Source organism: Isoptericola sp. NPDC056573 (assembly GCF_042793335.1).
Classification (GTDB): Bacteria; Actinomycetota; Actinomycetes; order Actinomycetales; family Cellulomonadaceae; genus Isoptericola.
On record NZ_JBHTUY010000009.1, the window covers coordinates 1 to 57671 of the forward strand.

At 74.6% G+C, this 57671-nt stretch carries 49 protein-coding genes (1 of these 49 running past the window's edge); 28 read left to right on the plus strand and 21 right to left on the minus strand.

Annotation, left to right across the window (positions count from 1 at the left end):
* Positions 1-523 precede the first annotated feature (523 nt).
* On the plus strand, positions 524-1969 hold the full coding sequence (locus tag ACFQ8E_RS15765) for a DUF222 domain-containing protein (RefSeq protein WP_430551513.1): 1446 nt from the start codon (positions 524-526) through the stop codon (positions 1967-1969).
* A gap of 37 nt (positions 1970-2006) precedes the next feature.
* On the opposite strand, the gene ACFQ8E_RS15770 is transcribed toward ACFQ8E_RS15765, so the two are convergent.
* Positions 2007-2696 carry a response regulator gene (locus ACFQ8E_RS15770; protein WP_430551514.1) on the minus strand — a complete coding sequence of 230 codons (690 nt, stop codon included), beginning with the start codon at positions 2694-2696 and terminating at the stop codon, positions 2007-2009.
* Between the two features lie 4 nt (positions 2697-2700).
* Complete coding sequence (locus ACFQ8E_RS15775) at positions 2701-3981, minus strand: sensor histidine kinase (protein WP_430551515.1); 1281 nt, start codon at positions 3979-3981, stop codon at positions 2701-2703.
* Between the two features lie 168 nt (positions 3982-4149).
* Between ACFQ8E_RS15775 and ACFQ8E_RS15780 the strand changes: the two genes are divergently transcribed.
* The gene (locus tag ACFQ8E_RS15780; protein WP_430551516.1) at positions 4150-4998 is read left to right on the plus strand and encodes a type II CAAX prenyl endopeptidase Rce1 family protein; all 849 of its coding nucleotides are present in this window, start codon (positions 4150-4152) and stop codon (positions 4996-4998) included.
* Positions 4999-5062: 64 nt separating this feature from the next.
* Here the strand turns inward: ACFQ8E_RS15780 and ACFQ8E_RS15785 are convergent, their stop codons facing one another.
* Both ACFQ8E_RS15785 and ACFQ8E_RS15790 read right to left on the minus strand, forming a co-directional pair.
* The gene (locus tag ACFQ8E_RS15785) at positions 5063-5596 is read right to left on the minus strand and encodes a PH domain-containing protein (protein ID WP_430551517.1); all 534 of its coding nucleotides are present in this window, start codon (positions 5594-5596) and stop codon (positions 5063-5065) included.
* 64 nt (positions 5597-5660) lie between these two features.
* The gene (locus ACFQ8E_RS15790) at positions 5661-6299 is read right to left on the minus strand and encodes a histidine phosphatase family protein (protein WP_430551518.1); all 639 of its coding nucleotides are present in this window, start codon (positions 6297-6299) and stop codon (positions 5661-5663) included.
* A gap of 146 nt (positions 6300-6445) precedes the next feature.
* Here ACFQ8E_RS15790 and ACFQ8E_RS15795 point away from each other — a divergent pair, with 146 nt between their 5' ends.
* The 4 genes from ACFQ8E_RS15795 to ACFQ8E_RS15810 all read left to right on the plus strand — a co-directional run bounded on the left by ACFQ8E_RS15795 (position 6446) and on the right by ACFQ8E_RS15810 (position 9534).
* Positions 6446-6919: an NfeD family protein gene (locus ACFQ8E_RS15795; protein WP_430551519.1), complete on the plus strand. Its 474-nt coding sequence runs from the start codon at positions 6446-6448 to the stop codon at positions 6917-6919.
* A gap of 56 nt (positions 6920-6975) precedes the next feature.
* A complete protein-coding gene (locus ACFQ8E_RS15800; RefSeq protein ID WP_430551520.1) occupies positions 6976-8445 on the plus strand; it encodes a flotillin family protein in 1470 nt (489 codons plus the stop codon).
* Positions 8446-8528: 83 nt separating this feature from the next.
* Positions 8529-9200 (plus strand): DsbA family protein, encoded by a 672-nt coding sequence (locus ACFQ8E_RS15805; protein ID WP_430551521.1) that lies wholly within the window; start codon positions 8529-8531, stop codon positions 9198-9200.
* 154 nt (positions 9201-9354) lie between these two features.
* Positions 9355-9534 (plus strand): hypothetical protein, encoded by a 180-nt coding sequence (locus ACFQ8E_RS15810; protein ID WP_380244887.1) that lies wholly within the window; start codon positions 9355-9357, stop codon positions 9532-9534.
* A gap of 4 nt (positions 9535-9538) precedes the next feature.
* Here the strand turns inward: ACFQ8E_RS15810 and ACFQ8E_RS15815 are convergent, their stop codons facing one another.
* Entirely contained in the window at positions 9539-10510 is a 972-nt protein-coding gene (locus ACFQ8E_RS15815) for a DNA-3-methyladenine glycosylase family protein (RefSeq protein ID WP_430551522.1), read from the minus strand.
* On the minus strand, positions 10503-11117 hold the full coding sequence (locus ACFQ8E_RS15820; RefSeq protein WP_430551523.1) for a ribonuclease H: 615 nt from the start codon (positions 11115-11117) through the stop codon (positions 10503-10505). The genes ACFQ8E_RS15815 and ACFQ8E_RS15820 overlap by 8 nt, the downstream gene beginning before the upstream one ends.
* A 205-nt stretch (positions 11118-11322) precedes the next feature.
* Between ACFQ8E_RS15820 and ACFQ8E_RS15825 the strand changes: the two genes are divergently transcribed.
* The 5 genes from ACFQ8E_RS15825 (at position 11323) to ACFQ8E_RS15845 (ending at position 20950) form a co-directional block, all read left to right on the plus strand.
* Positions 11323-12462, plus strand: a complete 1140-nt coding sequence (locus tag ACFQ8E_RS15825; RefSeq protein ID WP_430551524.1) for a VIT1/CCC1 transporter family protein — start codon at positions 11323-11325, stop codon at positions 12460-12462.
* 150 nt (positions 12463-12612) lie between these two features.
* On the plus strand, positions 12613-14448 hold the full coding sequence (locus ACFQ8E_RS15830; protein ID WP_430551525.1) for a hypothetical protein: 1836 nt from the start codon (positions 12613-12615) through the stop codon (positions 14446-14448).
* A 152-nt stretch (positions 14449-14600) separates the two neighbouring features.
* On the plus strand, positions 14601-18311 hold the full coding sequence (locus tag ACFQ8E_RS15835) for a beta strand repeat-containing protein (RefSeq protein ID WP_430551526.1): 3711 nt from the start codon (positions 14601-14603) through the stop codon (positions 18309-18311).
* A 256-nt stretch (positions 18312-18567) separates the two neighbouring features.
* Entirely contained in the window at positions 18568-19890 is a 1323-nt protein-coding gene (locus tag ACFQ8E_RS15840; protein WP_430551527.1) for an MFS transporter, read from the plus strand.
* A 91-nt stretch (positions 19891-19981) separates the two neighbouring features.
* Positions 19982-20950 carry an NAD(P)-dependent alcohol dehydrogenase gene (locus ACFQ8E_RS15845; RefSeq protein WP_430551528.1) on the plus strand — a complete coding sequence of 323 codons (969 nt, stop codon included), beginning with the start codon at positions 19982-19984 and terminating at the stop codon, positions 20948-20950.
* 21 nt (positions 20951-20971) lie between these two features.
* Here the strand turns inward: ACFQ8E_RS15845 and ACFQ8E_RS15850 are convergent, their stop codons facing one another.
* A complete protein-coding gene (locus ACFQ8E_RS15850; RefSeq protein ID WP_430551529.1) occupies positions 20972-22276 on the minus strand; it encodes an MFS transporter in 1305 nt (434 codons plus the stop codon).
* 91 nt (positions 22277-22367) lie between these two features.
* Here ACFQ8E_RS15850 and ACFQ8E_RS15855 point away from each other — a divergent pair, with 91 nt between their 5' ends.
* The 4 genes from ACFQ8E_RS15855 (at position 22368) to ACFQ8E_RS15870 (ending at position 25757) form a co-directional block, all read left to right on the plus strand.
* Positions 22368-23039, plus strand: coding sequence for a YitT family protein (locus ACFQ8E_RS15855; protein WP_430551530.1), 672 nt, complete (start codon positions 22368-22370; stop codon positions 23037-23039).
* A 62-nt stretch (positions 23040-23101) separates the two neighbouring features.
* Complete coding sequence (locus ACFQ8E_RS15860; protein ID WP_430551531.1) at positions 23102-23422, plus strand: GNAT family N-acetyltransferase; 321 nt, start codon at positions 23102-23104, stop codon at positions 23420-23422.
* Positions 23419-24420 (plus strand): DUF1524 domain-containing protein, encoded by a 1002-nt coding sequence (locus ACFQ8E_RS15865; protein WP_430551532.1) that lies wholly within the window; start codon positions 23419-23421, stop codon positions 24418-24420. Before ACFQ8E_RS15860 ends, ACFQ8E_RS15865 begins: the two co-directional genes overlap by 4 nt.
* A gap of 65 nt (positions 24421-24485) precedes the next feature.
* Positions 24486-25757 (plus strand): glycosyltransferase, encoded by a 1272-nt coding sequence (locus tag ACFQ8E_RS15870; RefSeq protein WP_430551533.1) that lies wholly within the window; start codon positions 24486-24488, stop codon positions 25755-25757.
* Positions 25758-25766: 9 nt separating this feature from the next.
* Here the strand turns inward: ACFQ8E_RS15870 and ACFQ8E_RS15875 are convergent, their stop codons facing one another.
* The 6 genes from ACFQ8E_RS15875 to ACFQ8E_RS15900 form a co-directional block, all read right to left on the minus strand.
* Positions 25767-26582, minus strand: coding sequence for a YceI family protein (locus ACFQ8E_RS15875; protein ID WP_430551534.1), 816 nt, complete (start codon positions 26580-26582; stop codon positions 25767-25769).
* Between the two features lie 5 nt (positions 26583-26587).
* Positions 26588-29083 (minus strand): MFS transporter, encoded by a 2496-nt coding sequence (locus ACFQ8E_RS15880; RefSeq protein ID WP_430551535.1) that lies wholly within the window; start codon positions 29081-29083, stop codon positions 26588-26590.
* A 46-nt stretch (positions 29084-29129) separates the two neighbouring features.
* Positions 29130-29594 (minus strand): MarR family winged helix-turn-helix transcriptional regulator, encoded by a 465-nt coding sequence (locus ACFQ8E_RS15885; protein ID WP_430551536.1) that lies wholly within the window; start codon positions 29592-29594, stop codon positions 29130-29132.
* Positions 29595-29663: 69 nt separating this feature from the next.
* Complete coding sequence (locus tag ACFQ8E_RS15890) at positions 29664-30515, minus strand: SDR family oxidoreductase (protein ID WP_430551537.1); 852 nt, start codon at positions 30513-30515, stop codon at positions 29664-29666.
* A 13-nt stretch (positions 30516-30528) separates the two neighbouring features.
* Entirely contained in the window at positions 30529-32220 is a 1692-nt protein-coding gene (gene pgm, locus ACFQ8E_RS15895; protein WP_430551538.1) for a phosphoglucomutase (alpha-D-glucose-1,6-bisphosphate-dependent), read from the minus strand.
* Between the two features lie 53 nt (positions 32221-32273).
* A complete protein-coding gene (locus ACFQ8E_RS15900; protein ID WP_430551539.1) occupies positions 32274-33632 on the minus strand; it encodes an acetamidase/formamidase family protein in 1359 nt (452 codons plus the stop codon).
* A 279-nt stretch (positions 33633-33911) separates the two neighbouring features.
* Here ACFQ8E_RS15900 and ACFQ8E_RS15905 point away from each other — a divergent pair, with 279 nt between their 5' ends.
* Positions 33912-35852, plus strand: coding sequence for a calcineurin-like phosphoesterase C-terminal domain-containing protein (locus tag ACFQ8E_RS15905; protein ID WP_430551540.1), 1941 nt, complete (start codon positions 33912-33914; stop codon positions 35850-35852).
* Between the two features lie 19 nt (positions 35853-35871).
* On the opposite strand, the gene ACFQ8E_RS15910 is transcribed toward ACFQ8E_RS15905, so the two are convergent.
* Positions 35872-37248, minus strand: a complete 1377-nt coding sequence (locus ACFQ8E_RS15910) for a M20 family metallopeptidase (protein WP_430551541.1) — start codon at positions 37246-37248, stop codon at positions 35872-35874.
* Between the two features lie 145 nt (positions 37249-37393).
* On the opposite strand from ACFQ8E_RS15910, the gene ACFQ8E_RS15915 reads away from it, so the two are divergent.
* A complete protein-coding gene (locus ACFQ8E_RS15915; protein ID WP_430551542.1) occupies positions 37394-38956 on the plus strand; it encodes an AbgT family transporter in 1563 nt (520 codons plus the stop codon).
* 18 nt (positions 38957-38974) lie between these two features.
* Here the strand turns inward: ACFQ8E_RS15915 and ACFQ8E_RS15920 are convergent, their stop codons facing one another.
* Positions 38975-40474, minus strand: a complete 1500-nt coding sequence (locus tag ACFQ8E_RS15920; RefSeq protein WP_430551543.1) for a family 10 glycosylhydrolase — start codon at positions 40472-40474, stop codon at positions 38975-38977.
* Between the two features lie 303 nt (positions 40475-40777).
* On the opposite strand from ACFQ8E_RS15920, the gene ACFQ8E_RS15925 reads away from it, so the two are divergent.
* Entirely contained in the window at positions 40778-41740 is a 963-nt protein-coding gene (locus ACFQ8E_RS15925; RefSeq protein WP_430551544.1) for a peptidoglycan DD-metalloendopeptidase family protein, read from the plus strand.
* 9 nt (positions 41741-41749) lie between these two features.
* Here the strand turns inward: ACFQ8E_RS15925 and ACFQ8E_RS15930 are convergent, their stop codons facing one another.
* A complete protein-coding gene (locus tag ACFQ8E_RS15930) occupies positions 41750-42523 on the minus strand; it encodes an SDR family oxidoreductase (protein ID WP_430551545.1) in 774 nt (257 codons plus the stop codon).
* Between the two features lie 113 nt (positions 42524-42636).
* Between ACFQ8E_RS15930 and ACFQ8E_RS15935 the strand changes: the two genes are divergently transcribed.
* The 3 genes from ACFQ8E_RS15935 (at position 42637) to ACFQ8E_RS15945 (ending at position 45082) form a co-directional block, all read left to right on the plus strand.
* Complete coding sequence (locus ACFQ8E_RS15935; RefSeq protein WP_430551546.1) at positions 42637-43506, plus strand: helix-turn-helix transcriptional regulator; 870 nt, start codon at positions 42637-42639, stop codon at positions 43504-43506.
* Positions 43507-43628: 122 nt separating this feature from the next.
* The gene (locus ACFQ8E_RS15940) at positions 43629-44015 is read left to right on the plus strand and encodes a PadR family transcriptional regulator (RefSeq protein WP_430551547.1); all 387 of its coding nucleotides are present in this window, start codon (positions 43629-43631) and stop codon (positions 44013-44015) included.
* The gene (locus ACFQ8E_RS15945; protein ID WP_430551548.1) at positions 44012-45082 is read left to right on the plus strand and encodes a hypothetical protein; all 1071 of its coding nucleotides are present in this window, start codon (positions 44012-44014) and stop codon (positions 45080-45082) included. The genes ACFQ8E_RS15940 and ACFQ8E_RS15945 overlap by 4 nt, the downstream gene beginning before the upstream one ends.
* A 37-nt stretch (positions 45083-45119) precedes the next feature.
* Here the strand turns inward: ACFQ8E_RS15945 and ACFQ8E_RS15950 are convergent, their stop codons facing one another.
* The 3 genes from ACFQ8E_RS15950 to ACFQ8E_RS15960 form a co-directional block, all read right to left on the minus strand.
* Positions 45120-46472 carry a glycoside hydrolase family 6 protein gene (locus ACFQ8E_RS15950; protein WP_430551549.1) on the minus strand — a complete coding sequence of 451 codons (1353 nt, stop codon included), beginning with the start codon at positions 46470-46472 and terminating at the stop codon, positions 45120-45122.
* Between the two features lie 101 nt (positions 46473-46573).
* Complete coding sequence (gene purB / locus ACFQ8E_RS15955) at positions 46574-48067, minus strand: adenylosuccinate lyase (RefSeq protein ID WP_430551550.1); 1494 nt, start codon at positions 48065-48067, stop codon at positions 46574-46576.
* Positions 48068-48162: 95 nt separating this feature from the next.
* Complete coding sequence (locus ACFQ8E_RS15960) at positions 48163-49527, minus strand: FAD-binding oxidoreductase (RefSeq protein ID WP_430551551.1); 1365 nt, start codon at positions 49525-49527, stop codon at positions 48163-48165.
* A gap of 105 nt (positions 49528-49632) precedes the next feature.
* Between ACFQ8E_RS15960 and ACFQ8E_RS15965 the strand changes: the two genes are divergently transcribed.
* The 3 genes from ACFQ8E_RS15965 (at position 49633) to ACFQ8E_RS15975 (ending at position 52704) form a co-directional block, all read left to right on the plus strand.
* Positions 49633-50562, plus strand: a complete 930-nt coding sequence (locus ACFQ8E_RS15965) for a sigma-70 family RNA polymerase sigma factor (RefSeq protein ID WP_430551552.1) — start codon at positions 49633-49635, stop codon at positions 50560-50562.
* Between the two features lie 175 nt (positions 50563-50737).
* Positions 50738-50977, plus strand: a complete 240-nt coding sequence (locus ACFQ8E_RS15970; protein WP_430551553.1) for a hypothetical protein — start codon at positions 50738-50740, stop codon at positions 50975-50977.
* The gene (locus ACFQ8E_RS15975; RefSeq protein WP_430551554.1) at positions 50974-52704 is read left to right on the plus strand and encodes a hypothetical protein; all 1731 of its coding nucleotides are present in this window, start codon (positions 50974-50976) and stop codon (positions 52702-52704) included. The genes ACFQ8E_RS15970 and ACFQ8E_RS15975 overlap by 4 nt, the downstream gene beginning before the upstream one ends.
* Positions 52705-52730: 26 nt before the next feature.
* Here ACFQ8E_RS15975 and ACFQ8E_RS15980 read toward each other — a convergent pair whose 3' ends face one another.
* The gene (locus ACFQ8E_RS15980; protein WP_429765549.1) at positions 52731-53129 is read right to left on the minus strand and encodes a phage holin family protein; all 399 of its coding nucleotides are present in this window, start codon (positions 53127-53129) and stop codon (positions 52731-52733) included.
* 107 nt (positions 53130-53236) lie between these two features.
* Here ACFQ8E_RS15980 and ACFQ8E_RS15985 point away from each other — a divergent pair, with 107 nt between their 5' ends.
* From ACFQ8E_RS15985 to ACFQ8E_RS15995, 3 genes are all read left to right on the plus strand, one after another.
* Positions 53237-54193: a RimK family alpha-L-glutamate ligase gene (locus ACFQ8E_RS15985; protein ID WP_430551555.1), complete on the plus strand. Its 957-nt coding sequence runs from the start codon at positions 53237-53239 to the stop codon at positions 54191-54193.
* Positions 54194-54214: 21 nt separating this feature from the next.
* The gene (gene hisC, locus ACFQ8E_RS15990; RefSeq protein WP_430551556.1) at positions 54215-55300 is read left to right on the plus strand and encodes a histidinol-phosphate transaminase; all 1086 of its coding nucleotides are present in this window, start codon (positions 54215-54217) and stop codon (positions 55298-55300) included.
* Positions 55301-55385: 85 nt separating this feature from the next.
* Positions 55386-55637 (plus strand): hypothetical protein, encoded by a 252-nt coding sequence (locus ACFQ8E_RS15995; protein ID WP_430551557.1) that lies wholly within the window; start codon positions 55386-55388, stop codon positions 55635-55637.
* 48 nt (positions 55638-55685) lie between these two features.
* Here ACFQ8E_RS15995 and ACFQ8E_RS16000 read toward each other — a convergent pair whose 3' ends face one another.
* Positions 55686-57425: a pyruvate dehydrogenase gene (locus ACFQ8E_RS16000; RefSeq protein WP_430551558.1), complete on the minus strand. Its 1740-nt coding sequence runs from the start codon at positions 57423-57425 to the stop codon at positions 55686-55688.
* 235 nt (positions 57426-57660) lie between these two features.
* Here ACFQ8E_RS16000 and ACFQ8E_RS16005 point away from each other — a divergent pair, with 235 nt between their 5' ends.
* On the plus strand, positions 57661-57671 hold the 5' portion of the coding sequence (locus ACFQ8E_RS16005; RefSeq protein WP_430551559.1) for a hypothetical protein. 574 nt of this gene lie beyond the right edge of the window; 11 of the gene's 585 nt are visible here — the first part of the coding sequence; the start codon lies at positions 57661-57663; its stop codon lies beyond the right edge, outside the window.

Below are 57671 nucleotides of genomic sequence, written 5' to 3' on the forward strand. Positions count from 1 at the left end.
CCGCTACACGGGCATCGGCACGATCCCGGTCGGCCTGTCCGTGCGCGGCTGGAACCACGTCGGCGACCGCATCATCGTCATGACGCCGGCCGACGACGTCACCGCGCAACGCCTGGAGCGGCTGGACGCGCTGGTGGGGGCGGCGCCCGCTTCCTTTTTTAACCCGCCCCCCCCCCCGCCCCCCCCGCCCCCCCCCCCCCCGCCCCCCCCCCCCCCCCCGGCCCCCCCCGCGACGGTCCTCGAACACGTCCTCGCCGGATTGCTCGACGCCGGGTTGGACGAGCTCAGAGGGGATGACGTCAGGTTGGACGACGCCGCATCGGTGGGCCGTGCCGATCCGATCGGTGACCACGTCGTCGACGTGCGGTGGGCGCCGACCGACCTGGTGCTCTCCGGTGGGACCGCCCCGGGCGGTGCGATCTTCGGCGGATCGGTTCCTGGCGCAGCGCCCGACCGTCCGGGTGCCGGCGAGGCCGCCGACGCGGTGGGGCCTCGCGTCGGTCGGGATCGTCCGCTGCTCGCCGTGCTGGACGACGCCCGCCCGGGCCCGGACCTCGCGGTCACGCTGGCTGCGCTGGACGAGGCCGAGCTGGACGACTTCACGATCCTCGAGGTGCTGGCCGCCTGGGAGCGGGTCGCCGCGTGGGCGCAGGCGGCGTCGGCACGGGTGCTGGCGGAGATGCTGGAGCGCACGAGCGGGTCCTCGCGGCACGAGTTCGTGGTGGACGCCGTCGCGGCGCGGCTCGGGCTGACCCGGCACGCGGCTGCGCAGCACGTCACGGTGGCGCACGGGACCTCCCGGCTGCCCGAGGTCGCGGACGCGCTCGCCGCGGGCGTCGTCGACCGGCGCAAGGCCGAAGCGCTGATCGAGGCGGGGCGGCTGTCCGACGACGTCCGTCGCGAGGTGGTCACCAGCCTGCTGCCCGACGCCGAGCACCTCACCGTGCCGCAGATCCGCGCGCGGCTGCGGCGGGCCGAGATCGAGGCCGACCCGGAGGGCTCGGACGCCCGGCACCGCGCCGCGCGCGCCGAGCGCTTCGTCCGGCTCGAGCCCGTGGACGACGCGATGGCCTACCTCACCGCGTACCTCCCGGCGGACGACGCCGCCCGCGCGTTCGCCGCCATCGACGACGCCGGGCTCGCGATGCGCCGCGCGCCGGGAGAGGCGCGACGGCTCGACGAGTGCCGGGCCGACGCCCTCACCGCGCTCGTCACCGGGCAGCTCGCGACGGGACAGGCCGCGACCGGGCAGCCCGCGACGGGGCAGACCGCGACGGGGCAGTCCGCGACCGAGCTGGCTGCATCTGTACGGGCCGCCGGCGGCGGCACCTCGCCGGGCGGGGACGTGGGCGGGCCGGTGCTCGCGTCGCGCTCGCGCGCGGGCATCCGGGTGACGGTCGCGGCATCGACGCTGCTCGGCTCGGACGACCTGCCCGCGATCCTGGCGGGGCACGGGCCGATCCCGGCAGAGATGGCGCGGACGCTCGCGTCCGACCCGGACGCCGTCTGGCAGCGCCTCTTCACCGACCCGGGCAGCGGGGTGCTCACGGATCTGTCGTCCCGCGCCTACCGGCCGAGCGCGGCGCTGCGGGCGGCCGTCGTCGCGCGGGACGTCACGTGCACGTTCCCCGGCTGCCGGGTGCCCGCCGCCGCGAGCTCCGACCTCGACCACGTCGAACCCTTCGACCCCGCGTCCGACGCCCCGCAGACCCACGGCGGCAACCTGCACGCGCTGTGCCGCACCCACCACCGCGCCAAGACGGTCGGCGGGTGGCGGGTCGAACGCGACCCGGTCGACGGGCGCACCACGTGGACAGCCCCTACCGGTCACCGGTTCGACCGGCCGCCCGTCGTCCATGGACCACCTGACGAGATCCCGCCTCACCAGATCTCACGCGACCAGGACCCGCCGGCCGGGGGCCTCGACGCGTGCGGCCGGCCTGGTGAGGGACCGTTGCCGCCGTTCTGAACAGACCGCGTGCTCCGGGACCGACCTCGGCGGTGGATCAGGGCATGACGTTCCCTGCTCTCCCGGGCTCCACGAGGCCCGACTCGTAGGCCATGACCACTGCCTGCGTCCGGTTGGTCGCACGGAGCTTGGCCAGAACGTTCCCCACGTGCGTCTTCACGGTCTCCACGGTCACGTACAACCGAGCGCCGATGTCCTGGTTGGACAGCCCGCCCGCCATGAGTCGCAGCACGTCCAGCTCCCTGGCCGTCAGCGTTCCCTCGGGAACGGTCTCCACCGCGGCGGGGCGTGCCAGTGCCAGGCGACGCACGGCCTCGGGGAACAGCAGGGTCTCGCCGGAGACCACGAGACGGAGAGCGGCCGCGATCCGCTCCGCCGGTGCCCGCTTCAGCAGGAACCCGTCGGCGCCCGCGCGCAGCGCGTCGTAGACGTACTCGTCGTTCTCGAACGTCGTCACCACGACGACCCTCGGCGGCCCCGGCGCATCCTGGCGCGGTGCCGTCTCGCGCAGCACGGCATCACGGAGCGCGACCGTCGCCGCGATCCCGTCCATCACCGGCATCCGCACGTCCATCAGGACCACGTCCGGGCGGAGGCTCAGCACCAGCGGTACGACCTCCGCGCCGTCCGCGCCCTCTCCCACCACCTCGATGTCGGGCTCCAGCGACAACAGGGCCCGCAACCCTCTCCGGGTGAGCTCCTCGTCGTCCACGATCAGCACGCGCACGCCGTCACCCCCGCCCTGTCGACAGTGGCAGTCGGGCCGAGAGGCGCCATTCCGGTCCCTCCGGCCTGTCGACCGGGCCGAAGGTCGCTGCTCCTCGCAGCGTGCGCGCCCGCTCCGCCACGCCGCGAAGACCGTGGCCGCCACCGTGGCGTGCCTCCTCTCGTGGCCCCGCTCCGACGCGTCCGGCCCGTGCTGACCCTGCCGGCATCGGGTTCGCCACCTCGATCGTCAGCTGTCCGCCCGGGGCGGCGGCCGTCACCTCGACCGACACGCGGACCGGAGCCCGTCTCGCGTGCCGCATCGCGTTCGTCAACCCCTCCTGGACGATCCGGTACGCCTCCCGCGAGATCGTGGCCGGGACGGAGGTCGCGTCGGGCCCGAGCTCTGCGCTCACCGGGGTCCCGGCGCGCCGCACATGATCGAGGAGCTCCGGGAGGTCGGCGAGAGTCCTCTGTGGGCGCCGTGGGGCGGCCGACTCGTCGCGCAGCAGCCCGAGCGCGTGATCGAGGTCCTCCAGCGCCACCCGCGAGCTCTGCTCGATGCTCGCCATCGCGGCTCGCGCCGCGTGTGGCTCGACGTCCACCAGGCGCGAGGCCACGGCCGCCTGGATCGTCGACGCGGTCAGGGTGTGCCCGATCGAGTCGTGCAGCTCGCGCGCGAGACGGTTGCGCTCGGCAAGCACCGCCGCGCGCTCCTCGGCCGCGGCGACCAGGTCGTCCTGGCGCGGGCCGAGCAGGAGCGGCGCCCAGGTGCGCAGGGCCGCGCCGACGAGTGCGTTCGCGGCGGCGGCGAGGAGGCCGCAGAGCAGCGCCAGCACGACCGTCCATGCGCCGGCCGGCCCCGCCGGGACGGTCACCTGCCCGCGGAGGAGGGCCATGCTCCCGCCGCCGTCGAGCCACACGACGAGAGGAGCGACGGCGGTCAGGACGAGCAGCAAGCACACCCCGCAGGCGAGACAGGCGGCAACGGCGTGCACGAGGGTCCACAGACCTGTCCCCACCCGCCTGCCGCCGGCCGGCCGCACCGCGCCCAGGTTCGTGCCGAGCAGCCGGTCGGTGACGCGGACGTAGGCGTCGTGCACCACCGGGATCAGGCCGACGGCGACGAGCAGGGTGGCCCAGACGCCCACGAAGATGAGGACGCGGCCGGACGGGGGCATCGGGACGGCGAGCCCTGCGACGAGCGCGAACGGTGTCGGCAGCATGGCGAGGGCGAGGCCGGCGACGGTGTAGCCCGCAGCGTGGAGCGCTGTGGGCCCGAAGAGGCGGTGGGTCAGGGTCGGCACGCGCCAAGTCTCGCCGTCGACGACCGGGCGTACCTCCCCCAGGGGAGGGAGGTGCGGTCCACCCCTTCGTGCGAGCGAGATCTCGCTCTCGGTGGGGATTCCGGACGCGCGCGTGGACGCGACGATCGATCGGTGCCCTCAGCCCTCCGGAAAGGACCACGTCTCCCCATGCCCTCGTCCCCTCGCACGACGTCGCCGACCGGCGGACTCGTCTGGTTCCTGGTGCTCGCCTTCGTCCCGGCGTGGGGGTACGTCCTCGTCGCTCGCCTTGTGCTGGGCTGGTCCGTGGTGGACCCGCTGGTCCAGCTCCCGTTCGCCTTCGCCCCCGCTGTGGCGGCCGTCGTCGTGCGACGGTGGGTGACCCGCGAGGGCTTCGCGGACGCGGGACTCAGGCCGCGGTGGCGCAAGGCCTGGCCGCACTACCTCATCGCCTGGTGGGGCCCGCTCGCGCTCACCGCCGGGACCCTGGCCGCCGCCGCGGTGCTCGGCCTCTGGGCGCCGTCGACGAGCATGGTCGGCGAGGGCGGAACCCCCTGGTGGGTGACGGTCGTCGGCCTCCAGGCGCTCGCCCTCGTGATCACCCCGCTGTACTGGGGCGAGGAGTTCGGCTGGACCTCGTACCTACGGTTGCGGCTGGTGCCGCACCGGCCCTGGGCGTCCACCCTGCTGACCGGTCTGATCTGGGCGGTGTGGCACTACCCGCTGGCCTTTCTCGGGTACGTCGAGTTCTCGCACGTCCTTCTGGGCCTGGCGGTGTGGACGGCCTCCTTCGTGCTCCAAGAGATCCTGCTGACCTGGCTGCGCCTGCGTTCGGGGACGGTCTGGACGTCGAGCCTGGCCCACGCGGGCAACAACATGGTGCTGTCGTTGCTGACCGCGACGACCCTGGCCGCCGACGAGGGAGGCACGCTGGACGGCATCGCGGTGACGGCGTTGACCCTGCTCCCGATGGGTGTCGCCTGTGCGTGGATCACGCTGGTCCGCCCGCGGTACGGGAGGCGCCGTCTCAGCGGGTAGCGCCGCACGGGCGCCTGGATGAGGAGCTTCCCGAAGGCATCGGCCGGGGACGCTGCTCCGTCAATCAGCGACGGCGTCCGCGCGGCGGCTCGGTCGGCGGCCACTCGCCGTCGTCCGAGCCGTCGTCGGCGCCGTGCAGCAGCTCCTGCAGCTGCACCTGCACGCGCTCGACGCGGGGGACGTCGCGCAGCACCATGCCCGCCTTCTCGGTGGCGTCGGAGACCTGCAGGGTGCCGCAGCCGAGCAGCCGGTCCAGGAGGTCCTTCTCGAGCGCGACGTCGTTGATGCGGTAGAGCGGGATGTCGCGGCCCACGCGGGTGACGATGCCGGAGCGCATGGCGATGCGCTTGGTGGTGACGGTCCACGAGGTGGTGCGCCACCTGAGCCACGGCACGAGCACCCACACGACGGCGACGACGAGCAGCAGGCCGAGCACGATCCACCGGACCACGTCGTCCATCGGGACGACGAAGGAGAACGCGGCGGCGACAAGGAGCACGAGCAGGAGCAGGAACGGCCACACCACGGCCTTCGCGTGCTCGTGCAGGTCCATGACCACGCGCTCGCCGTCGATGAGGTCGTCGTCGTTCAGCGCCATGGCGCACATCGTGCCAGACGCCGGTCGGGGCGCGACGTCGCTGCTCAGCGCGGTGCAGAGCCGTTCAGACGTGCGGCGGCAGGTTCCAGCCCTCGATGGTGCGCAGGTCGTGGCCGTACCCGAGCTGGCAGATCGCGGCGGTGCCGAGCTCCAGGCGGGACCCGAAGCGCGGGTCGATGCCGAGCCACGCGGTCGCCAGCACGCGCAGCAGGTGGCCGTGGGCCACGGCCAGCACGTTCCCGCCGTCGCGCAGGGTCGCGTCGGCGCGCTCCACGAAGCGCCGGGCGCGGGCCGCGACGTCCTCCAGGAGCTCCCCGGGCCGCCCGTCGCCGTGCTCCGGGTCGGGCGGCAGCACGCGCACGCCGTCGTCGAAGATCTGGAACGGGTGGCCGAGGAGGGCGCCGACGTCGGCGCTGGTGCGGCCGTCCACGGGCCCGTAGTCCCACTCGGCGAGGTCGGGGTCGACGACGGCGTCCGGGTGGCCGGCCAGCGCGGCCGTGCGGCGGGCGCGCTCGAGCGGCGACGCGTAGACGGCGGAGAACGCGATGCCTGCCACCGCCCGTCCGGCGGTCCGGGCCTGTTCCTCGCCGGCCGGGGTGAGCGCGATGTCGGTGCGACCGGTGTGCTGGCCGCTCACGCTCCACTCCGTCTCGCCGTGGCGCAGGAGCACGAGCTGCGGGTCCTTGCTCGGCACGAGAGGCATGCTCCGAGCATCACGCAGACCTGCGGCGACGGCACCCGGACGGCGCTGTGGACAGGCTTTCCAGGAACCGCCCAGAGTTCGCTAGGGTGTCGTCGCCGTCACAGGACCGTCACATCTTCATCACTCGCCACTCGGGGAGGCCACCCGTGCTCGTCTTCGTTCTCATCGGCGCCGCAGGGATGGTCCTGCTGCTCGTGTCGCTCCTCGTCGGCGAGCTGGTCGACCTCGGCGACGGGGCGCTGTCGGGCACGTCGCTCGGGGTCGGCGCGGTCGTCTTCGGCGCCGTGGGCACGATCGTCGTCGCCAACGACCTCGCCTCGTGGATCGCGTACGTGGCCTCCGCGGTCGTCGGTCTCCTGGCCGTCGTCCTGGCGCAGGTGCTGGTCCGGCGGCTCGCGTCGAGCGACGACGGCGTCGTCGTCTCGCTCGTGGGTGCGCACGGTACGGCGACGACGGCCGTGACGGCGACGTCGGGCGAGGTCTCGCTCGACGTGCCGAGCGAGCTCGAGCGTCGCCTGGCCCGCTCCGACGAGCCCATCGCGGCCGGGTCCCGCGTCGTGGTGCTCGAGCACTCCGGCTCCACCGTGCGCGTCGGGGTCCCCGGCCCGCAGGCCCGCTGACCTCTCCCTAGGACCCCGCAGCACCGACCGGAAGGAGACGCGCTCCGGCGCGCACCATGTTCGACTCGACCGACAGCAGCTTCATCACCACGATCGCGGTGCTCGCCCTCGTGGTGGCGTTCCTCGCGGTGGGCATCTTCGTCGCCCAGCGGATCCGCCGGGTCCCGCCGAACCAGGCCCTCGTCATCGTCGGCCGCGGCGCCGGCAAGAAGGAGTCCGCCGCCCAGAGCCAGCGCGTCGTCATCGGCGGCCGCACGTTCGTCTGGCCGATCCTCCAGCAGGGCTTCGCGATCTCGCTCGAGCAGCGGCAGATCGGCATCACCGTCGAGGGCGTCGACAAGAACCGCATCAAGATCGCCATCAAGGCGTCGATCAACTTCAAGGTGCGGGGCGACGACGAGGGCGTGCGGCGCGCGGCGCAGCGCTTCCTCTCCCAGCAGGAGATGCTCACCGAGATCATCAAGGAGTCCCTCGAGGGCTCGCTGCGCTCCATCGTCGGCGACATGACGATCGAGCAGATCATCTCCGACCGCAAGGGTCTGTCGGACCGCGTCGTCGAGTCGACCAAGACCGACCTGGCGGAGCAGGGCCTGCAGGTCGACCTGCTCAACATCTCCGACATCTCGACGCCGGGGTCGGACTACCTGTCCAACCTGGGTCGCGCCGAGGGCGCCCGCGCGCTCCAGGTCGCGGAGGTCTCCGAGGCGGAGGCCCGGCGGGTGTCCGAGTTCGCCGTCATCGAGGCGGCCGAGCAGATCGCCGAGCGGCAGAAGGCGCTCGACCTCAAGAAGGCCGCGATCAAGGCCGACACGGACCGCGCCAACGCCAACGCCGACGCCGCGGGTCAGCTCGCGCGCGCGGAGCAGGACCGGCTCGTGGCGCAGCAGGAGCGCGAGGCGCTGGCCGAGCAGGCCCGCGTGACGCAGGAGCGCCTCGACATCGAGATCCGCAAGCCCGCCGAGGCCAAGGCGTACGCCGAGGTCCAGGAGGCCACGGCCCGTCGTGACGCCGCGAACGCCGCCACCGAGGCGGACGCGTTCAAGCGCACCACCATCGCCGAGGCGAACAAGACGGCCGCCATCCAGGACGCCGAGGCCTCCGCTGCGGCCGTGCGCCGGGCCGGTGAGGCAGAGCGTGACCGGCAGATCGCGCTGGCCGCCGGCATCAAGGCCGAGGGTGAGGCGAAGGCGTTCGCGGTCGAGGCCGAGGGGCGCGCCGAGGCCGTCGCCACGGATGCCAAGGCCGAGGCGCTGAAGAAGTACGGCGAGGCCGCGCTCGTGCAGGAGCTCATCGAGCGCCTGCCCGAGATCGTCCGCGCCGCGGCCGAGCCGATCGGCTCGATCCAGGGCATGACCGTCGTCTCCACGGACGGCGCGTCGGCGGTGACCAAGACGGTCGCGTCCGTGCTCGGCGAGGGTCAGGGCGTCGTCAAGCAGCTGACGGGCGTGGACATCCACCAGCTCATCGCGGGCATCGCCGGCGGGCAGCTGCCGACGAAGTCGGACGAGGCCGCGCCGCTCAACTGACGCGCCGTCGTTCGTCGGCGTCTGCGACGCACGACACGCCCCGCCGCGGGAATCGCCTCCCGCGGCGGGGCGTTCGTACGTCCGTGACCGCTATCGAGAACACCCCCCTCAAGGTCGACGTCTGGTCGGACGTCGCGTGCCCCTGGTGCTACATCGGCAAGCGCCGCTTCGAGTCCGCGCTGCAGCGGATGGCGGAGCGCGACGGCGCCGCCCCCGAGGTGGAGGTCGAGTACCACTCGTTCGAGCTCTCGCCCGACACCCCCGTCGACTTCGAGGGCACGGCCACCGAGTTCCTCGCCGACCACAAGGGCATCCCGCTGGAGACCGCCCAGCAGATGCAGGACCAGGTGACGGCGCTCGCCGCCGCCGAGGGCCTCACCTACCGGATGGACCAGGTCAAGCACACGAAGACGCTCAAGGCGCACGAGCTGCTGCACCTCGCCAAGGCGTTCGGCAAGCAGGACGAGATGAAGGAGCGCCTGCTGCGCGCGTACTTCACCGAGGGCGAGCACGTGGGCCACGTCGAGGACCTCGCCGACCTGGCCGTCGAGGTCGGCCTGGAGCGCGAGGCCGTCGTGGTCGCGCTCAACGCCGGCACCTACGCCGAGGCCGTCGCGGACGACATCGCCCGCGCCCGCGCGTACGGCATCAACGGCGTCCCGTTCTTCGTGCTCGGTGGCCGCTACGGCGTGTCCGGCGCGCAGGACCCGGACGTCTTCGTCCAGGTGCTCGACCAGGTGCTCGCGGAGGCCTGAGCCGGGCGAGCGAGGCGCATCTCACACCGCCAGCCCTGGCCGTGAGACGCAGTATCACCGAGAATCGAGGCCAGCCCGCACCGTCGCGGGCGCCGCGGTCTCGGGCCCACCCCGCCCGGTCGTCCCGCGGCAGTGGTTCCGTTGGAGGAGAAACATGAACGACGCCACCGAGAGCTCGTACCGCTCGATCGCCAACCCGCGCCGCACCACGCTGATGACCGTCAGCGCGGCCGAGGCGGCGGCACCCCACCACGGCGCGGACGAACGCCCGCTTCAGCTGCTGGGCGACGACGGCGCGGTCTGCGTGGACGGCGTGTGCAGCCTGCCGGACTGACCGGCTATATCGCGCGGTAGTCCGCGATCGACAGCCGCGGGCCCCGACGCGGAGCCTGCGGCCTGCGGTCGAGGAACAGCAGCCGCACCACCCGGTGCCGGTGGGGGGCATACGGCGCGAGGAGGCGCAGCATCCCCTCGTCGTCGGTGCGCTCGCCGGTGAGCGCCCAGCCGACCGCGCCGGCGAGGTGGAAGTCGCCCACGGACACGGCGTCCGCGTCGCCGAACGCGCGTTGCGCCACCTCGGCGGACGTCCACACCCCGACGCCGGGCACCTTCTCGAGCCGGGCGCGCGCCTCGTCGGCAGGCATCCCGGCCGCGTCCTCGAGCCGCGCCGCGACCTGGGCGCACCGCACGGCCGTCGCCGCCCGACGCGGGTCGACCCCGGCGCGGTGCCAGTCCCAGGTCGGGACGGCGGCCCAGCCGCGCGCGGACGGCACCACGCGCAGCCCCTCCGGGGCGGGCCCCGGCGCGGGCGAGCCGTGCCGGGCGACGAGCCACCGCCATGCGCGGTGCGCCGTCACGACCTGCACCTTCTGCTCGAGGACGGCGGGCACCAGAGCCTCCAGCACCCGTCCGCTGCGGCACATCCGCAGCCCGGGGGTGCGGCGCGCGGCGTCGTGGGCCTGCGGTGGTGGGCTGAAGGCCGAGATGTCGTCGCCCTCGCCGAGCAGCTCCGGCACGGCGTCGGCGGCCTCTCCTGAGCCCGGCCCCCAGTGCTGCACGACGACGGTGCGCGCGCCCGTCGCGACGAACCGCTGCGTGACCGGCCCGGTACGCATCAGCGTGGTGCGCCACAACGCGCCGTCGGCGGTGCGTCGGAACGTCGGGTCGTAGGCGCCGTGCCGCAGCGGGCTGAGCGTCAGCCCGAGGTCGAGCGGCCGCTCCGACGCGTGCTCCACCGTGACGTCGGCCGTCGGTCGTGCGGCCGGCGACGGCACGGTCGCCGCGCTGGTCAGAGGGGGTGCGCTAGTCAAAGAGCGTTCCGAGCTCCCAGCCGGTGTCGCCGCGCGCACCGACGGGCGTGACGTCGCGAAGGGGATCCGCGTCGCGCGCGGGCCGTGCGGCGGGGCGCTCCGCGCCGTCCTCGCGCGGGGAGGTGCCCGCGCCGGCGTCCTCCGTGAGCAGCAGCTCGTCGACGCCGCCGCGGCCGGCGGCCCAGTCCTGCGCGGCGAGGCCGGCGAGCTGGTCGGCGCGCTCGTTGAACGGGTTGCCCACGTGGCCGCGCACCCACCGGAACCGGACGGGGCCCTCCCGGCCGATGATCGCGGCGTCGATGGTGCGGATCAGCTCGAGGTTCTTCACGGGGTCGCCGGACGCGGTGCGCCAGCCCTTCCGCTTCCACCCGTGGATCCACTCGGACGCGCACCGGATCGCGTACTGCGAGTCCGACTCGATGAGGAGCGGCTCTGCCCCGGGATGCGCCTCGATCGCGCGCAGGAGCGCGGTGAGCTCCGCGACCTGGTTGGTGCCGGACGCGGCGCCGCCCGAGTCGAAGCGGCCGCCCTCGTGGGCGATCCACGCCCAGCCGATCGCGCCCCCGGGATTGCGGAGGCACGAGCCGTCAGTGCTGACAATGATCACGCCGGAGTCTCCCAGTGTCCGAGCCCCTGGTTGCCGCCCCCATTGTGCCCCGTGCCGGTGACACTCGGGGCCGTGTCCACGCCGCCGCCCGAAGAGCGGGGGGCGGGCGGGCTGCGGACGGCCGAAAACTCGGGCGCGCGGCCCCGGAAGACGCGGCGGCTCCGCCCGGAACCCAGGAGGCGTCTCCAGCGATGATCATGACGACATGACCGACGGCTCCGCCATGCCCGAAACCGACCCGCCCGCGCCCGACCGCCCCGCGCGCCGCCCGGCCGACATCCGCAAGTGGCGCCGCTACCTGGCCGACGAGCGCGCCGAGGCCGCCACCTACCGCGACCTCGCCCGCCGGCGCACCGGCGAGGAGCGCGCCATCCTCCTCGCGCTCGCCGACGCCGAGAAGCGGCACGAGCAGCACTGGCTCGACCTCCTGGGCGACGACGTCGGGCGGCCGCTGCGCGGCGACCTGCGCACCCGCATGCTCGGTCTCCTCGCGCGGCGGTTCGGCGGCGTCTTCGTGCTCGCGCTCGCGCAGCGGGCGGAGGCCCGCTCGTCGTACGACGCCGACGAGCACGCGACCGCAACGATGGCGGCGGACGAGCAGATCCACGAGGAGGTGGTGCGCGCGCTCGCCTCCCGCGGACGCAACCGGATGTCCGGCACGTTCCGCGCCGCCGTCTTCGGCGCCAACGACGGCCTGGTCTCCAACCTCGCGCTCGTGCTCGGCATCGGCGCCTCCGGCGTCTCGTCGCAGACCGTGCTCCTCACCGGCGTCGCCGGGCTGCTCGCCGGCGCGCTGTCCATGGGCGCCGGCGAGTTCGTGTCCGTGCGCTCGCAGCGCGAGCTGCTCGAGGCGTCCACCCCCGACCCGAAGAGCGCCACCGTGCTGCCGCACCTCGACGTCGACGCCAACGAGCTGGCGCTCGTCTACCGCGCCCGGGGCATGTCGTCCGACGAGGCGCAGGGCCGGGCCGACCACGTGCTGGCCGGGCTGGCCGCCACGGGAGCGGTGGCGTCGGACCTCGATGACGACGCGCCGGCCGTCGACGAGCAGGCGGACCTCGAGACCCACGGCACCGCGTGGGGGGCGGCGATCTCGAGCTTCTGCTTCTTCGCGTCCGGCGCGATCATCCCCGTGCTGCCCTACCTGCTGGGGCTCACCGGCTTCCCGGCGATCGCCGTCGCCGCCGCGCTCGTGGGCGTGTCGCTGCTGATCACGGGCGCGATCACCGGGCTGCTGTCCGGCACGTCGCCGTGGACGCGCGCGCTGCGCCAGCTCGCCATAGGGTTCGGCGCCGCCGCCGTCACCTACGCGCTGGGGCTGCTGTTCGGCACGTCGGTGGCTTGACCCGCGACCGGCGTCACGCCTGGGTGGTCGGACCCGCCGCCGGGTGAAGTCTCACCCGCTGTTGTTGCGTGACCGTTGCTCGGGCGTCACAGTGTGAGCTGGGTCATGACGGAGCAGCGCCTGACCCGGCGTGGCATCGAAGGGGGCCGAGTGACACGCAGCGTGGACCGTGCTCCGGCGGCAGGACGCCGCCGGCGCTGGGTCGCGCGCGTGGCCGGGGCCGCCGTCGGGCTCGCCGGGGCCGCCGCGCTGAGCGTCACCCTCGCCGGCACCGCGTCCGCCGACGACGGCGGCCACGAGGGCCCGTTGACGTCCGTGGTCCGGTCGCTGACCGACCACGACGACGGAGACCGTGGGGACCGTGGGGACCGTGGGGACCGTGGGGACCGCGAGTCTCGACCCCCGGAGCGGGGGCAGGAGAAGGCCGCGGACGCTCCGAAGCCGCGCCACGAGCGGGCTGCTCAGGAGCCCGTCGAGAGTGAGCGTGCCGCGCAGTCCCCGGCCGAGGAGGCTGCTCCCGCGAAGCCCGCGGTGGAGAAGCCCGCGGTGGACAAGAGCTCGGTGGAGAAGCACGAGGCGGAGGCGCCCGTCGCCGTCGAGCCGGAGGCCGCCGAGCCTGCGGCCGACGAGCCTGCGGCCGACGAGCCTGCCGCCGACGAGCCGGAGGCCGACGAGCCTGCCGCCGACGACGGTGAGCGGTCGGCCGACCGCCGGGCCGAACGTGTGCGTGACGCGGTCGACGATGCCGTGGCACCGGTCCGTGAGAAGGCCGAGCGGCTGCGCACGGCGGTGCACGACGAGGTCGTGGCGCCCGCCGAGCAGGCAGCCGAGGACCTGGCTCGCGAACTGGCCGTCGAGGAGCAGCCGGCGGACGAACCGCAGCCCGAGCAGTCCGAGGTGCCTGAGCAGTCCGAGCAGCCCGCCCCCGCCGAGGCGGCACGGCCGGACGCCGCGCCGGAGCAGACCGAAGCACCGGCCGAGCACGCGGAGCGCGGCACCGTGCTGGAGCCCGTCGCTCGCACGGTCGAGGCGGTGACGGCGCCCGTCGGCGCGGTGACCGAGCCGGTGGGGGCGCTGGTCGAGGGGGTCCTCAGCCCGCTGTCGCCGGTCGTGGACCCGGTGGCGGGCGTCGTCGAGGAGATCACCGGACCGGTCGGCGGGGCGCTCGAGCCCGTGACGGGCGCGGCCGCGGAGACGCTGGCCCCCGTGACCCGGTCGCTGTCCCCGGTGCTCGAGCCGGTCGGCCACGTGGTGCACGACGTGACGCGTCCGCTCGCGCCCGTCACCGACGGGGTGGGTGACGTCGTCGCTCCGGTCGTGAGGACGCTCGACCCGGTGCTCGAGCCCGTCGTCGGACTGGTGTCCCCCGTGACGGGTTCGCTGAAGCCTGTCGTCGACCCGGTCCTCGACGTGGCGGCCCCGGTGGTGGATGCGCTCGCTCCCGTGGTCGACCCCGTCGGCGGGACGCTGCAGCCCGTTGTCGAGCCGGTCGTGGACGCCGTCGCCCCGGTGGTCGAGCCCGTCCTGCTGCCGGCCCTGGAGCCCGTGCTCGGGCTGCCCGCCGCGGAAGACCCCGCCGAGCCGGCGCCGGGACCGGCCGCTCCCGCCGACCGCGCGACGAACGTCGACGCCGCCGCCCCGGGTGCGCGCCACACCTCGGGGTCCGAGCCCGCGGTCGTGAGCACGGCCGTCCTCGAGCCTGCGCCGGGGGCGTTCCTCTCCGACGTCGGCAGCGTGCTGGACGCCGCCGACCAGGCGCTCGTCCCCGCCGACCGTGAGCCCGCGCCGGCCACGCCGTCGGCGCCCGCCGCCAGCAGCGCGCCGTCGGGCCCCTCCTCGAGCGTCCGCGGGGCGTCGGGCGGCGACGCCGCGGCCGACCTCGCGGGCAGCGACCCTTTCACCGCGCGGGCGTGGATCGCCCCCGCGGGCGACCAGCTCGACCGCCTCCCGGCGGTCGCCCTCGACATCCCCGTCTCTCCTGCCTGACGTGGCCGCGTCGCGCCCTCACGCGCGACTGCGACCGCGGGCGGCATCCGCCTCCCGCGCACCACGCCAGTCAGGAGCGGATCATGCATACCCATGTCCGACGAGCGCTGAAAGTCGCGCTCGTCGCAGGCGGCCTCGTGGTCGCCGGGGCCGTGACGGCCCAAGCCGCGGACGATGACGTCGTCGACGCCACCGTCGGTGCGGACACCTCGGTCGACCTCCACCTGAGCGAGGTCTCCGAGGAGACGAACGATGCCGAGCTCGACACGCCCGTGGACCTCCCCGAGGTCGACACGGAGGGCGTCGAGGCGGTGGTCGATGCCGTCGCCGGCGACGACGGCGCGGTCGACGACGTCGCCGGGCCGGACGAGGAGTCCGACACGACGACCGACGACCTCGTGGACGCCGTCGCCGAGGACGTGCACCAGACGGCGGACGACGTGCAGTCGGGCGACGTCCAGGGCGTCGTCGAGGACGTCGCCGGGGACGACGGCGTCGTCGACGACGCGATCGAGGACCAGCCCGCCGAACCGGCGGGTGGCGACTCCGGGAACGACGGCGCCGACGGCGGCTCGACCGGCGACGACCGGGGCGACGGCGGCACGCCGCAGCCCGCGGACCGAGGAGCCGGGGGCGCGGTCGACGAGACCGTGGACCGTGCGTCCGACGAGGTGTCGGACGTGGCGGGAGCCGCCGACGAGGCGCTCGGGACCGGTTCGGACGTCCGGGACACCGTCGACGGGGTCACCGGCGACGGTGGTGTCGTGGACGACGTCCTCGGCGCCGACGAGCCCGAGTCCGGCGTGACCGACCAGGTCACCGAGCATGTGGTCGACGACGTCGAGCAGGCGACGGGACACCTCGCCGCCGGTGACGTCGAGGGCGTCGTGGACGACGTCGCCGCCGACGGCGGTGTCGTGGACGACGCGCTCGAGGACCAGGGCGTCGACGCGGCGCTCGAGCAGGTCGGCGAGACCGTCGACACGGCGACCGGTGCGGTGGACGGCGTCCTCGGTACCGGCACCGCGGTGCAGGACACCGTGGGCGGGGTCGCCGACGGCGCCGTCGACGCGGTGGCCGGTGAGGACGGCGCCCTCGACGACGTCCTTGGTGCCGACGAGCCCGAGTCCGGTGTGACCGACGAGGTCGTGGAGCACGCGCTCGACGACGTCGACGGCACGCTCGACGGCGTCACCGCCGGTGACCTGGAGGGCGTCGTGGACTCCGTCGTCGCGGACGACGGCCTCGTCGACGACGCGCTCGAGGGAGACGCGACCGACGGTCTTCCCGGGATCGACGACCTGGGGTCGGTCGACGGCCTGGGTGACCTCGGTGGCCTCGGTGACCTCGGTGATGTCGGTGACCTGACCGGTGTCGTGGATGGTCTGCCTGGTCTCGGTGGCGGTGAGCTGCCGGGTGCTGGACCGGGTGACCTCGGTGATCTGGGGTCGCTGGGTGGCCTTGGTGCGCTGACGGATGTCGATGCCACGGTCGAGGGTGTGCTGGCCGGGGTCTCGGACGCGGCGGGCTCGCTGGACGCTGCGCTGGGTACCGAGCCGGTGGTGCAGGGCACGGTGGACGGGCTGGTCGGTGAGGACGGCGTCGTGGACGACGTCCTGGGTGCCGACGAGCCCGAGGCCGGTGTGACGGACGAGGTCGCGGGGCACCTGCTCGACGACGTCGACGCCGCGCTGGGCGGTCTGACCGCCGGTGACCTGGACGGCGTCGTGGACTCCGTCGTCGCCGACGACGGGGTGCTGGACGACGCGCTGGAGGACAGCGCGACCGACACCATCCTCGGTGACCTCGGTGACCTCGGTGACCTCGGTGACCTCGGTGACCTCGGTGACCTCGGTGACCTCGGTGACCTCGGTGGCCTCGGTGACCTCGGTTCGCTGCCAGGCACGGGCGACTCGGCCGGGCTGGGTGACCTGACCGGCGCGCTGCCGAGCCTGGACGGCGCGGTGGACGACCTGACCGTGTCGGTGGCGGACGCCGCGGGCACGGTCGACGGCGTGCTGGGCACGCGGTCGCTGCTGCGGTCCACGGTGAGCGGCCTCCTCGGTGCTGACGGCGTGCTGGACGACGTCCTCGGCCCGGACGAGGCGCAGGACGGCGTCACGGACGGTCTCGTGGAGGCCGTGGTGGACGACGTCGACTCGACGCTCGACTCGGTGACGGCCGGCGACCTGCCGGGCGTGGTCGACGACGTGACCGGCGAGGACGGCCTGGTCGACGACGTGCTGGAGGACCAGGGCCTGGACCCGGTGCTCAACGACGTCGTGGGCTCCACCGGTGCGGTGGACGACCTGCTGGGCACGGGGTCGGCGGTGCAGGACGTGGTCGGCGGGATCGCCGGTGAGGAGGGCGTGCTGGATGACTTCCTCGGCGCCGACGAGCCGCAGGACGGCGTCACCGACGGTCTCGTGGAGGCCGTGGTGGACGACGTCGACTCGACGCTCGACTCGGTGACGGCCGGCGACCTGCCGGGCGTGGTCGACGACGTCGCCGCCGACGACGGGCTTCTGGACGACGCGCTGGAGGACGGCGGCGTGGACGCGGCCGCGGACGACGTGGTCGACCAGGTCTCCGACCTGGCGGGCACGGTCGACGACACCGTCGGGACCGGGTCGCTGGTGCAGGACGTCGTGGACGGCCTCGCCGGCGACGACGGTGTCGTGGACGACGTCGTCGGTGCCGACGAGCCCGAGGACGGCGTCACGGACGAGCTCGTCGAGCACGCGCTCGACGACGTCGAGCAGGTGGTGGGAGACCTCACCGAGGGCGACCTCGGCGCGGTGGCCGACGACCTCACGGCCGAGGACGGCCTGGTCGACGACGTGCTGGAGGACCAGGGTCTGGACCCGGTGCTGAACGACGTCGTCGACTCCACCGGTGCGGTGGACGACGCGCTCGGCACGGGTGACCTCGTCGAGGACACCGCGGACGGCCTGCTCGGTGAGGACGGCGTGGTCGACGACGTCGTCGGCGCCGACGAGCCGCAGGACGGCGTCACGGACGGCGTCGTGGAGGCCGTGGTGGACGACGTCGACTCGACGGTGGACTCGGTGACGGCCGGCGACCTGCCGGGCGTCGTCGACGACCTGACGGCCGAGGACGGCCTGGTCGACGACGTGCTGGAGGACCAGGGGCTGGACCCGGTGCTGAACGACGTCGTCGACTCGACCGGCACCGTGGACGACGTGCTCGGCACGGGTGACCTCGTCGAGGACACCGTCGACGGGATCGCCGGCGAGGACGGCACCGTGGACGACATCATCGGCGCCGACGAGCCGCAGGACGGCGTCACGGACGAGCTCGTCGAGCACGTCGTCGAGGACGTCAACGACACGGTGAACGACCTGCTCGAGGGCGACCTCGGGGCCGTCACCGACGACGTCCTCGCCGAGGACGGTCTGGTCGACGACGTCCTGGAGGACGGCACCACCGCTACCGATCCTGGTGACGGCACGGACCCGGGTGACGGCACGGATCCTGGTGACGGCACGGACCCGGGGGACGGCACGGACCCGGGCGACGGGACCGACCCGGGCGATGGGACCGACCCCGGCGACGGTGGCACCGCCAACCCGGGTGACGACGGGTCCGGCGACGGCTCGACCACCCCGGTGGGCGGACCGGTCGCCGAGGCCGCCGGCGCGGACGGTTCGGGACAGCTGATCGGTACCGGGTCCGACGGCGCCACGGCGGCGTCCGGCGCTGACGGTGCCAGCGCGATGCAGTCGCTGCCGACGACGGGCGGCGACCTGCGGCTGCTGGGCCCGGCGCTGCTGCTGATGCTGACGGGCGTCGCGCTGGTGCTGCGCCGCCGGAGGGAGGTCGTCGCGGTCGGGACCCGCTGACCCCGTCGGAGCCGGTACCGGCTCCGGACGGGGCGGCGCTGTCACGGGGGATCACTGGGGAGTGTCCCGTGGCAGCTCCGCCCCGGCTGGGGTCGGCGGGGTGCGGCACGGCGCAGGGGGCCGGGCCGCACCCACGACGCACCGGCGACGCGGGGTACGCGTGGCGGCCCCGGGCGGACGATCACCGGGCTCTCGGGGGAGGGTCTCGGCGGACCCGCCCGGGGCTGCCCGCGGAACACGCCTACCCTGGGACACCGTGCCCCGCCTGATCGCCGACCTCACGCCGCTGCGCGTCTCCCCGGCGTTCCGTCGCCTCTGGTGGGGCCTCGGCGTCTCGAACATCGGCACGCAGGTCACCGTGGTCGCGGTGGGCCTGCAGGTGTACGCCCTGACGGGTTCCACGCTCGCGGTGGGCACGCTGGGGATCGCCGCGCTGGTGCCGCTGGTCGCCCTCGGGCTGTACGGCGGGGCGCTGGTGGACCACTACGACCGGCGCCGCGTCTCGCTGCTCGCGTCCTCGGTGCTGTGGCTGGTGACGGCGGCCATCGCGGCGCAGGCGTGGCTCGACGTCGGCTCGGTGAACCTGCTGTACGGGCTCGTGGCGCTGCAGTCCGCGGCGTTCGCCATCAACAACCCCGCGCGCACGTCGATCGTGCCGCGCCTGCTGGAGCCGCAGCTCATGCCGGCGGCCAACGCGCTCCAGACGCTGTCGTTCAACGTGGCCCTCACCTGCGGCCCCCTCGTGGGCGCGCTCCTCGTGGCCCGGCTGGGGTATGCCTGGGCGTACACCCTCGACGCGCTGCTGTTCACCGCCGCGCTGTGGGCGGTGTGGCGGCTGCCCGCCGTCCCGCCCGAGCTGACCCTGGACGACCAGAGGGACGACGACGTGACCGGCGCCGCGCCCGCCCGGCGGCGCGTCGTCGGGCTGAGCTCGGTGCTTGACGGGCTGCGCTACCTCGCGACGCGGCCGAACGTGCGCACGACGTTCGTCGTCGACCTGGCCGCGATGGTCCTCGCCTTCCCCCGCGTGCTGTGGCCCGCGGCGGGCGCGCTCTACCTGGGCGGCGGGGAGACGACGACAGGTGTGCTCGCCGCCGGGTTCGCCGTCGGCGGCATCCTCGCGAGCGTGTTCTCCGGCGCGCTGGTCCGCGTGCGGTGGCAGGGCCGGATCATCGTGTGGGCGATCACGGCGTGGGGGCTGAGTGTCACGGCCTTCGGCGCGGTGCTCGTCGCCGTCGGGCCGGACGCGCCGGACGGCGTGCTGTGGGGCGCCGTCGTGCTCGCGGGCGTGGCGCTGCTGCTCGCGGGCGGGTCGGACGCGATCTCGTCCGTGTTCCGCCAGTCGATCCTGCAGACCGCGACGCCTGACCACATGCGCGGCCGCCTCCAGGGCGTGTTCATCGTGGTCGTCGCGGGCGGGCCGCGGCTCGGGGAGATGGTGCTGGGCTCGGAGGCCACGTGGTTCGGCGAGGGCTGGGCGGCCGTCGTCGGCGGGCTCGCGTGCGTCGCCGTGCTGTGGCTGGTCGTGCGGCTGCAACCCCGGTTCTGGCGGTACGACGCGCACCATCCGGAGCCCTGAGCCCCGAGCGCTCGCCACGGCGTGCTCCCGCGGGCGTGCATATCGTCGAGGAACCCCGACCAGCAGCCCTCGCCGGCCCGCGGGAGGAACGATGCGAGCGATCGTGCACGACCGCTACGGCACGGCCGAGGTGCTCCGGCTCGCCGAGGTCGACCCGCCGGAGCCGACCGGCCGCGAGCTGCTGGTCCGCGTGCGGGCCGCGGCGCTCGACGCCGGCGTCTGGTACCTGACGACGGGACGGCCACCGGTGGCGCGCCTCGCGTTCGGGCTCCGCCGCCCGAAGGCGCGCGTCGCGGGTCAGGAGCTCGCCGGCACGGTCGAGGCCGTGGGCCCCGGGGCGCGACGGTTCGCCGTCGGGGACGAGGTGTTCGGCACGGGCGCCAGCACGTTCGCCGAGCTGGCGCTCGCGCCGGAGAACAAGCTCGCCGCGCGCCCGCCGGACCTCGCTCCCGAGGCGGCCGCCACCCTCGGCGTGTCCGGCACCACGGCGCTCCAGGCCGTGCGCGACATCGGCGAGGTGCGCGCCGGCCAGCGGGTGCTCGTCACCGGCGCGGGTGGCGGCGTCGGGACGTTCGTCGTCGGGCTCGCGGTGGCGCGAGGTGCCGCCGTCACCGGGGTCGCGGGCCCCGGCAAGGCGGAGCTGGTCACGCGGCTCGGCGCCGAGCGCGTTCTCGACTACACCCGCGAACCGATCACCGCGGCCGGGCCGCACGACGTCGTCGTCGACGTCGCGGGCAACCGGCCGCTGCGCGACCTGCGCCGCGCCCTGACGCCCCGCGGCACGCTCGTGCTGCTGGGTGCCGGGGTGACCACCAGCGGGTTCCTCGGCGGGGCGGAGCGCCAGCTCCGCGGGCTGCTGTGGTCGCCGTTCCTGCGGCAACGGCTGCGAGGGTTCGTCGGCATCACCCAGCCGGACGACCTGCAGACCTTGGCGACGATGGTCGTCGAGGGGCGGCTCGCCCCGGCCGTCGAGGCCGTGCGCCCGCTCGCCGAGGCGCCCGACGCGGTGCACGAGCTCGGGCTCGGCCATTCCCGGGGCAAGACCGTCGTCGTCCCCTGACCGGACCCGGGGACGCGAGCGTCAGGGCGTCGCGGCCGCGTAGGGCTTCCGTCTGCGCATCCCCGGCAGGGCGACGACCGCGAGGACGGCGCACGCCCAGCCGCCCGACATCGTGACGAGGAACCCGGCGTGCGAGTCCACGGCGTCCACCGCGACGCCGGCAAGCCACGAGCCGAGCGAGACGCCGACGCCCAGCGACGTGCCCACCCACGTGAGGCCCTCGGTGAGCTGGTGCGGCGCGACGAGCGCCTGCACCAGGGCGTTGCCGTTGATGAGCGTCGGGGCGATGGCGAACCCGGCCACGAACATCACCACGCCCAGGACCACGAGGTTCTGGACGAAGAAGAACAGGGAGACCCCGACGGCGATCCCGCAGGCCGTGACGGTGAACCGGACCGACAGCGGGGACACCCAGTGCCTTGCCCCGTACGCCAGGCCCGAGACCATCGAGCCCAGCGCGAAGCAGGCGAGCACCAGCCCGGCGAGGCCCTTGACCCCCTGCTCCTCCGCGAACGCCACGGTGGCGACGTCGCTCGACCCGAACATGACGCCCATGCCGACGAAGACGACGGCGAGCACCGGCATCCCGGGCATGCGGATCGCCGAGCGGCGCTCGAGGCGGACGGCGTCGGGATGCGTCACCGAGCCGACGCGCTCGCCGTCCGCGGGTACGGCCGCGCCCCGGGCGGGCGGCTCGGTGCGCCGCTGCGTGAGGAACCAGGCGGCGCCCCCGCCGCCCACGACGGCCGCGACCAGCAGGCCGCCCGAGGGGATGACCGTCGTCGCGAGCGTCGTCGCCAGCACCGGGCCCACGATGAACACCAGTTCGTCGAGGGCCGACTCCAGGGAGTAGGCGGTGTGCACGCGCCGCGCCTCCGGGAGCACGTGGGACCAGCGGGCCCGGGCGAGCGACCCGTACGAGCCCTGGCTCGCCCCGCCCACCGCGGCGCACACCCACAGCACCCACTCCGGGGCGCCGAGGGTCGCGGCCGCCACCAGCCCCAGGAGCCCCACCGTCGTCGCGACCAGCATCGGGGTCATCACCCGGGCCTGGCCCGACCGGTCCACGAGGCGCGCGATCTGCGGCGCGACCAGGGCCTGCGCCACCACCAGCACCGCCGACACCCGGCCCGCCATCGCGTACGAGCCGTACAGGGCCTGCACCATGAGCACCGTGCCGATGCCGACCATCGACATCGGCAGCCGGGCGATCACGCCGGCGGCGGAGAACGGGAGCGCCCCCGGTACCTGGAGGACGTCGAGATAGGGGTTGCGCTTCCGGGCGCCCGACGCCGTGTCGGGGCCCTCGGGGACGGGCTCGGTCACTGCCGGATTCTCCCACCCCCGCGGGTGTGGGGCTTGGTGCGGCGCAGCCCCACCGCGCGCGCCCGGCCGGGGGCCTCTAGCGTGACGGACCATGACCGCCAGGGACCGCGTGCGCGCCGCGCAGCTCGTGCCGCGTGCGCTCTGGGCGCTCGGCGGCGTCGCCGTGCTCGCCCTCGGGTCGGCCGTGCTGCTGTCCGCGCACGTCGGCGTCGACCCGTTCACGGCGGCGAACATCGGGGTCAGCGGGCACCTCGGCATCGGGCTCGGGGCGTACCAGCTCGCCGTGAACGCCGTCCTGCTCGTGCCCGTCGTGGTGTGGGCGCGCCGCTACGTCGGGCTGGGCACGGTCATCAACATGGTGATGACGGGGTTCTTCGTCCAGTGGTTCGGCGCGCTGCTGGCGCCCCTGGTGCCCGACCCGCCCAGCCACCTGCTGCAGGCCGTGCTCTTCGGGGTGGGGATCGTGCTGTTCACCGCCGGCGCGTCGGCCTACATGACCGCGGGGATCGGGACGGCGCCGTACGACGCGATCGCGCCGATCGTCGTCGACCGCACCGGGTGGCGCTACCGGGTGGTGCGGGTGGCGCAGGACCTGGCGTTCGTCGGCCTCGCGATCCTGTTCGGCGGCCCGGTGGGGGTGGGGACCGTCATGACGGCGTTCTTCGCCGGGCCCCTCATCGACTTCTTCACCGTGCGGGTCAACACGCCGCTGCTGCACCGCCTGCTGCCCGGCGACGAGGAGCCGGTCCACCAGGCGCCGTGAGGTCCGTCTCGCCCCGGCACGGGGGGCGACAGATGTCGGGGTCAGCGGCCAGGATGGGGGCCATGAACGCCACCCCCACCCCCGTGACGGTCGTCGACGACCGCGACCACCAGGTCTTCCTCGCCCGGCTCGACGACGGCCGCCGCGCCGGCGGCGCGTACTACGAGCGGAAGGCTGACGAGGGGTCGGCCGTGGTCGTCTTCACGCACACCGAGGTGGACCCGGCGTTCGAGGGGCAGGGGATCGGGTCGCAGCTCGCCGCCGGCGCGCTCGACCAGGTGCGCGCCGCGGGGGAGAAGATCGTGCCGCTGTGCCCGTTCATCAAGGCCTACGTGCAGCGCCACCCCGAGTACGCCGACCTGCTCGCGCACCCCGCCCGGTGAGGGCGGCGACCACCACCCGGCGCGGCGGCATCGCGGCGCTGGGGGTCTCCGTCGCGCTCCTGCTCGGCGCGTGCGCCGGCGGCCTCGAGCCCGCGACCCCCGGTGTCGACGACGTCGCGCCCTCCGACCTGGCAGCGCCGTCCGACCTGCCCGCGCCGTCGGACGAGCCGGCGCCCTCGGACCCGCCCGTGTCGCCGGGCACGTCACCAGCGGGGACCGCGCTCGCGGCGCTGGAGGGCCTGCCGGTCAAGGGTCGCGCGCCCAAGACGGGCTACTCCCGCGACCAGTTCGGCCCGGCGTGGGCCGACGTCGACCACAACGGGTGCGACACCCGCAACGACGTCCTCGCGCGCGACCTGACCCGCACCGTCACCGACCCGGACACGCACGACTGCATCGTGCTGAGCGGCGTGCTCGCCGACCCGTACACCGCCACGCGGATCGACTTCCTGCGCGGGCAGGCGACGTCCACGGCGGTGCAGATCGACCACGTGGTCGCGCTGTCCGACGCGTGGCAGAAGGGGGCGCAGCAGCTCGACGGCGTGGCGCGCCGGCAGCTCGCCAACGACCCGCTGAACCTGCTCGCGGTCGACGGCCCGACCAACTCGGGCAAGGGGGACGGCGACGCCGCGACCTGGCTGCCGCCGTCCAAGACGTTCCGCTGCCAGTACGTGGCGCGGCAGGTCGCGGTGAAGCAGGCGTACGCGCTGTGGGTCACGCAGGCCGAGCACGACGCCATCGCGGGCATCCTGTCCCGGTGCCCCGACGAACCGCTGCCGTCCGGCGGGCCGGCGCCGCGGGTGGACGCCGGCCCGGACGACACCAGCTCGGACGACACGAGCTCGGACGACACGAGCTCGGACGGCACGGGCTCCACGCAGGAGCCGTTCGCGAACTGCGACGCGGCGCGGGCGGCCGGCGCGGCGCCGGTGCACCGCGGCGACCCCGGCTACTCCTCCCGGCTGGACCGCGACGGGGACGGGACCGCCTGCGAGTGAGCGTGTCCGGCCTACCGTGGAGCCGAGCACGCCGAACACCGTGAGTCGACCTCCGAGGGGCCGCGATGCCGCACACCTACCTCTTCGCGCTGACCGACGGCGGCGGCACGGTACCGCCCGAGCTCGGCGCCGCGCGACGGCTCGTGGAGCGCGGCCACCGCGTGACGGTGCTGGTGGAGGACTCGATGCTCCCGGAGGCGAGCGCCACCGGGGCGCGCGTCGTGCGCTGGGAGCACGGGCCGAACCGCCCGGACCGCGACCCGGCGCACGACCCGTTCCGCGACTGGGAGCGCACCAGCCCGCTCGCGCAGGCGCGCCTCATGGGCGACCGTGCGATCGCGGGGCCCGCGCCCGGGCACGCGCGCGACGTCGCCGCGGCGATCGACGACGACCGGCCGGACCTCGTCGTCTCGTCGATCTTCGCGTTCGGCGCCATGATGGCGGCCGAGTCGCGCGGCATCCCGTTCGACGTCCTCATGCCCAACGTCTACGTCCCGCCCACCCCGGGCGCGACGCCGGTCGGGATGGGCCTGGCGCCTGCGCGCGGCCCGCTCGGCAGGGCGCGGGACGCGGCCATGCGTCGGATGACGGTCGCCGGGCTCGACCGCTACACGCTGGAGCGGCTCAACGCCCTGCGCGCCGAGCTCGGCGTCGGGCCGATCGCGCACTCGTGGGAGCAGGTGCACCGCGCGCGGCGCCACCTGGTCATGACCAGCCCGGCGTTCGACCTCCCCGCGACGCTGCCCCCCGCGGCGCGGTACGTCGGTCCGGTGCTCGACGACCCGTCCTGGGCGGAAGACGGCGACTGGTCGCCGCCGCCCGGCGACGCCCCGCTCGTCCTCGTCGCCATGTCGTCGACGTTCCAGGACCACGTCGGCGTCCTGCAGCGGGTCGTCGACGGGCTCGCGACGCTGCCCGTGCGCGGCCTGGTCACGACCGGCCCGGCCGTGTCGCCGTCGGCGGTCCGCGGCACGCCGGACGTCACGGTCGTCGCCTCGGCGCCGCACGGGAGGGCGATGCGGGAGGCCGCGGCCGTCGTGACCCACGGCGGGCACGGGACCCTGCTCAAGGCGCTCGCCGCCGACCTCCCCGCCGTCGTCGTCCCGCACGGGCGCGACCAGGCGGACAACGCCGTCCGCGTCACCCTGCGGGGCGCGGCCGTCCGGCTGCCGCGCACGGCGTCGTCGGCGCGGTTCGCGGACGCCGTCCGGCGCGTGCTCGACGACCCGTCGTACGCGCGCTCGGCGCGCGCCCTCGGGGCGGCGATCCGGCGGGACGCCGAGCACAGCACGCTCGTCGCGGAGCTGGAGGACCTGGACGGCGCCGACCGCGCGTAGGGCGCGCGGTCACGCGGGCAGCGCGGCGCCCTGCGCGGCCTGGATCTCCAGCTCGACCTTGAGGGTCGTTCCCACGATCGCGACGCCGGCCGCGGCGACCTCGTTGTACCGGATGGCGAAGGCGTCGCGGCGCAGCTCCGTGGTGGCGCGGAACGCCGCGCGCACGACGCCCTGCGCGTCGGCGCCGGTGCCCAGGTAGGTCAGGTCCAGGTCGACCGGGTGCTCCAGCCCGTGCAGGGTGAGGTCGCCGTGCACCGTCCAGCGACCGTCGGCGACAGGCGTCATCCCCGTCGAGCGGTACGTGATGTGCTCGTACCGCTCCACGTCGAGGAAGTCCGGGGACCGCAGGTGGGCATCCCGAGAGGCGTTGCCGGTGTCGATGGACGCCGCGGCGATCACGGCGGCGACGCCGGACCGGGAGACGTCGCCGGGCGCGACGTCGATCCGGCCGGCGAGCTCGGTGAACCGGCCCCGCACGCTGGAGATGCCCAGGTGCTGGGCCACCGCCGCCACCGACGAGTGCGCGGGGTCGATCGTCCACGGGCCCGGCGGCGGCAGCTCCGTGCCGCCCTGCCGGGCCAGCGTCACGGTGCCCAGGGCGGCGCGGCCCGCGGCGGTGACGATCGCCGACGTCGCGGCGGGCGCGTAGCCCACCGCCGTGACGATCGCGACGTACGCGCCCGGGGCCAGCGCGGCCTCGCCGCGGACCGCGCCGTCGTCGTCCGCGTCCGCGCGCAGCACCTGCGCGCCGGCGGCGTCCGTGAGGGTGACGACCGCGTGCGGCACGGCCCACCCGTCGCGCGTCCGGACCGTGGCGGTCAGCACGCCGCTCACTCCGCGGGGTGGGCGAGGGTGAGGTCGTGCCCGTCGACGCCCGCGCCGGCGAGGCTCACGGCCGTCGCGGCAGGCGGGTAGCCCGTCGCGATCACCGTGTACTCGCCGCCGTCCAGGTCGGTGAACGCGTAGGCGCCGTCCGCGCCGGTCGTCGCCGTCCCGGCCACGTTGCCCGCCGCGTCGACGAGCGTCACCCGGGCGTCCGCGAGCGGCCCGTGCGGGGCGCGCACGACGCCGGTCACCCGGGCGCCCGCCGCGAGCTCCACCTCGACGCGCGTGACGCCGGCGGCGCCGACCTCGACGGGCAGCGCGCGGGGCCGGAACCCGGCGGCGTTGACGGCCACCGTGACGGGCCCCGGCACGAGCTCCTCGAGGGCGAACGCGCCGTCCTCCGCCGTGACCGTGCTCGCCTGCAGGTCGCCGCGCACGTCCGTGACCAGCACCATCGCGCCCGCGACGGGGTGCAGGTCCGGGCCGCGCACCACGCCGCGCAGGCCGCTGGTGCCACTCAGCAGCACGTCGTGGGCCAGCGGCGTCGCGCCGACGACGATCGTCGAGGCCTGCGGCTGGAAGCCGTCGGCCGAGGCGATGAGCACGTACGTGCCGGCGCCCGGCGCGTCGACCGCGTACGCGCCGTCGGACCGCGCGATCGCGAGGCCGAGCTGTCGCCCGCCCAGCGAGATGAGCGTGATCGCCGCCTGCGGCAGCGGGGCGCCCTCGGCGCCGCGGACCAGGCCGTGCACGGTGATGCCGTCCGTGCCGCCGTCGGGCCGGGCGTCCGTCGCCGGAGCGGCGCGCCGAGCGGTCGGCCCGGCGCCGACCGCGACGAGCTCAGGGGCGTAGGCCTCGGTGTCCTCGAGGGCCTCCGGGGCCGGGGAGCCGGCCTCCTCGGCGGCGGACTGCTCCATCGCGCCCTTGGTCTGCAGCGGGACCTCCTTGATGAAGGCGACGAGCAGGAAGGCGACGAGGGCGGCGCACGCGCCGATGAGGAAGACGTCCGCGATGCCGTGCCCGTACGCGCTCTCGAGGACGCCGCGCAGGGGCTCGGGCACCTGGTCCATGTCGGGGATCTCGCCCGAGCCGCCCGCCGCGCCCTGGGCGAGCTCGGCGCCCTTCGGGCCCAGGTTCGCCAGGCCGTCCGCGACGTGGTCGGGGATCCGGTGGGCCAGGACGGCGCCGAGCGCGGAGACGCCGATCGCGCCGCCGAGCGAGCGGAAGAACGTGACCAGCGAGCTGGCGGACCCCAGGTCGGCGGGGGCCACCTGGTTCTGCGTGCAGAGCACGAGGTTCTGCATCATCATGCCGACGCCGACGCCCATCACCGCCATGAAGACGGCGACGTGCCAGTACTCGGTGTCGTACCGGATGGTGCCCAGCAGGCCGAGCCCGGCGGTGAGCAGCAGGGCACCGGAGACCAGCCAGCCCTTCCAGCGGCCGGTCCTGGTGATGATGAGGCCGGAGAGGGTCGACGAGACGAACAGGCCACCGATCATGGGGATCGTCATGACGCCGGCCATCGTCGGCGACTTGTCGCGCGCCAGCTGGAAGTACTGGCTGAAGAAGATGGTGCCGGCGAACATCGCCACGCCCACGAAGAGCGAGGCCACCGACGAGAGCGCCACCGTGCGGTTGCGGAACAGCCGCATGGGGATGATCGGCTGGGAGACCTTCGACTCGACCAGCACGAACAGCAGCACGAGGACGAGCGCGCCGCCCGTCATCGCGTACGTCTGCCACGAGTTCCAGTCGTACTTGTCGCCCGCGAACGTGACCCACAGGAGCAGCAGGCAGACGGCGGCGGTCGAGAGGAACGCGCCGCCCCAGTCGATCTTCACGTTGTCGCGCTTCACGACGGGCAGGTGCAGCGTCTTCTGCAGCACGATCAGCGCGACGAGCGCGAACGGGACGCCCACGTAGAAGCACCAGCGCCAGCCCAGCCAGTCGGTGTCCGTGATGACGCCGCCGAGCAGCGGGCCGCCGACGGTGGCGACGGCGAAGGTGGCGCCCAGGTAGCCGGAGTACCGGCCGCGCTCGCGCGGCGCGATCATCGTCGCCATGACGATCTGCGCCAGGGCGGACAGACCGCCGGTGCCGATGCCCTGGAACACGCGGCAGACGATGAGCCACTCCGCGGACTGCGCGAGCCCCGCGGCCGCCGAGGCGAGCACGAAGATCACCAGCGCGACCTGCACCAGCACCTTCTTGCTGAACAGGTCGGCGAGCTTGCCCCACAGCGGGGTGGTGGCGGTCATCGACAGCAGCGAGGCCGTGACGACCCAGGTGTAGGCCGACTGGCCGCCGCCGAGCTCGGCGATGATCTCCGGCAGGGCGTTCGAGACGATCGTGGAGGACAGGATCGCGACGAACATGCCCAGCATGAGGCCCGACAGGGCCTCCAGGATCTGCCGGTGGCTCATCGAGACCCCGGGCTGGTGGTCGGTGCGCGCGCCGCGCTTGGCGTGCGCGGGCGCCGCCGCTGTGGTCGATGCCATGAAGGTCCTCTCGAGGTGCTGCGGGGTCGAGGTGGGGGCGGGGCCGTCAGGCCCGGGCGGGGACGGCGGCGCGGGCCGACGTCGGGCACTCGGCGAAGCTGCCGTGCAGGCGCGCCATGAGCTCGGTCAGCCGGTCGATCTCGGCGTCGTCCCAGTCGCCCATCCGCTCGGCGAACAGGCCGGTGGTGCGCTCGGAGATCTGCTCGAGCTTGTGCCGTCCCGCCGGGGTGAGGCTGAGGATCCAGGACCGCCGGTCGTCGGGGTCGTGCGTGCGCTCGACCCAGCCCTGCTCGACGGCGTGCGACGCGTGCCGGCTGGTGACGGACAGGTCGAGCCAGAGCTGGTCGGCGAGGCGGCTCAGCCGCATCGGCCCCTGGCGGCGCAGGGTCGACATGACGGCCGTCGGCCCGACGGCGCAGTCCTGCGGCAGGTTCCGCACGATGGTCCGCTTGACCGCGCCGACGGCGCGCAGCTGGCGCTGGAGCTCCTCGTACCGCACGTGCTCAGGCATGCTTGCCCACCCCCATATTGGTTGCGGGGAGCAAACATAAAAAGGTTGCCTGCTGAAATCAAATGGGTGTCAGGGAGTGGTTGTGCGCCTCCGCGCCTCGCGCCACATCGTCGCCATCTCACGGACGCCGTACCGCAGGTACACCCGCTGCGGGCGACCGCCGCGCGTCAGGGCGTCGGTGCCCCCGTCGCAGTAGACGACCTGGCCGGTCATGAAGCGGTTCTCCGGCGAGACCAGGAACGCGAGCAGGTCGGCGACCGGCGCGACCGGCCCGGGCGCGCCGAGGGGCTGGGGGAGCGCCGTCTCCAGCAGCAGACGGTCGCGCGCCCAGGTGCGGGTCACGACGTCCGTGGCGACGATCCCCGGGGCCACGGCGTTGAGCACGATGCCCGCGCGCGTCCATGCCGGCGACACGGCCGTGGACCGTGCCCACAGGTTCAGCGCCGCCTTGCTCGAGCGGTAGAGCTGGCTCCCGCGCCCGGTGCGGACCAGTCGGCGTGCGACCGCGAGCGCGCGCTCCTCGTCGCCACCGAGGCAGGCGCGGACCAGCGCACCGCTGCCGCGGTTCAGGGTCGACGACGACGAGACGACGACCGCGGCCGGGGCGTCCGACGCCGCCAGGCACCCGCGCAGCCCTTCCAGCACGGCGGTGGCGCCGAAGTAGTTCAGCGCCACCGTCTCCGGCCGGGGCGCGCCGGCGCCCGCCGCCGCGACGAGGCCGTCGACCCGGCCGCCGCCGAGCGACCGCACCTGCTCGACGAGGTCGGCCCGACCCGCGGCGGTCGTGAGGTCGGCGCGCACGTCCACGTCGTCGGCCAGCCCGCAGGTGATCACCCGCCCGCGCGTGGTGAGCAGGTCCGCGACCGCCCGGCCGAGGCCGGAGTCGGCGCCGGTGACGACGTAGGTGCGGGGAGCCGGCACGGCGGGCGTCCGGTCAGGCGTCGCCGAGCGCGCCGTCGACCAGCTCCTTCGCGGCCGCCTGCACCTCCGCGAGGTGGTCGGCGGACACGAACGACTCGGCGTAGATCTTGTACACGTCCTCCGTGCCCGACGGGCGCGCGGCGAACCACGCGTCGGCGGTGGTCACCTTGAGGCCGCCGACCTTCGCGCCGTTCCCGGGCGCCTCGGTGAGCGTCGCCGTGATGTCCTGCCCGGCGAGCGTGGTGGAGCTGACCTCGTCGGGGGAGAGCGCCGACAGGCGCGACTTCTGCGCGCGCGTGGCCGGCGCGTCCACGCGGGCGTACCAGGACTCGCCGTAACGGTCGACGAGGTCGGCGTGGTGCTCGGACGGCGTGCGGCCCGTGGTCGCGATGATCTCGGAGGCGAGCAGCGCCAGCAGCAGGCCGTCCTTGTCCGTGGACCAGACGCGGCCGTCGCGGCGCAGGAACGACGCCCCGGCCGACTCCTCGCCCCCGAAGCCGACCTCGCCGGTCAGCAGGCCGGGCACGAACCACTTGAAGCCCACCGGCACCTCGACCAGCTGCCGGCCCAGGCCTGCCACGACGCGGTCGATCAGCGCCGACGACACGAGCGTCTTGCCGACCGCGGTGCCGTCCGGCCAGCCCGGCCGCGCGCCGCCGTACAGGTACTCGATCGCGACGGCCAGGTAGTGGTTCGGGTTCATCAGCCCGGCGTCGGGGGTGACGATGCCGTGCCGGTCCGAGTCGGCGTCGTTGCCGGTCGCGACGTCGAACGGCGCGTCGCCGCCGTCACGACCGGCCATGCGCTCCACCAGCGACGCCATCGCGTACGGGGAGCTGCAGTCCATGCGGATCTTGCCGTCCCAGTCGAGCGTCATGAACGACCAGCGCGGGTCCACCTGCGGGTTCACCACGGTGAGGTCGAGGTCGTACCGCTCGCCGATCGCGCCCCAGTACTCCACCGACGCGCCGCCCAGCGGGTCCGCGCCGATGCGCACGCCGGCCGTGCGGATCGCCTCGAGGTCGACGACGTTCGGCAGGTCGTCGACGTACGTGGTGAGGAAGTCGTGCTTGTGCGTGGTGTCGGCGCCGAGCGCGTCCTCGAGCGCGACCCGGCGCACGGACGCGAGCCCGCCGGTGCGCAGGATCTCGTTGGCGCGGTCGGCGATCCAGCCGGTCGCCTCCGACCCGGCGGGGCCGCCGTGCGGGGGGTTGTACTTGAAGCCGCCGTCGCGCGGCGGGTTGTGCGACGGCGTGACGACGATGCCGTCCGCCAGGCCGGGGCCCTGCGTGCGCACGCCGTCGCCCGTCGTCGCCCCGTTGTGGATGAGGATCGACTGCGACACGGCGGGCGTCGGCGTGAACGAGTCCCGCGCGTCGACCATCACCGTGACGCCCGCCGCAGCCAGCACCTCCAGCGCCGTCTGCCACGCCGGCAGCGACAGCGCGTGCGTGTCCCGGCCGATGAACAGCGGGCCGTCCGTGCCCTGCGACGCGCGGTACTCGACGATCGCCTGCGTGATCGCGGCGATGTGCGCCTCGTTGAACGCCGTGTCCAGGCTGGAGCCGCGGTGCCCGGACGTGCCGAACACCACCTGCTGCGCCGGGTCGGAGACGTCCGGCACGAGGTCGTAGTACGCCCCCACCACCTGGTCGACGTCGATGAGGTCGATGTCCTGGGCCGGCTTCCCTGCGCGCTCGTGCATGGGTCGATCTTGCCAGTCGTCGCCGTCGGGCGTCAGGGCGGTCCCGCGCGCCGTCAGCGTCGGAAGTCGGCCTTGCGGACCAGGCCGTGCACGCCGACGGTCCGGTCGACGACCTGCGAGACGGCGAAGTCGGCCGCCGCGGACAGGTAGGCGTACGCGATCGCGCGGTCCAGGCCCTGGTCGTGCTCGAGGAAGTCGAGGGCGTTGACGACGGCGCGCCGCATCGCGACGTCGAGGTCGCTGCCGTTGCCGCCGACGGCGCCGTCCGGGTCGGAGAGGCCGATGGGGATCCAGGCGTCCTTCGTCTCCGCGAAGGGGTACGAGTACGCGACGGACGGCGCGTCGCCCGAGCCCGGCTTGCACACCGTGAGGCGGAACGTGCCGCGCAGGGAGCCCTCCATCGCGGTGAGCGCCACCTCGCCGTCGCCCATCGCCATGTGCGGGTCGCCCACGTAGAACAGCGCGCCCGGCGCGCGCACCGGGAGGTAGAACGTGGAGCCCGCGCCCAGGCGGCTGATGTCGATGTTGCCGCCGCCGAGCGTCGGCGGGATCGAGTTGGCCTCGGGGGCGGTGAGGCCGGTGTTCTCCGAGAAAGCGACCCCCATCGTGCCGAAGAAGTACCGCAGGGGGAACGACACGCGCGACCGGCCCTCGCCGATCGCCGCCTTGCCGCCCCGGATCTGCGCGAGCACCGACACGTTGCCGTACTCGGTGGGGACGCCGGTGCCGCGGCCGTCCGTCGCGACGGGCGGCATGACCTCGTCGAGCGTGATGCCGGCGGGTGCGCCGGAGGCGGTGAGGGCCAGCGCGCCCTTGCCGTGCCGCGACGAGATGACGCCGTACGGCACGCGCGGGACGACGTCGAGCGTCTCGATCTTCAGCACGTCGCCGGGCTCGGCGCCCTCGACGTGCACGGGGCCGGTGATGACGTGGGGGCCGTCGGCGTCGAAGTTGCGCGAGGTGCGGTCGTAGCCGCCGGCGATGGCGACGGCGTCGTCCAGCACCTCGCGGCGGTGGATGCCACGCTCGCCGAACCAGGCGACCGGGTCGCGGCCCTGGTCCTCGAGGATGCCCTCGTGCGACACCGAGTCGATCGTGATCGTGCGGCCGGACCGGACGCGCGCCACGGCGGTCGCGTGCACCGACGGGACGTAGCCCCACAGCACGTCGTCGACGTCGGAGCGCAGGTAGTGGTCCCCGCGGATGCGGCCCCGGCCCGGCTGCAGGATGCCGCCGAAGCCCGCCGTCCCGCCCCGGCCCGCGGCGGTGGTGCCGCCCGAGGTGGCGGCGGCGGGGGCCGCCGCCCCGACGGTCAGCGCGGCCCCGGCGCCCACGCCGGCCGCGGCCTGGAGGAAGCGTCGGCGGCCGAGGCCGGCGGTGAGGGTCTCGGCAGCGTCTCGTCCGTCGTGCATGTGCGCTCCTCGTGCTCGTGCGGCAGGGCCCCGTCGTCCGGGTGCGCCCGACGGTAGGGAGCACGCATGACGGGCGTGTTCGCCGCCGGTGTCCGCCGGGTAACGGACGGGCCGCGTTCGCTGGGAGTTCGCCGAGGACGCCCTGGCGTTCCGCTGCCCGGCGTCTCGGCGACACCGGACGGTTGCCTCGGCCGCCTACCGTCGTCGCCATCGGCATGCCGGAGCGCCCTGACGAGGGCGTGTACTCGATCCGCTCTCTCACGACCCCGGAGGAAGTACATGAACCCCCGCAGCATCCGCCAGGCCTGTGCCGCCGCCGGCGCCGCCTCGCTCGTCGGGCTCGTCCTCGTGGCGCCCGGCGCCGCGGCCGCGCCGTCGCCCGACCCGGCCGAGGTCAAGGCGGCCGCGGCCGCCCAGCGCGCCCAGGCCGGCCTGTACACCGGCCACGTCGAGGTCGTGCGCGGCGAGGCCGCCGACCCCGAGGTGCTCACCGGCACCGTGTTCCACGACAAGGACGAGGACTCCACCCAGGACAAGGGCGAGAAGGGCGTCGCCGGCGTCCAGGTGTCCAACGGCCGCGACGTCGTCACGACCGACGGCAAGGGGCGCTACAGCGTCCCGGCCTTCGACGACATGACCGTCTTCGTCACCCAGCCCGCGGGCTACCAGGTGCCGGTCGACGAGAACGCCATCGCCCAGTTCAGCTACAACCACCTGCCCGAGGGGTCGCCCGACCTGAGGTACGGCGGCCTCGAGCCCACCGGGCCGCTTCCGAAGGCCGTCAACTTCCCGCTCGGGAAGTCCAAGGCGACCGGCAGGGCGAAGCAGAGCTGCCCGATCGCGGCCGACACCCAGACGTACGACCTCACCCAGGTCGGCTACGCCCGGGACGGGGCCGTCGCGGACCTCATGGCCCGCGACGACTACGCGAGCTGCGGCATCCTGCTGCTCGGCGACAACGTGGGCGACGACCTGAGCCTCTACCCCGAGCTCAAGGACATCTACGCCGCCGCGAACGGCCCGGTCCGCATGGCGCCCGGCAACCACGACATGGACTACGACGCCGCCGACGACTCCCGGTCCCTGGACACGTTCCGCCAGGAGGTCGGGCCCGGCTACTTCTCCTACGACGTCGGGCAGGCGCACGTCGTCGTCCTCGACAACATCGTCTACAACGGCGCCAAGCCGGACGGCAAGAACGGCGGCTACCTCGAGAAGGTCGACGAGCAGCAGCTCGCCTGGCTCGAGGCGGACCTCGCGGAGGTGCCGAGGAACAAGCTCGTCGTCGTCGCGGCCCACGCCCCGATCGTCGACCACCGCCAGGTCATCACGGACAACGCGCCGGAGCTGTACGACGTGCTCCGCGGGCGCAACGCGGTGACCGTCGGCGGGCACACGCACATGCTGGAGAGCCTGCTGCCGGGCGACACCCGCGCCGAGTGGCAGGCGGGCGGCGTCGAGGAGCTCGAGCACACCCAGCTCGTGGCCGGCGCCGTCTCGGGCGACTGGTACTCCGGCGGGCTGGACGAGCAGGGCCTGCCGTTCGCGTACATGGCCGACGGCGCCCGTCCGGGCGTCCTCACCCTGGACCTGGACGGCAACGCGTTCGCGGAGCGGTACACGGTCCGTGGCGAGCCGGACGACCTCCAGCTCGCGCTCGGCGTCAACACGCCGCACTGGCGCGACTGGGCCGGCGAGGCGCTCGCGTGGCGTGACGGCGGCAAGGAGGGCGACGCGCCCGCGCTCGGCGACGAGCGTCTGGTGAGCGCCGAGGACCTCGCGGGCGACAGCTGGCTCACCGCGAACTTCTACGCCGGCTCGTCGGCGGCGCACGTCGAGGTGTCGATCGACGGCGGCGCCGCGGTCGAGGCCGAGCACACGCAGCCGATGACGGGCGAGTCGCTGCGCACCGGCTGGGAGTACTCCGACCCGACGGCGGCCACGCGCAACCTGCTCACCAGCGGGAACGCGACGCGGTCGAACGCGCACCTGTGGCGGCTGCCGCTCCCCGAGGACCTCGGGTCGGGCACGCACGCCGCGACGGTGACGGCCACCGACAACCACGGCCGGGAGTTCACCGACACCCTGCGGTTCACGGTGACCGACGACCGGCCCGCCGCCACCGCGACCGTGCTGCGCGGCGACGTGCCGAGCGACGACGCGCCGGTGCAGCCGGCGCCGCAGGGCCCCGCCGACCCGGCGGAGCTCAGCGCACGCTGACCGGCACCCGCCGATCTCCTCAGTCGAAGTAGGTCGGCACGTCCAGCGGGCCGCCGTGCGCGACGAATTCGTCGTGCACGGCGGTCCGCAGCGTGTCGTCGGACAGGTACTCCAGCGCGGTGAGCGCCAGCCCGACGGCGCCGTCGACGGCGGCCGGCACGGCGGCGGGTCCGCCGGCGGCGTCGGCGAACTCGGCGGTGTGCAGCGCCACGTCGGGCGCCGAGACCTGGATCAGCGGGTGCATGCCGGGCACGCGGAACGACACGTTGCCGAAGTCGGTGGACGCCGCGAGCGTCTCGGACACCACGCCGGGCGGCAGCGGGTCGCGCCCGCGTCGCCGCTGCGCCGCCACCCAGCGCTCCGTGAGCGCCGCGTTGGTGCGTACCGGCAGGCTCGGCAGGGCGCCGTCGTCCCACACGATCTCGACCTCGGTGCCGGTCATGAGCGCCGCGCCGCGCGCGACGTCGTCGAGCCGCGCGGACAGGTCGCGCAGGGTGTCCGGGTACTTCGACCGGGCGTAGAGCCGCATGACGGCGCGCTCGGTGATGATGCTGGGCCGGGTGCCGCCCTCGACGACCGTCGCGTGCACGCGGTCCACCGGCGGGAGCTGCTGCCGCAGCAGGCCGATGCCCTGGTAGGCGAGGTTCGCGGCGTCGAGCGCGTTGCGCCCCATGAACGGCTGGGCGGACGCGTGGGCCGGGCGGCCCGTGAACGTCCAGGTGAGCAGGCGCCGGCCGAGCCACACCTGCTCGGCGACGTCCTGCCCGTACGGGTGCACCATGATCGCCGCGTCCACGTCGTCGAAGGCGCCGGCGCGCGCCAGGACCTCCTTGCCGGAGTGGCCCTCCTCGGCGGGCGTGCCGAGCAGGACGACGCGGCCGGCGGGCGCCGCGCCCGAGGGGCCCTCGCCCGACAGCACGTCGCGCAGCGCGAGGAACGCGCCCACGCCCGCGGCGGCGATGACATTGTGCCCGCAGGCGTGCCCGATGACGGGCAGCGCGTCGTACTCCGCACAGATCGCGATCGTCGGCCCGTCGGCGGCCCCCCGGAGCTCCGCCCGGAAGGCCGTCGGCACGCCGTGCGCGCCCAGCTCGGCCTCGACGCCGTGCCGGGCCAGGACGTCGACCAGCAGGGCGGCGCTGCGGTGCTCCTCCCAGGCCGGCTCCGGGTCGGCGTGCAGGCGCTCGACGACGTCGCGCAGGTCGGGCTCGAGCGCCTCGGCCGCGCGCTCGACGGCGTCGGCCACGGCGTCGGGCAGCAGGGAGGGGGCGACGTCGGACGGCGGGGCCGCCCGCCGGCGTTCCTCGCTCTCGTGGAACAGGTGGTCGAGGTAGGCGGTGCTCGGGCGGGCGGGGGGAACGTGGTCCTCGTGGGGCACGGCGTCGGGCACGGTCATGTCAGGCATCGTAGGGAAGCGGTCGCGGCGGACGGGAGGAACGACGCGAATCTCACGATGCGGACGAATGCCTCGCGACGGATGACCGGGGCCACTACGTTCGGGCGGACACGCCCGCGGTGGCGGGCCGACCCGAGGAGACCGCGTGACCACCTCCGTCGACGCACGATCCCGCACCGACCGGTTCCTGGCGTTCGTCGAACGGGTCGGCAACAAGCTGCCCGAGCCGTTCACCCTGTTCCTCATCCTGTTCGGCGTCATCGCGCTGGCGTCCACGGGCATGGCGCTCGCGGGGGTCACCGTGCAGATGCCCGGCAGCGACGAGGTCGTCGAGGTCAAGGGCCTGTTCACCGCCGAGGGGATGACCTGGCTCACCGAGAACCTCGGCGAGAACTTCCTCGGCTTCCCGCCGCTCGTCACGGTGCTGCCGATCCTCATGGCGGTGGGCGTGGCGGAGAAGTCGGGGCTGCTCGGGGCCGCCGTGCGGTACGCGTTCGGGTCCGCGCCGCGGTGGGCGCTCGCCTACGCCGTCGGTTTCGTCGGCGTGATGGGCAGCATCATGTCGGACACCGCGTTCATCATCATCCCGCCGCTGGCGGCGATGGTGTTCCGCGCCGCGGGTCGGCACCCGGTCGCGGGCCTGCTCGGCGGGTTCGCGGCGGCCGGCGCGGGGTACTCGACGAACATCCTCGTCACCAGCCTCGACGCCCTCTTCGCGGGCATCACCAGCTCGGTCGCGCAGATCCTGCCCGACCCGGGCTCGCCCGTGAACCCGCTGTCGAACTGGTTCTTCAACGCCGTCTCGTCGATCGCCCTGGCCCTGCTGGCGGGCTTCCTCATCGACAAGGTGCTCGAGCCGCGCATCCGCCGGCAGGGCGTGCCCATGGAGCAGGTCGTGGAGGACGGGGAGGACCCGCTCGCGAACGCGTCCGCCGCCACCACGGACGACGAGCGGCGCGGGCTGCGGAACGCCCTGGTCGTGGCCCTCGGCGTGGCCGCCGTGATGGTCGCCGCCGTGCTCGTGCCGGCGTCGCCGTGGCGCAACGAGGACGGGGCGTTCCTGCCCGAGTCGCCGCTGCTCAGCTCGATCGTCTTCATCGTCTTCACGATGTTCCTGGTGCCGGCGATCGTCTACGGGCGCGCGGTCGGGACGGTGCGTCGCATCGAGGACGTGCCGATCATGTTCGGCCAGGCGCTCAAGGACATGATCGGGTTCGTCGTGCTGGCGTTCGTGCTCGGCCAGTTCATCGCGCTGTTCAACTGGTCCGGCGTCGGGCAGTGGATCGCGGTGTCCGGGGCCTCCGCGCTCGAGTCGATCGGGCTCACCGGCTACGGCGCGATCCTCGGCTTCCTCGTCGTCGCGTCGCTGCTGAACCTGTTCATCATCTCGGGCTCGGCGCTGTGGACGCTCATGGCCGCCGTCTTCGTGCCGATGTTCGCCCTCATCGGGTACGAGCCCGCGTTCGTGCAGGCCGCGTTCCGCGTGGGCGACTCCGCGACGCAGATCATCACGCCGCTCAACCCGTACATGATCGTGCTGCTCGCCTACCTGCGCCGGTGGGAGCCGAGCGCCGGGCTCGGCACCGTGATGGCCCGGCTGCTGCCGTTCACCGTCTGCTTCTGGCTGGTGTGGGCGGCCATCCTCAGCGTGTTCTTCTTCCTCGACCTGCCCGTGGGGCCCGGCAACGGGATCTTCCTGGACGGATGATCCCGTCGCCGGGACGGTTCACGCGCGCTGCGTGCGGCTCGGGGCCGACTCGTTCCACAGCCGGTCGAGGGCGGTGACGGCGTAGGCGTAGCGCTCGCCGCGTACCGCCGTCGCGTCGGTGAAGCCGTGCAGCACGCCGCCGTCGGAGCGGACCGTGCCGAGGAGCTGCGTGGCGTCCTCGACGTCCACCCGGGCGCCCTTCCCGGCGGCCCGGTAGACGGCGAACGACGTCGCGCGACGACGGTGCGGTGCCGCGTCCACCCAGCGCAGCTCGACGCCGTCGCCGCCGGGTCGGGCGTGCGTGAGCACCGGCGGCTGGACGCGGGTGCCGGGCAGGTGCGGCATCGTCGGGACCAGCGCGGGGTGCGCGTAATGGTCGGCGCGCACGCGCGACATGGAGCCCTGCGGGTCCTGCGGCACGTGGACGGCGGAGAAGTACACGTTGCCGAGCACCGGTGTGCCCTGCGCCGTCACCTCCGCGCAGAACGTGAGGTGGTTGCTCAGCTCCGCCGGGTCGGTGAACACGCCGGACGTCACCTTGTAGAGCGCCTCCCCGATGTACAGATGGGTGCCGGACGTCGCCGCGACCTCGGCCCACCACGGCACGAGCTTGCGGTAGTCGGCGACGGCGAGCCCGAACTGCCAGTAGATCTGCGGGTTGATGTAGTCGAGCCAGCCCTCCAGCACCCACTTGCGGGTGTCGGCGAACTGCAGGTCGTAGCTCTGCGAGCCGCCCGTGTCGGAGCCGCGCGGGTCGGTCGACGCGTTGCGCCAGATGCCGAACGGGCTGATGCCGAACTTGACCCAGGGCTTGAGCTCCTTGATGCGCTCCGAGACGGTCCGGACGAACTCGTCGACGTTGTGCCGCCGCCAGTCCTCGACCGTCGCGAAGCCGCCGCCGTGCTCGGCGTACGTGGCGGCGTCGGGCAGGGTCTGGCCCGCCACGGGGTACGGGTAGAAGTAGTCGTCGAAGTGCACGCCGTCGATGTCGTAGTGCTCGACGCTGTGCAGGATCGCGGCGTAGATGTGCTCGCGCGCCTCCGGCAGGCCCGGGTCGAAGTAGAGCTTGCCGCCGTACGGCCACACCCAGTCCGGGTGCTGGCGGGCCGGGTGCTCGGGCAGGAGCTTCGTCGGGTCGGCCTGCATGGAGACCCGGTAGGGGTTGTACCAGGTGTGCAGCTCGAGGTTGCGGGCGTGCGTCTCCGCGACGACGAACGCGAGCGGGTCGAAGCCCGGGTCGCCGCCCTGCGTGCCGGTGAGGTACTGCGACCAGGGCTCGTACGGGCTGGGCCAGAAGGCGTCCGCCGTCGGCCGGACCTGGACGAAGACGGCGTTGAGGTTCATGCCCACCGCGACGTCGAGCCAGTGGAGGTACTCGGCCTTCAGCTCGTCGGCGGTCAGTCCGGTGCGCGAGGGCCAGTCGATGTTGACGACCGACGAGATCCACATCGCGCGCAGCTCGCGCTTGCGGGCCGTGGGACCGGACGCCTCCGCCGTCGCCGCGGCGGCGGGGGCCATCGAGCCGACGGTCACGGACAGCGCCGAGCCGGCGACACCTGCCGTCGCGAGGGAGAGGAAGCCGCGGCGGCCGAGGGCGCGGGAACTCGCACTGTGGTCGGCTCGGCCGGTCGGAACGGGGTGCGTCATTGCAGACCTCCGGTGGTCAGGCGTGGGTAAGGGAGTTTCACGCTCACGGGTACCTGTGAAGACGAGTGTCGCGGATGCGGCACCGCGCGCGCCACCCCGCACCCTGTGCTTACCGTGCGGCTGGGCAACGATGCCCCAGGACCCTGACGCTGAGAGGGCACCACCATGCGCACCGTGCGACGCATCATCACGACCGGAGTCACCATGGGGATCGCCACGGCCGTGGCGCTCACGACAGGAATCGCGGGAGCGGGGGCGGCGACGGCCGCCGTCCGGCCGCTCCCTGACAAGAGCTACGGGCTCTCGTCCTACTACGGGCCGAGATGCATGCCGATCAAGGCGGCGTCCACGTACCACCTCGGTCAGGACATGAGCGCCAAGAAGGGCACCGCGATCAAGTCCGTCGCGCCGGGCACCGTCATCAAGGCGGGCTCGGCGCCGGGCTTCGGCCAGGTCGTCGTGGTGCGCTCCAACGCCGACGGCGGCAAGGTCTTCGCCGTCTACGGCCACGTCGTCGACGGCGACAAGTACGTGAAGGCCGGCAAGTACGTGAAGCGCGGCCAGCGCATCGCCGACGTCGGCAGCTCCGGCACCTCCACCGCGCCGCACCTGCACCTGGAGATCTGGAAGGGCGCGTACAAGGGGTCGGGCAGCACCACCGACCCGCTGCCGTGGATGAAGAACCACGGCGCGAACCTCAGCACCGGCGCGGCGTGGGCCAACAAGCGCGTCGTGCCCAAGTCGTGCACCTACTACACGACCACCAGCGTCAACCTGCGCTCGGGCCCGGGCACCGGCTACCGCACGCTCAAGACCGTCAAGGTCAACCGCTGGCTCACCGCCAAGCCCGGCGCCGGCTCGGGCGTGTGGCGCAAGGTCACCTACGGCGGCACCACCGGCTGGATGCACGCGAACTACGTCTCGCCGGGGCTCACCTCGCTGGGCACCCGCTACGTCAAGGTCGACGGCCTGCGGCTGCGCTCGGGCCCCGGCACCGGCTACAAGGCGATCGACACGCTCAACAAGGGCAAGGCCGTCAAGAAGATCTGGGACTCCTCCGGCGGGTGGGTCAAGGTCTTCGTCAACGGCCACCAGGGCTACGTCGCGTCGAAGTACGTCGGGTCGACGAAGCCCTGAGCGCGGGCGTCAGACGGCGTGACGGTCGGTGGCGTTGAGCCGCGCGACCGTCGCGTCGTACGCGCCCGAGGTCTCCGCGAAGCGGAGGGGCTTCACGCCCTCGACGAGGATCTCGTGGGCGTCGGGCCGGGCCGCGAGGAGCTCGACCACCTCGTCCGCGAACGCGTCCAGCGGCATGGCGACCGGGTTGTCCTCCTGCCCCGGCATGAGGGCCGTCCGGACCGCGGGCGGCACGACCTCGATCACCCGCACCCCCGCCGGCTCGAGCTGGAGCCGGATGCCCTCGCTCAGCCGGTGGATCGCGGCCTTCGTCGCGTTGTAGGTGGGCGTCACGGCGAGCGGCACGTGCGCCAGCCCGGAGGAGACCGTGACGAACGCGGCGCCCGCGCCCGATCCTGCGCGGGCGCGCAGGTGCGGCAGGAACGAGGCGGCCAGGCGGATCGGGCCGAGCAGGTTGGTCGTGACGGTGCGCTCGGCGGTGGCGAGGAAGTCCTCGGAGGTCCAGTCCTCGGCCTGCATGATGCCGGCCATCGCGACGACGGCGTCCAGGTCGGGGTGGCGCCCGAGCACCTCGCGTCGGGCGGCCTCGATGCTGTCCGGGTCGGCGGTGTCGATGCGGACGGCGTCGATCCCGGGGTGGGCGGCGACGATCTCGTCGAGCAGGGCGGTGCGGCGGCCGCCCACGATCACGGTGCTGCCGCGGGCCTGGAGCCGGAGGGCGAGCGCGAGGCCGATGCCGCTGGTCGCGCCGGGGACGAAGACGGTGCTGCGGGTGAGGTCCATGGCCACCACTCTGCGCGGGCCGCCGCCCGGGCGGGAGAGGAGCGGTCGTCGGGGGACCGGCGATCCCTGGCTACGGCCTGGCCCGACCGGCGTCGTCGGCGGACGATGGGCGCATGGCTCATGAAGGACGCACCGAGCGTGCCGCCGACCGTCGAGAGCTGGCCGAGTTCCTGCGACGTCGTCGGGAGGCGGTGCAGCCCGCCGACGTCGGCCTGCCCGCCGGGGCGCGACGTCGGACCGCGGGGCTGCGGCGGGAGGAGGTCGCGGCGCTCGCGGCGATGTCCGCCGACTACTACACGCGGCTGGAGCAGCAGCGCGGCCCGCAGCCGAGCGAGCAGATGCTCGCGTCGCTGGCTCGGGCGCTCCGGCTCACCGACGACGAGCGCGACTACCTGTTCCGCGTGGCCGGTCGGGGGACGCCGGACCGGGTGACGATGTCGTCCCACGTGTCGCCCGCGCTGCTGCGCGTGCTCGACCGCCTGTCCGACACGCCCGCCCTCGTGCTGTCCGCGCTCGGCGAGACGCTCGTGGCCAACGACCTCGCCGTCGCGCTGCTGGGCGACCGGTCGGCGCTGACGGGGTGGGCGCGCAGCGACGTCTACCGCTGGTTCACCGACCCCTCCGAGCGGCTGCTGTACCCCGAGGACGACCGCGACCGGCAGGGGCGCTCGCTCGTCTCCACGCTCCGCGTGGCGCACGGGATGCTCGGGCCGCGCTCGCGCGCGGGCGAGCTGGTGCGCGAGCTGCGGGCGCGCAGCGCCGAGTTCGCCGAGCTGTGGGACCGGCACGAGGTGCACCAGCGGTTCGCCGACCACAAGACGCTGGTGCACCCGCAGGTCGGGCCGATCGAGCTGGACTGCCAGGTGCTGTTCACCGAGGACCAGACCCAGGCGCTGCTGGTGCTCACCGCGCCGCCGCGCTCCGAGGCGGAGGAGAAGCTCGCCCTGCTCGCCGTCGTCGGGCAGCAGGCCATGGCGCGCTGACCCCTGCCCGTCGCCGAACAGGCGGTTGCGCACGGAATCGACGGGTATTCGGTGCGACATCGCATGTTCGGCGACCGGCGCGTCGCCGTGCATATCTTTGTGACGAGAGTATGGTCCTCGGCATGGCATCGAAGCCCGCACCCAGACCGCTGCAGGAACCCGCGTTCCTCGTCCTGTCCGCCCTGGCGCAGGGACCGGCCCACGGGTACGGCATCTCCAAGGACGTCGAGGAGAGCTCCGGCGGCCGTGTCACCCTGCGCGCCGGCACCCTCTACGGCGCGATCGACCGGCTCGTCGCCGCCGGGTTGGTCGAGGTGGACCACGAGGAGGTGGTCGACTCCCGGCTGCGGCGCTACTACCGCCTGACCGTCGAGGGCGGCGCCCGGCTCGACGCCGAGGCCCGCCGGTCGGAGGCGCAGGCCCGCCAGGCGCTCGACCGGCTCGCGGCGCGCCGGACGTCGCGACCGGGCCGCGCCGTCGCCGGCGGGCTGGGGGAGGTGCCGGCATGAGCGCCGACCGTCCCGAGAGGGCGGAGGCGACCGCCGTCGTCCCCGCGCTGGTGCGCGACTACCGGCGGCTGCTGCGGCTGTTCCCCTTCGCGTTCCGGCGCGCGCACGGCGCCGAGATGCTCGGGCACCTGCTCGACACCGCCGCGCCCGGGCTGTCGCGCCCCGCGCGCGGGGACGTCGTCGACCTGCTGCGCGCCGCCGCGCGGGAATGGGCGCTCGCGCCCCTGGGGTCGACGGCGCCGGAGCGGCGTGCCGGGACCGGGCTGCTGTGCGTCGCGCTCCCGGCGCTGCTCGCGGTCCCGGCCGTCAGGGCAGGCGGCCACGCGGCCTCGCTGGTCCCCCAGGACGGGGCACCGCCGCGCCTGTCGACCGTGCCCATGGTGGCGGCCTGGGCGATCTGGGCCCTCGGGGTCGTCGCGCTGCTGACGGGTGCGGGCCGGGCAGGCCGGACGCTCGTGGCCGCGGCCGCCGTGGTCGCGGCCCTGACCGTCGGTGCGCTCCTCGCCGTCGGCCAGGCGCACGCGGCGTTCCTGGAGACGGGATGGGCGGTCGGGCTCGCCGCGCATGCCCTGGTGGTCGTCGAGCACGCGCGCTGCCGAGCGTCCGAGCACGACCGTCGGCTCGCCGTGATCACCGCGGCGGGCATGGCGCTCGCCGTGGTGGCCTACGTCCTGGCCACGGTCTCGGACGCGGCGCACCTCGGCCTGCCGTGGTGGTCGTCGGTCGCCTCGACGACGTGGTCGACCGAGGCCCTCGTCGCGCCGCTCATGGTCCTGGGCCTGGCCGCGACGCTCTGGGCGCGGACTCGGCAGGCCGTGCCGCTGATGGCGGGGGTCCTCACCGGGATCGTGCTGGGCAGGTCGCAGTTCTTCTGGTCGGGCTCCGTCGACCCGAGCACCGTGGACCTGGGCAACGTCCTCGGTCTGCTCGCGCTCTCGCTCGGGGCGGCGTGCTCGGCCCGGTGGGTCGTGAACCGGATCGGTGAGCTCGCGGAGGTGCGGGCCCGCCTCCGGCTCGACGCCGAACAGGCGGTCGGTCCCGGAACGGGCGTCGTCGGAGGCCCATAACGGTGTCGACCGCCCGTTCGGCGAGGGGGCGGGGCTGCTACCAGCTCGCGTTGCGGGCGAGCTCCAGGGCGATCTCCTGCCACCACGCGCCGGCGGCGGGGCCGCCGTTGCAGGCGCCGTCGCTCTCGCCGGGCAGCTTGACCCACAGCAGCGCGTCGAGGTGGCTGTCGTCGTCGACGACGGCGGGCCGCTCGCCCAGGGCGCGGCCGCGCGGGTTGCACCACTCGCCGTTCGAGCCGTTGCCGTTGCGCGACGTGTCGACGACGAACGGGACGCCGCCGAGCAGGGCGGACACCTCCTCGCCGTAGGCGCGCGACTCGTCGGTGGTGCGGTAGTTGGACACGTTGAGCGCGAAGCCCGCGACGTGCTCCAGCCCCACCCGCTGCAGCCGCGACGCCGCCTCCGCGGCGGGCAGCCAGGCCGAGTGGCCGACGTCGAGGTACACGCGGGCGCCGGCCTCGTCGAGGATGCGGGCGGCGTCGGCCAGCATCCCGACGCGGTCGCCCTGGCCGTCGCAGTCGCCGAGCTGCGGGAGGGCGTCCGGCTCCAGCACCACCCACGGCTCGCCGACCATCGCGCCCGCGACCTGCTCGACCCAGGCGCGGTACGCGGCCTCGTCCGTGCCGCCGCCGGAGTGCGAGCCGCAGTCGCGGCCCGGGATCGCGTACACCGCCAGCAGCGGCGTCGCGCCCGCCGCGGCGGCCCGGCCCGTGTAGTCGGCCACGCCGGCGCTCGCCTCGGCGGGGTCGGCGTCGGTGACCCAGGACGCCTGCGGCGTGGTGGCGATCTTCTCCAGCAGCGCGCGGTCGGTGCCGGACGACGCCTGCCAGGCGTCCCACGCCTGCGTGCCCTCGTCGACGAAGAACGTCGCGTCGGCGGGCCCGCCGGGCTCGTCGGTGGGCGGATCGGTCGGCTCCGTGGGCGGGTCCGAGGGGTCCGTCGTGGGGACGTCGCCCGTGCAGGCGACGCCGTCGAGGCTGAAGCTCGCCGGCACCTTCGCCGCCCCCGCCGACGTCCCGATCAGCCCGAAGGACGCCGTCGCGCCCGTCGCCAGCGTGCCGTTCCAGCCGGCGTCGGCCACGCGCACCTGCGCGCCGTCCTGCACGAGCCGGCCGTTCCAGACCTGGGAGACGTGGTCGCCGTCGGCCTGCTGCCACGAGACCTCCCACCCCGAGCGGGCGTCGCCCAGGTTGGTCAGCGTGACGTCGGCCTGGAACCCGCCCTGCCACGAGCTCGTGACGGCGTAGTCCACCTCGCAGGCCGTCGTCGCGCCCGCGGCGGACGTGGCGAGGGTGACGGCGCCGGCGGTGAGGCCGGCGCCGCCCGCCAGCACGGCCGCGGTGAGGGCGGCGACCCGGGAGGTCGGTCGAGGGCGTCGTTCGGTGCGCATGCGAGGCTCCGTCGCGTCGTGGGTGCGGACGGGGCCACGCTAGGAGCGCGCCGGCGCGGCCTGGGAGCTCCTAAACGCTTCGGACGGCGCAGGACGCCGCGTCAGGCGAGGTAGTCCTCGACCAGCCGCGCGGCGACGCCGGTGTACGACGCGGGCGTGAGGTCCGCGAGGCGGGCGGCGACGTCGTCGGGCAGGCCGAGGCCCGCGACGAACTCGCGCATCCGGGCGGCGTCGACGCGCTGGCCGCGGGTGAGTTCCTTGAGCCGCTCGTACGGGTTCTCCATGCCCTCGACACCGGCGACGGACGCGGCGCGCATGGCCGACTGGACGGGCTCGCCGAGCACCTCCCAGTTGTGGTCGAGGTCGTCGGCCATGAGCGCGGCGTTGACGTTGAGCGCCTTGAGGCCGCGGCGGACGTTGTCGATCGCGAGCAGCGAGTGGCCGAACGCGGGACCGATGTTGCGCTGCGTGGTGGAGTCGGTGAGGTCGCGCTGCAGGCGGGACGTCACGAGCGTGGCCGACAGGGTGTCGAGCAGCGAGCACGAGATCTCGAGGTTCGCCTCGGCGTTCTCGAACCGGATCGGGTTGACCTTGTGCGGCATCGTCGACGAGCCCGTGGCACCCGCGACCGGGATCTGCGTGAAGAAGCCCAGCGAGATGTACGTCCACACGTCGGTCGCGAGGTTGTGCAGGATGCGGTTGAAGCGGGCGACGTCGGCGTAGACCTCCGCCTGCCAGTCGTGCGACTCGATCTGCGTGGTCAGCGGGTTCCACACCAGGCCCAGGTGCTCGACGAACGCCTTCGAGACCGCGGGCCAGTCGGCGCCGGGGACGGCGACGACGTGCGCGCCGTAGGTGCCGGTCGCGCCGTTGAGCTTGCCCAGGTACTCGGCGCCCTCGACGCGGCGCAGCTGGCGGCGCAGGCGGTGCGCGAGGACGGCGAGCTCCTTGCCCATCGTCGTCGGGGTGGCCGGCTGCCCGTGCGTGCGGCTCAGCATCGGGACCGCGGCGTGCTCGCGCGCCATGTCGGCGAGCTGGTCGGTCAGCGCGGTCGCGGCGGGCAGCCACACGTCGCGCACCCCGCCCTGCACCATGAGCGCGTACGACAGGTTGTTGATGTCCTCGGACGTGCACGCGAAGTGCACCAGCTCGCTCGCGGCCGGGAGGCTGGTCTCGCCGAGGGCCTCGGGCGCGGCGGCGATGCGGCGCTTGATGAAGTACTCGACGGCCTTGACGTCGTGCACGGTCTCGCGCTCGATGGCGGCGAGCTCGGCGATCTCGTCCGCGCCGAACGTGGCGGGGATCCGGCGCAGGTAGGCGATCTCGGCGTCGGTCAGCGTCGGGGCGCCGGGGACGACGGCGCCGGGGGCCGCCGTCGTGCCGTTGCACAGCGTGACCAGCCACTCGACCTCGACGTGGATGCGCGCCCGGTTGAGCGCGGCCTCGCTGAGGTGGTCCACCAGCGGCGCGACGGCGCCGCGGTAGCGGCCGTCGAGCGGCCCGAGGGCGATCGGCGGGGTGACGTCCGCGAGGTTGACGCGGGTCTGGACGTCGGACGGCGAGGTCTGCGGCGCGGGGGAGGTCACGGCCCACATTCTCCCACGGGCCCACCGAGGTGCTGTGAGCACGAAGACGGCCCGGTACGAGTCCGCGAACCGGGCCGTCTTCGTGCTCGCAGCGGTCGGGGTGGTCAGCCGAGGAGCGGGTAGTTCCCGCGGACCGTGCCGAGCGGGTCGCGGGACCGCTTGAGGTCGCGCAGGCGGGCGAGCGCGGCGCCGTCGTACGCGGCCGCCGCGCTCTCGCCCGGGGCGAGGAACGTGGCGGGCTTGCGCATCGTGGCGTTCCCCGCGAGCTCGGCCGGCAGCGCCTCCAGCCGGTGCCCGACGGCGGTCGCCAGGCCGGGCTCGAACGCCAGGCCGAACGCGTACAGCAGGTACGGCTCCGAGATCGCGCCGAGGGCGCCCGCGTCGTCCCCCGGCGTGGCCAGGGCGCCGCCCAGGTGCCGCAGCTGGAGCATGAGCAGCGGCGCGACCGACGTCGTGAACAGGCGCTCCACCGCCTCGTCGTCGATGCCGCGCAGCAGCTCGGCGCGCCCCTTCCCCGCCGCGGGGTCGGTCGGGTCGGCGGCGATGTCGCCGACGTCGGCCAACGCGACCGGGCCGATCGCGGCGTGGACGCCTGGCCCGAGGACGTCGGGGACGGCGGCGAACGGGGCGAGCAGGGTCCGGGCCTCGGCCGCGTCGCCGAGGTGGGCGGCGTGCACGACGACGACGGCCGGGGCGCCGGGCGCCTCCACCCGGGACAGCCAGACGCTGAGCTCGGGCGGTGCGGCGGCCGTGACCTCGCGGAACACCGCGAGCAGCTCGGCGGCGCGCGCGGCCGGCCAGGCGACCTTGCCGCCCGAGAACGCGGGCAGCTCGACCAGGTCGATCTCCATCGCCGTCACGACGGCCAGGTCGCCGCCCCCGCCGCGCAGCGCCCAGAACAGCTCGGGGTCGTCGGCCGCGGTGACGGTGACCTGCTCGCCCGCGGGGGAGACGACGTCGAACGACCGCACGTGGTCGGCCGCCAGGCCGTGGGCGCGGCTGAACCAGCCGAGCCCGCCGCCGAGGGTGTAGCCGACGGCGCCGACGCCCGGCGCGCTGCCGAGCAGGGTGGTGAGGCCGTGCGGCGCGGCGGCGGCCTGCACCGCGCCCCACGACGCCCCCGCGCCGACGCGGGCGGTGCGGCGTGCCGGGTCCACCTCGACGGCGTCGAGCGCCCGGGTGCGCAGCAGGACAGTGCCCGCCACGTCGCCCGACGCGCCGTGCCCCGTGGACTGCGCGGCGACGGTGAGCCCGGCGGCGCGCGCGTGCCGCACGGTGGCGGCGACGTCGTCGGCGTCGGCCGCCTCGACGACGGCCGCGACGGGCTGCCGGACGGCGAGGTTCCAGGGCGTGGCGGCGGCGTCGAAGCCCTCGTCGCCGGGCAGGAGCAGCCGGCCCGCGAGGTCGCTCGCGAGGGCGTGGGAGAAGGTGTCGGTCGAGGCCAGATCGTTCGAGGTCAGGGAGGTCATGCGGGCTCCTGGTCCGTCGGGCCGGTGTCGCACTCTCGTGGTTCGGTGTCACCGGCAGCGTGCGCTGTCACCTCTCTGACACGGCCCGACGAAGGAGTGTGACCGGTGAGCACGGATCAGTTCGCGGCAGGCCAGTTCACGGCGGACCAGTTCACGGCGGACCAGTTCGAGGCGTTCCGGCCGCACCTGCGCTCGGTCGCCTACCGCGTGCTGGGTTCGACGGCGGACGCCGAGGACGCCGTGCAGGACGCCTGGGTGCGCGCGCACGCGGCGGGCAGCGCGGGGGTGGAGAACCTCGGCGGCTGGCTCACCACCATCGTCGGGCGAGTCGCGCTCAACCTGCTGCGCTCGCGGGCCACGCGCCGGGAGACGGCGTGGGACGGATCGGCGGGGGAAGGGCCGGCGTGGGACGGGCGCCTGCCGGACCTGCAGGTGGCGCCGGTCGACGGGCCGGAGGACCCCGAGCGGCGGGCGGTCGAGCAGGACGAGGTCGGCGCCGCGCTGATGGTCGTGCTGGACACGCTGGCGCCGGCCGAGCGCGTCGCGTTCGTGCTGCACGACCAGTTCGCGGTCCCCTTCGAGGAGATCGCGCCGCTCCTGGACCGGTCGCTCCCCGCCACGCGCCAGCTCGCCAGCCGCGCGCGCCGCAAGGTGCGTGACGCGGTACCCGCGCAGGACGACGTCGCGCGTCGGCGGGAGGTCGTCGCCGCCTATCTCGCGGCGTCGCAGACGGGCGACTTCGACCGCCTCGTGGCGCTGCTCGACCCCGAGGTCGTGGTGCGTCTCGACTACGGGCCGGGGGACCTGTCCCGCGTGCTGCGCGGCGCGCGGGCCGTGGCGGAGCAGGCCCGTCTGCACTTCGGCACCGCGCGGTTCTCGCGGCTCGCGCTCGTGGCCGGGTCGCCGGGGCTGGTCACGGTGCTCGACGACGGCACGGTCTACTCGCTGCTCGCGTTCACGGTGCGCGACGGCCGGGTGGTCGGCATCGACATCCTGTCCGACGCCGACCGGCTCGTCGGGGTGCTGCCGTCGTAGCGGACGTCGGCATCGGACGTCGGCATCGGACGTCGGCATCGACCGTCGGCATCGACCGTCGGTTGACGTCGCCGGTACGTGTCGTGCGGTCGGGAGCCTGTCCCCAGGCCGACGTCGTCCACAGGGTCGGGGGCGGCGGGCGGGCGTGGCGAGGGCGCGGCCTAGCGTCGCGGGCATGACCTCACCGGCTCCGCCCTTCTCGTCCCCGGCCCCCGACACGGGTGCCGCGCGTGCCACCGTCCTCGCGGCGCACCGCGACGTCCTCGACGCCACGGCCAGCGCGCGGCGCAGCCTCGCGGTGGCCTGGGAGTCGACGGCGGCGGACCGGTTCCGCGACGACGTCGCCGCCCTGCTCGTCGGCCTCGACGCCGACCTGCGCCTCCTCGAGGAGGCGGCCGAGGTGCTGGCCCGGTGACGACGCGCGGGCTGCCGCCCGAGGAGACCCTGGACGTCTGGGGCGGCCGGGCCGTCTCCCGGGTCGACGCGGAGGCCGTGCACGGCGCTGCCGTGCTGCTCGACGCCGCGGCGGACCGGCTGCTGCAGGCCTCCCACCGGTGCCTCGGCGCCGCCGGGGCCCTGCGGGGCGCGGTGTGGGCCCCCGACCCGTGGTCACGACCGGCCCTGCCGCTGCCCGGCGTCCCGGAGGACGACGCCGCGGCTGCCGCGCGCCGGGAGACGGCGGCGGCCCGGCTGGACGAGGCGGGCGCCCGGCTGCGCGGGCGGGGATCGACGGCGGAGCGGTGCGCCCGCCGGCTTCGCTTCGCGGCCGGCCTGTACCGGGAGGCGGAGAGCCTGGCGCAGCGTGTCACCGGCGGTGCGGTCACGGTGCTGGCGGGTGCGGCGGGGGTCGTGCTCGGGCTCGGGGCGAGGCCGGTGCTCGCCGTCGCGTCCGTGGCGGACGCCCTGGACGGTGCGGCTGCGCGCGACGGCTCCCCGGCTCCGGCCGTGGCCGCGCCGTCGGCGGCCCGCCCCCCCGATCCGCCGACGGCTCCCGTGACGGCGGACGCCGGCGGGCGCCTCTCGGACGTCTGGCGGGCCGTCGCGCCGCTCTCCGACGAGGCGGTCGCGGGGCTCGCGGCGGGGCTGAGCGCCACCCGGCCGCTGACCTGGCAGGACCTGCGGCGGGGGATCGAGGAGGGCCCGGCCGCCGCGCTGGACCCCGTGACGCGCGGCGCGGCCTCGCTGTCCGACGTGGTGGCCGCGCTGCTGCCGGACTCCGTGCCGCAGGTGGTCGCCCTGACCGACACCGACCTCGCCGGCCCGCGGCCCCGGTGGGCCGACCGGCCGGCGGGCTCCGTCGCGGAGGCGCTCGCCCGCACCGCGGACCTCTACCCCCAGGGCAGCGGCATCGTCGACCGGCCCGCGGCCGGTGTCCCCGCCGGGACGCTCGCGGTGGAGGAGGTCGTGCACGGCGACGGCACGACGTCGTGGACCGTGCTCATCCCCGGCACGCAGCGGTTCCTGTCGTCCTCGAACCCGTTCGACGCGGCGACCGACCTGAGCCTCATGGCCCACGAGACGGCGGACGTGTCCGTGGCCGTGGAGCAGGCCCTCGACGCGGCGGGCGCGGCTCCGGACGAGCCTGTCGTGCTGGTGGGGCACAGCCTCGGCGGGATCTCCGCGGCGGCGCTCGCGGCGTCACCGGGGTTCCGCGCGAGGCACCCGGTGGGCGGGGTGGTGACCGCCGGGTCGCCGACGGCGACGTTCGCGATCCCCGGCGGGGTGCCGGCGCTGCACGTGGAGAACGAGGAGAGCCTGGTCGAGAACGTCGACGGCCGGTCCCGCGGGGAGGGGCCGGCCACGGTGGACCGTGTCACGGTGGGGCGCCGGTTGCTGGACTCCGCCGACCCGGTCGACGTCGCGGCGGCCGGGAGCGTCTCCCTCGCGCACGCGATGCCCACGCACCTGCGCACGCTGTCGGCCGCGCAGCGCTCCGGGAACGTGCAGGTGGCGGGGGTGACGGGCCGGCTGGAACGGCTGCTCGACGGCACCCGCTCGCGCACCAGATTCTTCGCGGTGCGCCGGGTGGACCCGGAGCCGCCCCTCGTCCTGGCGCCCGGCCCGGGCCCCGGCCAGGGGACGACCGTGCTCGGGACGACGTCGCCCCCGCCGGGGAACCCGACGGGGGCGATGCTGCACTGAGCGTGCCGTGCTGAGGATGCCTTGCGTCAGCCCTTCTTCGGCGCGAACGCGCCGATGATCGCCTGGAGCACGGCGAGGATGAGGGCGATCCAGACGAACCACCAGAAGCCGCCGCTGACGTCGACGCCCCAGTCGCCGAACCACCCCTGGTCGGTGATCCAGGTGGTGAGCCACAGCACGCCGGCGTTGATGACCAGGTAGAAGAGGCCCAGCGTGAGGATGAGCAGCGGGATCGAGATGATGCTGACGATCGGCTTCACGAAGCTGCTGATGATGGTGAACACCAGTGCCACGCCGAGGACCGCCAGGATGTACTCGAGCACGTTGTCGCCGTCGTACGGGGGCAGGATCTCGAGGTTGGTGAAGATCAGGTCGCTCAGCCACAGCGCCACGGCCGTGACGAGGGTGCGGACGATGAAGTTCATGCCGCCATCGTGGCACGTCATCCCCCGGCGAGGCTGGCGCGACGCTCGGCGGCGCGAGGCTCGGCGTCCGGGTCCCGGCGCGCGGACGACGCGCGTAGGCTCGCCGGGTGAGCGAGTCCTCCGTCCTCGTCCTGCACGACAACCCCGACTGGCTGCCGCCGTTCGAGCGGGCCTTCGACCGCGCGGGAGTGCCGCTGGAACCGGTGCACCTGGGCGCCGTCACCCTGGACCTCGCCGAGGAGCCGCCCCGGGCCGTGCACTGGTCGCGCCTCAGCGCGTCCGCGCACACGCGCGGGGTGCCGCACGCGCCGGAGGCCGCGCAGGCGGTGCTGTCCCGCGCCGAGGCCGCCGGGCGCCGGGTCGTCAACGGCACGCGGGCCGCTGCGCTCGAGGTGAGCAAGGTGCGGCAGTACGCCCTGCTGCGGGCCGCCGGGCTCGACGTGCCGCGCACGACGGCCGTCACGGACCGCGCGGCGCTGCGCGCGGCGGCCGAGCGGTTCGGGGCGCCGTTCATCACCAAGCACAACCGCGGCGGCAAGGGCCTCGGGGTGCAGCGGTTCGACGACGTCGAGACGTTCGCCGCCGCCCTGGACGCGGGCCTCCTCGACGAGCCCGTCGACGGCGTGTGGCTGCTGCAGGAGCTGCTCGTCGCGCCGGAGCCGTTCGTCACGCGGGCGGAGTTCGTCGGCGGCCGGTTCCACTACGCCGTCCGCGTGGACACCTCGACCGGGTTCGAGCTGTGCCCCGCCGAGGCGTGCGCGCTGCCGGGCGCCGACGGCGTCGCCCCGCCGCCGCTCTTCGCCCTGCGGCCCGAGATCACGGCCGAGCATCCGCTCGTCGCGCGGCTCGAGCGGCTGCTCGCCGAGCAGGGGATCGAGATCGCCGGGGTCGAGTTCTTCGAGACGGTCGACGGCCGCACCGTGCCGTACGACATCAACACGAACACCAACTACAGCCCGGACGTGGAGGGGGCCGTCGAGGTGCCGGCCGCGGACGCGATCGCCCGGTTCTTCGCCGGCCTGGTCCGCGAGCCGGTGACGGCGGGTGCGTCGGGCGCGCACTGAGCGGTGGCATCCTTGAACGCTGTGACCACCCCCGCTGACTCGTCGACCGTCCCCCTGCGCGCCGCCGTCGCCGCGCTGCCCGCCTACGTGCCGGGCGCGCGGCCTGCCGAGGGCGCGAAGCTGTGGAAGCTGTCGTCGAACGAGAACCCGTACCCGCCGCTGCCGTCCGTCCTCGAGGCGATCACGCGCGCGGCGGAGGAGACCAACCGCTACCCCGACATGTACGCCACGGAGCTGGTCGAGGCGCTCGCCGCGCACGTCGGCGTCCCGGCCGACCAGGTCGTCGTGGGCAACGGCTCGGTGGCCGTGCTCGGGCACGTGCTCCAGGCCGTCGTCGAGCACGGCGACGAGGTCGTGTTCCCGTGGCGGTCGTTCGAGGCCTACCCGATCGTCGTCGCCGTCGCGGGCGGCGCCGCCGTGACGGTGCCGGTGCGCGCGGACGGCCGCCTCGACCTGCCGGCCATGGCCGCCGCCGTCACGCCTCGCACGCGGGTGGTCATGGTCTGCACGCCGAACAACCCGACCGGGCCGGTGGTGCACGCCGACGAGCTGGAGGAGTTCCTCGCCGCCGTCCCGCGCGACGTGCTGGTGATCGTCGACGAGGCGTACCTGGAGTTCGTGCGCGACCCGCAGGCGCCCGAGGGCGTCGACCTGCTGCGCCGGCACCCGAACGTCGTGCTGCTGCGCACGCTGTCGAAGGCGTACGGGCTGGCGGGCCTGCGCGTCGGGTACGCCGTCGCGGAGCCGCGCCTCGCCGCGGGGATCCGCGCCGTCTCCACGCCGTTCGGCGTCAACCACGTCGCCCAGCGGGCGGCCCTGGCGTCCCTCGAGCCCGTGGCCCAGGACGAGCTGCGCGAGCGGGTGGACGCGCTGGTCGCCGAGCGTGACCGTGTCACCGCCGCCCTGCGCGAGCAGGGCTGGGACCTGCCCGAGACGCACGCCAACTTCGTCTGGTTCCCCCTCGGTGAGGAGACCCTGGCCCGCGCCGCCGAGGCCACCGCCGCCGGCGTCCTCGTGCGCCCGTTCGCCGGCGACGGCCTGCGGGTCAGCATCGGCGAGGTCGAGGCGAACGACGCCTTCCTCGCCGTCGCCGCCACCTGGCGCTGACGGCGGGCACCCCGCGCGCGACCTGCGGTGATGCGCTACCTTCCGGCTGTCCGTGAGGTCACGTCAATCGCAGGAGGACAGTCGAGTGAAGCTTCGTCGCGCCGTCGTGGGGGCCATGGCCACCCTCGGGATCGCCGTCGCCGCCCTGGTGTCGGCCGCCCCCGCCCAGGCCACCACCTGGGGCTGGAGCTGGGACAGCCGCGTCAACTGCTACGCGGGCACGTTCAACAAGATGGTCTCCCTGAACAACCAGGGGTACAAGGTGACGATCCGCGAGTACTGCGGCAAGCACGGGAGCGCCTCGAACCCCTACTGGTACACGATGCTCAGCTACTAGCAGGGGGGTCGGCACGGCCGCCATGAGGCGGCCGTGCCGGCACCGCCGCTACCGGGGCAGGTTCCGCAGGTTCGAGCGGGCCATGGACATGACCTCGCCCATGCCGCCGCCGAAGATCTGCTTCGTCATCGCGGTGGCGAAGCCGCGGATCTGGCCGGACGTGATGGACGGCGGGATGGACAGGGCGTTGGGGTCGGTGACGACCTCGATGAGCGCCGGGCCCTTGCGGTCGAGGCCGTCGGCGAGGGCGCGGCGCAGGTCCTTGGGACGCTCCACGCGGACCGACGGGATCCCGACGGCGAGGCCGATGTTGCGGTAGTCCACCGGCGGGGAGTCGGTGCCGTACGACGGCAGCCCCTCGACCAGCATCTCGAGCTTCACCATGCCGAGCGTCGCGTTGTTGAAGACGACGACCTTCACCGGCAGGTCGTAGGTGCGCACCGTGATGAGCTCGCCCAGCAGCATCGACAGCCCGCCGTCGCCGGCGAGGGCCACGACCTGCCGGCCGGGCTCCGCGAACGCGGCGCCGATGGCGTGCGGCAGGGCGTTCGCCATCGACCCGTGGATGAACGACCCGATGACGCGCCGCTTCCCGTTGGGCGTGAGGTACCGCGCCGCCCAGACGTTGTTCATGCCGGTGTCGACGGTGAACACGGCGTCGTCGGCCGCCGTCTCGTCGAGCTGCACGGCCGCGTACTCGGGGTGGATGGGCGTGTGCTTCTCCACGTTGCGGGTGTACGCGCCGACGACCTTGGTCATGATCCCGGCGTGCTTGTCGACCATGGAGCGCAGGAACTTGCGGTCCTTCTTGCGCTTGATCAGCGGGTTGAGCAGCTTCAGGGCCTCGCCGACGTCGCCGTGCACGGGCAGGTCGAGGCGGGTGCGGCGGCCGAGGTGGGAGGCGTCGACGTCGATCTGCGCGGTGCGCACGTCGGCGGGCAGGAACGAGTCGTACGGGAAGTCGGTACCCACCAGGACCAGCAGGTCGGCCGAGTGCATCGCCTCGTGGCAGGAGCCGTAGCCGAGCAGGCCGGACATGCCGACGTCGTGGGGGTTCTCGTACTGGATGATCTCCTTGCCGCGCAGCGAGTGGCCGACCGGCGCGGCCGCCAGGTCGGCGAGCTCCAGGACGGCGTCGCGGGCGTCGCGCGCCCCGGCGCCGACGAACAGCGTGACCTTCTTGGCCTGGTTGATGGCGTCGGCGAGGGCCTCGACGTCGCCGTCGTTCGGCACGACGCGCGCGGGGCACGCGCCGGGCACGAGGATCGGGGCGTCGTCGTCGGGCACGCGCTCGTCGGCGACGTCGCCCGGCAGGGTGAGCACGGCGACGCCCGGGGCGGCGAGCGCGTGCTGGATGGCCGACCGCGTGACGCGCGGCAGCTGGGCCGGCGACGAGATCAGCTCCGAGAACACCGACGCCTCGTTGAAGATGCGGTCCGGGTGCGTCTCCTGGAAGAACTGCGTGCCGATCTGCGCGCTCGGGATGTGCGAGGCGATGGCGAGCACGGGCAGCCGGGACCGGTTGGCGTCGTAGAGGCCGTTGATGAGGTGCAGGTTGCCCGGCCCGCACGACCCGGCGCAGACGGCGAGCTCGCCCGTCACCTCGGCGTCGGCGGCGGCCGCGAACGCCGCCGCCTCCTCGTGGCGCACGTGCACCCAGTCGATGCCGTCGGTGCGGCGGACGGCGTCGACCACGGGGTTCAGGGAGTCCCCGACGATCCCGTAGATGCGCTTCACGCCGGCGGCGACGAGCTGGTCGACGAGGTGTTCGGCGACGGTGCGGGCCATGACGAGACCTCCTGATGACGGCGGCTGGTCCGTCTCGATCCTGCCTCCGACGCCGTGTTTCCGCAGGACGTCGGGGCGTGAGGTGGCACACCGTCCCTGGAGCGCGCGTCGTCCCCCTGCCTGCCCGCGTCGGGGACGACCCGCTCTGCTAGGTTCCTGGCGGGCTGCCGTCGGCCGCCTCGCCGCGCGCCGTTGTCGCGGACACGGCGGCATCCCGAGACGGAGGAGTGGCCCGATGGCAGAGAT

Coding starts and splice junctions, on each gene's coding strand:
- ACFQ8E_RS15845 (WP_430551528.1), top strand. CDS start 19,982: ATGCGAGCGATCGTGCACGACCGCTACGGCACGGCCGAGGTGCTCCGG.
- ACFQ8E_RS15790 (WP_430551518.1), bottom strand. CDS start 6,299: ATGCCTCTCGTGCCGAGCAAGGACCCGCAGCTCGTGCTCCTGCGCCAC.
- ACFQ8E_RS15900 (WP_430551539.1), bottom strand. CDS start 33,632: ATGCACGACGGACGAGACGCTGCCGAGACCCTCACCGCCGGCCTCGGC.
- ACFQ8E_RS15945 (WP_430551548.1), top strand. CDS start 44,012: ATGAGCGCCGACCGTCCCGAGAGGGCGGAGGCGACCGCCGTCGTCCCC.
- ACFQ8E_RS15935 (WP_430551546.1), top strand. CDS start 42,637: ATGGCTCATGAAGGACGCACCGAGCGTGCCGCCGACCGTCGAGAGCTG.
- ACFQ8E_RS15825 (WP_430551524.1), top strand. CDS start 11,323: ATGACCGACGGCTCCGCCATGCCCGAAACCGACCCGCCCGCGCCCGAC.
- ACFQ8E_RS15870 (WP_430551533.1), top strand. CDS start 24,486: ATGCCGCACACCTACCTCTTCGCGCTGACCGACGGCGGCGGCACGGTA.
- ACFQ8E_RS15810 (WP_380244887.1), top strand. CDS start 9,355: ATGAACGACGCCACCGAGAGCTCGTACCGCTCGATCGCCAACCCGCGC.
- ACFQ8E_RS16000 (WP_430551558.1), bottom strand. CDS start 57,425: ATGGCCCGCACCGTCGCCGAACACCTCGTCGACCAGCTCGTCGCCGCC.
- purB (WP_430551550.1), bottom strand. CDS start 48,067: ATGTGGGCCGTGACCTCCCCCGCGCCGCAGACCTCGCCGTCCGACGTC.
- ACFQ8E_RS15885 (WP_430551536.1), bottom strand. CDS start 29,594: ATGCCTGAGCACGTGCGGTACGAGGAGCTCCAGCGCCAGCTGCGCGCC.
- ACFQ8E_RS15950 (WP_430551549.1), bottom strand. CDS start 46,472: ATGCGCACCGAACGACGCCCTCGACCGACCTCCCGGGTCGCCGCCCTC.
- ACFQ8E_RS15800 (WP_430551520.1), top strand. CDS start 6,976: ATGTTCGACTCGACCGACAGCAGCTTCATCACCACGATCGCGGTGCTC.
- ACFQ8E_RS15960 (WP_430551551.1), bottom strand. CDS start 49,527: ATGACCTCCCTGACCTCGAACGATCTGGCCTCGACCGACACCTTCTCC.
- ACFQ8E_RS15785 (WP_430551517.1), bottom strand. CDS start 5,596: ATGGCGCTGAACGACGACGACCTCATCGACGGCGAGCGCGTGGTCATG.
- ACFQ8E_RS15855 (WP_430551530.1), top strand. CDS start 22,368: ATGACCGCCAGGGACCGCGTGCGCGCCGCGCAGCTCGTGCCGCGTGCG.
- ACFQ8E_RS15980 (WP_429765549.1), bottom strand. CDS start 53,129: ATGAACTTCATCGTCCGCACCCTCGTCACGGCCGTGGCGCTGTGGCTG.
- ACFQ8E_RS15970 (WP_430551553.1), top strand. CDS start 50,738: ATGACCTCACCGGCTCCGCCCTTCTCGTCCCCGGCCCCCGACACGGGT.
- ACFQ8E_RS15920 (WP_430551543.1), bottom strand. CDS start 40,474: ATGGCCCCCGCCGCCGCGGCGACGGCGGAGGCGTCCGGTCCCACGGCC.
- ACFQ8E_RS15880 (WP_430551535.1), bottom strand. CDS start 29,083: ATGGCATCGACCACAGCGGCGGCGCCCGCGCACGCCAAGCGCGGCGCG.
- ACFQ8E_RS15860 (WP_430551531.1), top strand. CDS start 23,102: ATGAACGCCACCCCCACCCCCGTGACGGTCGTCGACGACCGCGACCAC.
- ACFQ8E_RS15905 (WP_430551540.1), top strand. CDS start 33,912: ATGAACCCCCGCAGCATCCGCCAGGCCTGTGCCGCCGCCGGCGCCGCC.
- ACFQ8E_RS15910 (WP_430551541.1), bottom strand. CDS start 37,248: ATGACCGTGCCCGACGCCGTGCCCCACGAGGACCACGTTCCCCCCGCC.
- ACFQ8E_RS15940 (WP_430551547.1), top strand. CDS start 43,629: ATGGCATCGAAGCCCGCACCCAGACCGCTGCAGGAACCCGCGTTCCTC.
- pgm (WP_430551538.1), bottom strand. CDS start 32,220: ATGCACGAGCGCGCAGGGAAGCCGGCCCAGGACATCGACCTCATCGAC.
- ACFQ8E_RS15930 (WP_430551545.1), bottom strand. CDS start 42,523: ATGGACCTCACCCGCAGCACCGTCTTCGTCCCCGGCGCGACCAGCGGC.
- ACFQ8E_RS15780 (WP_430551516.1), top strand. CDS start 4,150: ATGCCCTCGTCCCCTCGCACGACGTCGCCGACCGGCGGACTCGTCTGG.